The sequence below is a fragment of the Microbacterium resistens NBRC 103078 genome (assembly GCF_001552355.1).
Lineage (GTDB): Bacteria > Actinomycetota > Actinomycetes > Actinomycetales > Microbacteriaceae > Microbacterium > Microbacterium resistens.
The window spans coordinates 1-43128 of sequence record NZ_BCRA01000049.1 but is presented as its reverse complement, the minus strand read 5'-3'; the positions used below and the strand labels follow the sequence as shown (position 1 = coordinate 43128).

Annotated in this window: 44 protein-coding genes; 14 read left to right on the top strand and 30 right to left on the bottom strand. The window is 71.3% G+C overall.

The genetic code is table 11. The features are described from left to right. The coding region (locus tag MR1_RS09510; RefSeq protein ID WP_157517996.1) for an NAD(P)/FAD-dependent oxidoreductase at positions 1 to 562 on the bottom strand (562 nt) is incomplete at its 3' end. 282 nt (positions 563 to 844) lie between these two features. Here MR1_RS09510 and MR1_RS20085 point away from each other — a divergent pair. Further along, the gene (locus MR1_RS20085; protein WP_169797674.1) at positions 845 to 1021 is read left to right on the top strand and encodes a hypothetical protein; all 177 of its coding nucleotides are present in this window, start codon (positions 845 to 847) and stop codon (positions 1019 to 1021) included. 134 nt (positions 1022 to 1155) lie between these two features. After that, the gene (locus tag MR1_RS09505; RefSeq protein WP_067245470.1) at positions 1156 to 1554 is read left to right on the top strand and encodes a hypothetical protein; all 399 of its coding nucleotides are present in this window, start codon (positions 1156 to 1158) and stop codon (positions 1552 to 1554) included. Between the two features lie 56 nt (positions 1555 to 1610). Here MR1_RS09505 and MR1_RS09500 read toward each other — a convergent pair whose 3' ends face one another. From MR1_RS09500 to MR1_RS09490, 3 genes are all read right to left on the bottom strand, one after another. After that, positions 1611 to 2165 carry a hypothetical protein gene (locus MR1_RS09500; RefSeq protein ID WP_067245467.1) on the bottom strand — a complete coding sequence of 185 codons (555 nt, stop codon included), beginning with the start codon at positions 2163 to 2165 and terminating at the stop codon, positions 1611 to 1613. Next, positions 2162 to 3733 carry a LuxR family transcriptional regulator gene (locus tag MR1_RS09495; RefSeq protein ID WP_169797673.1) on the bottom strand — a complete coding sequence of 524 codons (1572 nt, stop codon included), beginning with the start codon at positions 3731 to 3733 and terminating at the stop codon, positions 2162 to 2164. Before MR1_RS09495 ends, MR1_RS09500 begins: the two co-directional genes overlap by 4 nt. A gap of 246 nt (positions 3734 to 3979) precedes the next feature. Further along, complete coding sequence (locus tag MR1_RS09490; RefSeq protein WP_067245462.1) at positions 3980 to 9919, bottom strand: DUF7927 domain-containing protein; 5940 nt, start codon at positions 9917 to 9919, stop codon at positions 3980 to 3982. A gap of 303 nt (positions 9920 to 10222) precedes the next feature. On the opposite strand from MR1_RS09490, the gene MR1_RS09485 reads away from it, so the two are divergent. After that, positions 10223 to 10753: a GNAT family N-acetyltransferase gene (locus tag MR1_RS09485; RefSeq protein WP_067245460.1), complete on the top strand. Its 531-nt coding sequence runs from the start codon at positions 10223 to 10225 to the stop codon at positions 10751 to 10753. Between the two features lie 18 nt (positions 10754 to 10771). Here the strand turns inward: MR1_RS09485 and MR1_RS09480 are convergent, their stop codons facing one another. Next, entirely contained in the window at positions 10772 to 11746 is a 975-nt protein-coding gene (locus MR1_RS09480) for a hypothetical protein (protein WP_067245458.1), read from the bottom strand. Positions 11747 to 11935: 189 nt separating this feature from the next. Between MR1_RS09480 and MR1_RS09475 the strand changes: the two genes are divergently transcribed. Next, the gene (locus MR1_RS09475; protein WP_067245456.1) at positions 11936 to 12790 is read left to right on the top strand and encodes a DUF6159 family protein; all 855 of its coding nucleotides are present in this window, start codon (positions 11936 to 11938) and stop codon (positions 12788 to 12790) included. 25 nt (positions 12791 to 12815) lie between these two features. Here the strand turns inward: MR1_RS09475 and MR1_RS09470 are convergent, their stop codons facing one another. From MR1_RS09470 to MR1_RS09460, 3 genes are read right to left on the bottom strand one after another with little or no spacing between them, the layout of a single operon-like run. Continuing rightward, positions 12816 to 13565: a hypothetical protein gene (locus MR1_RS09470; RefSeq protein WP_067245454.1), complete on the bottom strand. Its 750-nt coding sequence runs from the start codon at positions 13563 to 13565 to the stop codon at positions 12816 to 12818. 31 nt (positions 13566 to 13596) lie between these two features. Beyond that, entirely contained in the window at positions 13597 to 14028 is a 432-nt protein-coding gene (locus MR1_RS09465; protein WP_067245452.1) for a hypothetical protein, read from the bottom strand. Positions 14029 to 14066: 38 nt separating this feature from the next. Next, entirely contained in the window at positions 14067 to 14441 is a 375-nt protein-coding gene (locus MR1_RS09460) for a nuclear transport factor 2 family protein (RefSeq protein ID WP_067245449.1), read from the bottom strand. Positions 14442 to 14636: 195 nt separating this feature from the next. Here MR1_RS09460 and MR1_RS09455 point away from each other — a divergent pair, with 195 nt between their 5' ends. Next, positions 14637 to 15128 (top strand): SRPBCC family protein, encoded by a 492-nt coding sequence (locus MR1_RS09455; RefSeq protein WP_067245446.1) that lies wholly within the window; start codon positions 14637 to 14639, stop codon positions 15126 to 15128. A 6-nt stretch (positions 15129 to 15134) separates the two neighbouring features. Here the strand turns inward: MR1_RS09455 and MR1_RS09450 are convergent, their stop codons facing one another. The 6 genes from MR1_RS09450 to MR1_RS09425 form a co-directional block, all read right to left on the bottom strand. After that, positions 15135 to 15767, bottom strand: a complete 633-nt coding sequence (locus MR1_RS09450; RefSeq protein WP_067245443.1) for a TetR-like C-terminal domain-containing protein — start codon at positions 15765 to 15767, stop codon at positions 15135 to 15137. Then, a complete protein-coding gene (locus MR1_RS09445; protein ID WP_067245441.1) occupies positions 15764 to 16534 on the bottom strand; it encodes a tyrosine-protein phosphatase in 771 nt (256 codons plus the stop codon). Before MR1_RS09445 ends, MR1_RS09450 begins: the two co-directional genes overlap by 4 nt. Further along, entirely contained in the window at positions 16531 to 17364 is an 834-nt protein-coding gene (gene phnE / locus MR1_RS09440; RefSeq protein ID WP_067245433.1) for a phosphonate ABC transporter, permease protein PhnE, read from the bottom strand. The genes MR1_RS09445 and phnE overlap by 4 nt, the downstream gene beginning before the upstream one ends. After that, positions 17354 to 18226, bottom strand: a complete 873-nt coding sequence (locus MR1_RS09435) for a phosphonate ABC transporter ATP-binding protein (protein ID WP_255218121.1) — start codon at positions 18224 to 18226, stop codon at positions 17354 to 17356. The genes phnE and MR1_RS09435 overlap by 11 nt, the downstream gene beginning before the upstream one ends. Continuing rightward, the gene (gene phnD / locus MR1_RS09430) at positions 18223 to 19125 is read right to left on the bottom strand and encodes a phosphate/phosphite/phosphonate ABC transporter substrate-binding protein (protein ID WP_067245432.1); all 903 of its coding nucleotides are present in this window, start codon (positions 19123 to 19125) and stop codon (positions 18223 to 18225) included. Before phnD ends, MR1_RS09435 begins: the two co-directional genes overlap by 4 nt. 154 nt (positions 19126 to 19279) lie before the next feature. Continuing rightward, positions 19280 to 19594 carry a MerR family transcriptional regulator gene (locus MR1_RS09425; RefSeq protein ID WP_067245431.1) on the bottom strand — a complete coding sequence of 105 codons (315 nt, stop codon included), beginning with the start codon at positions 19592 to 19594 and terminating at the stop codon, positions 19280 to 19282. Positions 19595 to 19715: 121 nt separating this feature from the next. Between MR1_RS09425 and MR1_RS09420 the strand changes: the two genes are divergently transcribed. The 4 genes from MR1_RS09420 (at position 19716) to MR1_RS09405 (ending at position 21548) form a co-directional block, all read left to right on the top strand. Then, positions 19716 to 20138 (top strand): Hsp20/alpha crystallin family protein, encoded by a 423-nt coding sequence (locus MR1_RS09420; RefSeq protein ID WP_067245430.1) that lies wholly within the window; start codon positions 19716 to 19718, stop codon positions 20136 to 20138. Between the two features lie 78 nt (positions 20139 to 20216). Beyond that, entirely contained in the window at positions 20217 to 20441 is a 225-nt protein-coding gene (locus MR1_RS09415; RefSeq protein WP_067245428.1) for a DUF2795 domain-containing protein, read from the top strand. Between the two features lie 98 nt (positions 20442 to 20539). Continuing rightward, positions 20540 to 20842 (top strand): DUF7882 family protein, encoded by a 303-nt coding sequence (locus MR1_RS09410; protein WP_067245427.1) that lies wholly within the window; start codon positions 20540 to 20542, stop codon positions 20840 to 20842. Positions 20843 to 20924: 82 nt separating this feature from the next. Further along, a complete protein-coding gene (locus tag MR1_RS09405; protein WP_084344501.1) occupies positions 20925 to 21548 on the top strand; it encodes an RBBP9/YdeN family alpha/beta hydrolase in 624 nt (207 codons plus the stop codon). Here MR1_RS09405 and MR1_RS09400 read toward each other — a convergent pair. The 6 genes from MR1_RS09400 to MR1_RS09375 all read right to left on the bottom strand — a co-directional run bounded on the left by MR1_RS09400 (position 21545) and on the right by MR1_RS09375 (position 28966). Beyond that, positions 21545 to 22993 (bottom strand): ABC transporter permease, encoded by a 1449-nt coding sequence (locus tag MR1_RS09400; protein ID WP_255218120.1) that lies wholly within the window; start codon positions 22991 to 22993, stop codon positions 21545 to 21547. The two genes, MR1_RS09405 and MR1_RS09400, sit on opposite strands and share 4 nt — an antisense overlap. Continuing rightward, positions 22990 to 23664: an ABC transporter ATP-binding protein gene (locus tag MR1_RS09395; RefSeq protein WP_067245418.1), complete on the bottom strand. Its 675-nt coding sequence runs from the start codon at positions 23662 to 23664 to the stop codon at positions 22990 to 22992. The genes MR1_RS09400 and MR1_RS09395 overlap by 4 nt, the downstream gene beginning before the upstream one ends. After that, a complete protein-coding gene (locus MR1_RS09390; RefSeq protein ID WP_255218119.1) occupies positions 23661 to 25343 on the bottom strand; it encodes an efflux RND transporter periplasmic adaptor subunit in 1683 nt (560 codons plus the stop codon). Before MR1_RS09390 ends, MR1_RS09395 begins: the two co-directional genes overlap by 4 nt. Then, complete coding sequence (locus MR1_RS09385) at positions 25340 to 26365, bottom strand: hypothetical protein (protein ID WP_067245409.1); 1026 nt, start codon at positions 26363 to 26365, stop codon at positions 25340 to 25342. Before MR1_RS09385 ends, MR1_RS09390 begins: the two co-directional genes overlap by 4 nt. 248 nt (positions 26366 to 26613) lie before the next feature. Further along, positions 26614 to 27927 (bottom strand): cation:proton antiporter domain-containing protein, encoded by a 1314-nt coding sequence (locus tag MR1_RS09380; protein ID WP_084344500.1) that lies wholly within the window; start codon positions 27925 to 27927, stop codon positions 26614 to 26616. A 109-nt stretch (positions 27928 to 28036) separates the two neighbouring features. Continuing rightward, positions 28037 to 28966 (bottom strand): LysR family transcriptional regulator, encoded by a 930-nt coding sequence (locus MR1_RS09375; RefSeq protein WP_067245404.1) that lies wholly within the window; start codon positions 28964 to 28966, stop codon positions 28037 to 28039. A gap of 76 nt (positions 28967 to 29042) precedes the next feature. Between MR1_RS09375 and MR1_RS09370 the strand changes: the two genes are divergently transcribed. After that, complete coding sequence (locus tag MR1_RS09370; protein ID WP_067245402.1) at positions 29043 to 30059, top strand: YeiH family protein; 1017 nt, start codon at positions 29043 to 29045, stop codon at positions 30057 to 30059. A gap of 235 nt (positions 30060 to 30294) precedes the next feature. Then, positions 30295 to 30810 (top strand): hypothetical protein, encoded by a 516-nt coding sequence (locus MR1_RS09365; RefSeq protein ID WP_157517992.1) that lies wholly within the window; start codon positions 30295 to 30297, stop codon positions 30808 to 30810. A 45-nt stretch (positions 30811 to 30855) separates the two neighbouring features. Here the strand turns inward: MR1_RS09365 and corA are convergent, their stop codons facing one another. Continuing rightward, positions 30856 to 31872, bottom strand: coding sequence for a magnesium/cobalt transporter CorA (gene corA / locus MR1_RS09360; RefSeq protein ID WP_067245397.1), 1017 nt, complete (start codon positions 31870 to 31872; stop codon positions 30856 to 30858). Between the two features lie 40 nt (positions 31873 to 31912). Further along, positions 31913 to 33226 carry a serine hydrolase domain-containing protein gene (locus MR1_RS09355; RefSeq protein ID WP_067245395.1) on the bottom strand — a complete coding sequence of 438 codons (1314 nt, stop codon included), beginning with the start codon at positions 33224 to 33226 and terminating at the stop codon, positions 31913 to 31915. Positions 33227 to 33384: 158 nt separating this feature from the next. On the opposite strand from MR1_RS09355, the gene MR1_RS09350 reads away from it, so the two are divergent. Next, positions 33385 to 33693, top strand: a complete 309-nt coding sequence (locus tag MR1_RS09350; protein WP_067245393.1) for a DUF2470 domain-containing protein — start codon at positions 33385 to 33387, stop codon at positions 33691 to 33693. A gap of 91 nt (positions 33694 to 33784) precedes the next feature. Then, positions 33785 to 34432, top strand: a complete 648-nt coding sequence (locus MR1_RS09345) for a biliverdin-producing heme oxygenase (RefSeq protein ID WP_067245390.1) — start codon at positions 33785 to 33787, stop codon at positions 34430 to 34432. A gap of 233 nt (positions 34433 to 34665) precedes the next feature. On the opposite strand, the gene MR1_RS09340 is transcribed toward MR1_RS09345, so the two are convergent. Then, positions 34666 to 36051 carry an ATP-dependent DNA helicase gene (locus MR1_RS09340; protein WP_067245387.1) on the bottom strand — a complete coding sequence of 462 codons (1386 nt, stop codon included), beginning with the start codon at positions 36049 to 36051 and terminating at the stop codon, positions 34666 to 34668. A 121-nt stretch (positions 36052 to 36172) separates the two neighbouring features. Between MR1_RS09340 and MR1_RS09335 the strand changes: the two genes are divergently transcribed. Then, on the top strand, positions 36173 to 37249 hold the full coding sequence (locus MR1_RS09335) for a hypothetical protein (RefSeq protein WP_067245384.1): 1077 nt from the start codon (positions 36173 to 36175) through the stop codon (positions 37247 to 37249). 24 nt (positions 37250 to 37273) lie between these two features. On the opposite strand, the gene MR1_RS09330 is transcribed toward MR1_RS09335, so the two are convergent. The 7 genes from MR1_RS09330 to MR1_RS20080 all read right to left on the bottom strand — a co-directional run. Then, positions 37274 to 39295 (bottom strand): cytochrome c oxidase assembly protein, encoded by a 2022-nt coding sequence (locus MR1_RS09330; protein ID WP_067245382.1) that lies wholly within the window; start codon positions 39293 to 39295, stop codon positions 37274 to 37276. A gap of 143 nt (positions 39296 to 39438) precedes the next feature. Further along, positions 39439 to 39726 carry an HU family DNA-binding protein gene (locus MR1_RS09325; RefSeq protein ID WP_045250850.1) on the bottom strand — a complete coding sequence of 96 codons (288 nt, stop codon included), beginning with the start codon at positions 39724 to 39726 and terminating at the stop codon, positions 39439 to 39441. A gap of 409 nt (positions 39727 to 40135) precedes the next feature. Next, complete coding sequence (gene rpsN / locus MR1_RS09320; protein WP_067245380.1) at positions 40136 to 40441, bottom strand: 30S ribosomal protein S14; 306 nt, start codon at positions 40439 to 40441, stop codon at positions 40136 to 40138. Between the two features lie 2 nt (positions 40442 to 40443). Beyond that, on the bottom strand, positions 40444 to 40614 hold the full coding sequence (rpmG, locus tag MR1_RS09315; protein WP_046014935.1) for a 50S ribosomal protein L33: 171 nt from the start codon (positions 40612 to 40614) through the stop codon (positions 40444 to 40446). Next, complete coding sequence (gene rpmB, locus MR1_RS09310; RefSeq protein ID WP_067245377.1) at positions 40614 to 40850, bottom strand: 50S ribosomal protein L28; 237 nt, start codon at positions 40848 to 40850, stop codon at positions 40614 to 40616. Before rpmB ends, rpmG begins: the two co-directional genes overlap by 1 nt. Positions 40851 to 41019: 169 nt before the next feature. Further along, the gene (locus tag MR1_RS09305; protein WP_067245472.1) at positions 41020 to 41733 is read right to left on the bottom strand and encodes a DNA-3-methyladenine glycosylase; all 714 of its coding nucleotides are present in this window, start codon (positions 41731 to 41733) and stop codon (positions 41020 to 41022) included. Next, positions 41730 to 43128: hypothetical protein (locus MR1_RS20080; protein WP_067245374.1), on the bottom strand; the 1399-nt coding region annotated here is incomplete at its 5' end. The genes MR1_RS20080 and MR1_RS09305, both read right to left, overlap by 4 nt.

Sequence of the window (43128 nt, the reverse complement as noted above, 5' to 3'; positions counted from 1 at the left end):
CGACGACGCCGCCGGCGTCCGTCGCCACCGCCCGCACCGCGGTGCGGGCGACGAGCCGTGCGCCTCCGGCGACGGCCTCGGCCACGAGATCGGCGACCAGCGGCGGGAGATCGACCCATCCCTCCCCGGGATTGACGATCGCCCCTTCCTCGGCGACCGCGCCGGGACGGACGTCGGGGGCGTGCTCGGCGATCCGATTCCTCGGCACCCAGATCGCGTCGTACCCCCGCGAGCGCTCCCGCGCGAAGGTCGGCTGCAGACTGGATCCCGGTCTCGCCCACTTGATCGCCCCGTCGAACCGGAGGTGGTCGGCGCTGTCCGGATGCCGCGCGGCCCAGGTCCGGTAGCGATCGATGCCGAGCAGCCGCAGCCGGTGATACGCCTCCGACCGCTCCCCCGAGGAGTTCAGCCACGACAGCGATCGACCCGACGCACCGTCGGCGAGGTCGCCGGAGGTCACGAGGGTCACCGCCATTCCCCGACGGGCCAGGTGAGCGGCGGCCGAGGCCCCGAGGATGCCGCCGCCGACGACCACGACGCGGTGCGGTCTCGTGGCGTTCATTGCTTCCTTCGTCGGCGGACGCGGACGACGCCAGTCTGGGGGCAGCGCCCGGACGAGCGCAAGGCCGCGCCTCCCCCGCCGCGCCCGAGTGGGTCCCGTCGCCGGCGCAGACGCAGGACGGCGAGGCGGAGGCGACGCTTCACCCGCGCGGCGCGCTCCGACGCCTAGCACCCGGCCCGGGCCGGGGGCAATCCGGGCGCGGAAGGGCGGGCCGGCGCGTAGCGTACCCGCAACGCCCCGGCGGATCGCCGACGATCCGCCTCGCCGGAGAGGAGACCGATCATGACGAACAACCCGATGGTGCCCCTGGTCCCGGAGGACCCGGACGACGACGAGACCGTCCCCGACGCCGCGCTGCGGGAGGAGGACGGCAGGGAGACGCTCGATCCGGACGCCGCCGACGAGCTCGTCGACAGCGCCGAGGCCGACCGGATCGCCGCCGAGGGAGACGTCGACTGACCGGAGGTCCGGGCGACGAATCTGCGCGCCCGGGAATCAGGGAAATCCCGTATACCGGACTTCAGCGAATTCACAGTGTGCGATTCTGAGCGCAGCGACGCCCCCGTCGCGCCCTTCGTTCGACTGGAGCACACATGACCGTTCCCACGACCGTCAAGGTCGCCTTCTGGATCTTCCTCCTCGGAGCCCTGCTGGACATCGCCCTCTCGATCATCGGGGTGGCCGGGAGCTCCTTCATCGCCGCCGCCGGTGGGGCGTCCGGAGACGCGACCGTCGCGACGGGCGGCACCGCGCTGCTGTGGATCTCCATCGGCCAGCTCGCCATCGCCGTCATCCAGCTGATCGTGCTGTGGAAGATGAAGGCGGGCAAGAACTGGGCGCGCATCCTCATCACCGTCTTCGAGATCCTCGGGCTGTTCGTGCTGTTCAACGACCAGTCGATCTGGACCATCATCGCCGTGGCCATCGGCCTCGTCGCCGTCGTGCTGATGTGGCTCCCCGCATCCAACGACTACTTCCGCAAGACCGCCTGATCCGAGACGCGACGACGCCCCGCCCCGGTCGACCCGTCGGGGCGGGGCGTCCTGTCTCAGTGCCCCCGGACGCCGACCCGGCGCAGGGCCGCAGCGAGGCCCCGCGCTCCCAACGCCGCCGCCCCCTGGGCGCACAGACGGGCGGCGAGGGTCGCCGCGAGCATGCCTGCGGTGAGATGGCCCGGCGAGAACACCGGCAGCGACACCGCGAACAGGACGACGGCGGAGGCTGCGGCCGCCGTGAGCATGCGGCGGACCGTCGGACCAGGACGCCCTCTCAGAACCGCGTCAAAGGCGACCGCGCCGCTGAGGAACACGACGAGGACGAGCGGCCCCACCGCGCTGACCGGCCACATCAGCACGCCCGCGATCCCGGCCGTGATCGTCGCGGACCAGGACGCGCCCGTCAGCAGCCGCGCGAGGAAGGGCATGACGCTGTGCACGGCCGCGATCAGCGCGTAGGCGGGCGGAAGGACAGCGGCCACCGCGGGGGTGACCGCCGACACGGTCGCCGACAGCACGGCCTGCACGGCGGCGAGCGCCGCGCAGACGAGGAGGACCCTCGTCGTCAGACGCGGGCGACGATCGGTCGCGAGGCCGGTGCGGCTCATCGGCGGTGCGTCGAGATCAGGTGCCGGTGGAACGCGACAGCCAGCGCCTCCTCGCGCGTGCGTGCGCCGAGCTTGCGGTAGACGCTCTTCCGGTGGGTCTTGACGGTGTTGACGGAGACGAACAGCTCGGCGGCGATGTCGCTCGTCGCACTGGTTCGCGAGAGCGCCTCCAGCACGGCGAGCTCCCGGTCGGTGAGCTCGGGCAGATCGGGTTCCGCGAGCAGAGACGGGCCGCCCTCGTCCACGACATCCGCCGCCCCCGTCGTGCGGAGGGACTCGACGATCGCCGCCGCGTCGACCGGCGGCAGCAGCCGGAGGGCGAGACGCTGACCGGTTCGGCGCATCGTGGCGGCGAGCTGACGCAGAACCGTCTCGGTCCGGCGATCCATCCCCGCGCGCAGCCCGACCGCGGCCTCGATGCTCAGCGCCTCGAGAGCGGTGCGGATGCTCTGGGAGCGACCGGCGATCGTCCGCAGCTCCCGTAGCGCCTCGCCGGTGCGGCTCGTCGCCAGCAGAAGTCGCGCACGGTCGACGTAGTCCTGCGGCCGTCTTCCCGTATCGCTGCGGAGGACCCGCTCCGCCGCCTCGAAGTTTCCCAGGGCGAGGTGGAGGAGCCCGCGCGACGAGGCCAGTCGCAGTCGGGCCGCGCGGGTCTGCGCCTCTGCTCCTCGGAGGGCCGCGTACTCCTCCAGTTCGGCGAGTCCCGCCGCCGGGTCTCGCCCGACGACCGCGACCAACGACTGCACGTGGGCGATCACCGTCCAGTGCTCGATGCTCCGCCGATCGTGTTCCATCGCGTCCAGGTGCGCGCGCGCCGTGGCGACGTCGAATCGTTCCAGGGCGAGCACGGCTTCGGCGATCCGATAGAAAGTGCCGGTGTACATGCGGCGCTGCTCGTCGCTCCACGGGTCTCCGCGCGCGATCATGACCGCCTCCGTCGCGTCGGTGAGGTTGCCCTGTAACGCATGAATCCCGGCCGCCATCGACAGGTTCCCGAAGCTGGAGCGCTCCGCCGTTCCGGACTCGGCGTAGCCGCGAGCGAACACATGCAGCGCCTCGGTCTCCTGCCCGCCGTAGTAGAGGCTCGTGCCCAGTTGGGAGTAGACCCGGGGGAGATAGCCGATCAGGTTGCGGCGTTCGTCGTGGATCGCGTCGAGCGCCCGCAGGGCGGCTCGAGCGGATGCGACGGAAGCCGAGCCCTGCCCCATTAGACGCAGGGCCGCACTCTCGCTCGCGAGGACGAGGGCCCGCTGGGCCGGGCTGGTCCTTGGGGAACGCGTCCGCACCCCTGTCGCGGCGAGGCCGAAGTAATAGGCCGCCTTGGTCCGGCGCAGGCTGTCGGCGTTGATCAGGATTCCCAGGGCCATGGCAAGGAGGGGGTGGCCCATGAGCTGCGAGGCGGAGAGCCGTTCCAGCGTGTCGCGACTGCGCTGACGGCCATCGTCCTTGAGCAGATCGAACCAACCGATGCGAAGGATGTCGACGGCCAGATCGAGGTCATCCGCATCCACCGCTGCGCGGAGCGCCTCCCCGAGCTCTCCTCGCGCCACCGCATCCCGAATCGTCACCTGGGCGCCTGCGGGCAGGCTGGCGAGGAGCTCCGGCGACACTGGATCGGGTCGGTGTCGCGGCGCGTCGCGAGGGTCTGTGATCGTCATTGTTTCGTCGGGGTGAGAATGTGGTCCACCCCCCAGAAAGGACCGATCGCCACCATGCTAGTGCGCACGCCTCATCTCGAGGATCGCTGCGCTCACGGCCGCGACCGGACGCCGCCTCACCGGGGGGGAGGGAGGCGGCGTCCGGTCAGGACGCGGTCAGCGGGTGACCGCGTCGTCCTGTCGACGGCGGCGGATGCCGATCAGCATCGCCCCCGCGATCAGGAGTCCACCGGCGAGGACTCCCAGTCCCCAACCGAGCACCCCGCCGGTGATCGCGAGCGGAGGCGTCGGGGGCACCTCGTGCTCGGTCTCGCAGACGCCCGCCGGATCGCAGATCGCGCGGACGTCCGGGCTCGTGACGACGTTGCGCAGCTCGGCCGGACCGGCAGAGGTCACCGTGACCGAGTACGTCACCGTCACCGTCTGGCCCACCGCCAGGTCGCCCTTCCAGGTGAGCGTGTCGCCCACTCGGGTCACGGCCCCGCTGCTGGCGGTCGCGTCGTCGTTCCATGACGCGTCGTCCAGGACGTCGGAGAGGTCGTCGACCACGATCGCGTCCGCGACCGCCCCGTCGCCGCGCTGGGCGACCGTGAGCGTGTAGGTGACGCGGTCGCCGAGCGCGACCTCCGTGCCCGACGCCGGGTCGGCGGTCTTGGCGTAGACGTATCCGCCGGTCTTGTGGATCGTCCGGCAGTCCTCCGTGCCGTCCGGCGCCGGGACGCACTCGCCCGCGGGAGACGGCGAGGTCACCACGTTGGCGAGCGTCGTGTTCCCCGAGCCCGTGACCGTCACGGAGTACGTGATGGTGACCACATCGCCCGGCGCCAGGTCGCCGGACCAGGACAGGGTCGCCCCGTCCACGGCGGCCGTCCCGGCGCTCGCCGCGACGTCGCCGTTGTAGTCGGCGTCGTCGATCACGTCCGACAGGTCGTCCACCAGGGAAGCCGCCACCGAGGCCGGCCCCTCCTGGGCGACCGTGACCGTGTAGGTCACGACGTCGCCGGCGCGGACGTCGGAGTTGTGCGCGGGATCGGCCATCTTCGAGTAGGTGAACCGGCCGGTCTGGTGCGTCGTGGTGCAGTCCGGGTTCTGGTCCCCGGCCGGCACGCATTCGCCGTTCTCTCCCGGCGCCACGACGTTGGTCAGGGTCATGTCGCCCGCGCCGGTCACCGTGACCGAGTACGTCACCGTCACCACCTCGCCGACCGCCAGGTCGCCCGTCCAGGTCAGCTGCTTCGCACCGGCGGCGAACGAGGCCGTTCCGGCCGACGCGACCGTGTCGTCATTCCAGGTCGCGTCGTCCAGGACCGCGGTGAGGTCGTCGACGAACGTCGCACCCTCGACCGCACCCGGGCCCCGCTGTGCCACCGTCACCGTGTAGGTGATCGTGTCGCCCACCGCGACCGTGCTGCCCGGAGCCGCGACCGCGGTCTTGGACACCGTGTAGTCACCGGTCTGGTGGGTCGTCGTGCAGGATCCCTCGTCCGCGCATCCGTCGCTGGTGACGACGTTGCGCAGGGTCATGTCGCCCGCGCCGGTCACCGTGACGGAGTAGGTCACGGTCACCACCTGGCCGACCTTCAGGTCCCCGGACCAGGTCACCGCCGGCGCACCATACGAGACCGTGCCGGCGCTGGCCGCGAGGTCGTCGTTCCACGCCGCGTCGTCCAGCACTGCGGTGAGGTCGTCCCTGAAGGACGCTCCGGCCACGGCCGCCTCGCCGACCTGGGACACCGTGACCGTGTACTCGATCACGTCGCCCGCCTGCACATCGGACCCGGAGGCGGGATCACTCGTCTTCACCGTCTCGTACCGCCCGGTCTTGTGCTCGGTCTCGCAGTCCGCGGCCGACTCGCAGCCCGGGGACTGCACGGTGTTGCCGATCAGCGTGTCGCCGGCGGCGGTCACCGTCACCGAGTACGTGACGGTCGCCACGTCGCCCGGCCCCAGGTCGCCCGTCCAGCTGATGACGCCCGTCGCCGGGTCGTACGTCGCCGTGCCGTTGTCGGCGGCGAGGTCGTCGTTGTAGACCGCGTCGTCGAGGACGTTCGCGAGGTCGTCGGTGAAGAACTGGCCGACCACGCGTCCTTCGCCGGACTGCGTCACGGTGACGGTGTACGTGATCACGTCGCCGATCTTCACGTCCGTCCCCGGAGCCGGGTCGCTCGTCTTCACCGTCGTGTAGGTGGCGGTGAAGTGCTCGGTCTCGCACGTGTCCTGCGACGCGCAGCCGTCGCTGGCGACGACGTTGTGCAGGTGCGTGTCACCGGCGGCGGTCACGGTCACCGAGTAGGTGATCGTCACCACCTGGCCGACCGCCAGGTCTCCCGACCAGGTCAGGGTCGCCGTCGCCGGGTCGAAGCCGGCCGTGCCCGCCGAGGCGGTCAGGTCGCCGTTCCAGGTCGCGTCGTCCAGCACGTCCGACAGGTCGTCGGTCAGGGAGGCGCCGGTGAAGGCTCCCCCGCCGACCTGCGAGACCGTCAGGGTGTACGCGATGGTGTCCCCCTCGGCGACGTTCGAGCCGTCCGCCGGGTCGGAGGACTTCACCACGGTGTAGTCCGCGACCGGGTGCTCCGTCGCGCAGTCGGCGGCCTCGACGCAGCCCGGGCTCGTCACCTGGTTGCCGACGCGGTAGTCACCGTCCGCCGCGAGCGCGGCCGAGTCCTTGACCGTCACCGAGTAGGTGATGGTCGCCGCCTCCCCGACCGGGACGGTGCCGTTCCAGGACAGCACGTCGCCCGTCACCGTGGCCGTGCCGATCGACGCGGTCACGTCGCCGTTGTAGACGGCGTCGTCGAGCACGTTCGCGAGGGTGTCCGTGAACTCCGCGATCGCGGGCACGTCGCCCTCCTGCGTCACGGTCACCGCGTACGTGATCGTGTCACCGGGCTTCACCGTCGCGCCCGACGCCGGGTCCGACGACTTCACCGTCGTGTAATTCGTCACCACGACCCCAGCAGGGTCGCAGAGGATCGTCGGCGCCTCGGCGTCAGGCGGGCTCGCCGCCGTCCCGCAGGCCGTGTTCACGACGTTCCCGCCGCCGGTCATGACCGCGGTGTACTCGTGCACCTCCTGCTCGCCGCGGGCCAGGCGCTCGACCGTGAAGGAACCGGACGGGAACAGGTCATCCGTGATCTCGAGGTCGGTGACCGTGCCTTGACCGATGTTCTCCACAACGATCCGGTACGGCACCTCATCGCCCACGCGATAGGCAGGGAAGTCTGCCAGGGTGTTCGCGTCGTGCCAGTTTCCCTCAGCGTCTTGCACGAACTTCTTGAGGCTCACCGCGTAACAGCTCGCGATTTCGGTGACGGCGGACGAGAGCATGGGCAGCGCGGTGTGACCGGCCCACGAGCTCGCCGAGTTCACCAGGATCTGACCGGGCTTGTTGTCACCGGGCGCCGGGGCCTGGCAGTTCGCACCCGACGCCGTCGTGTAAGCGATGCGAATCGTCTGCGTCGCACCGGGGTCGAGCCGCGGCCCGATCACCCGGACCGCGGTCGGGTTCGCCATCGCGGTCGTCGTCCATCCGACCGAGTTGCCGGCGACGGATCCCGGCGCGCCGTTCGAGGCATCACGCGGGTCGTTGCTCAGGGTCGTCAGCGGCGCGGTCGTGTAGTACACCGTCGACCCGGTAGGCGCGTCCACTCCCGTCACCGTGTAGGACCCGTCGATCGTCGTCCCGCGTCCGTCCCCGAGCGCGGGCAGGATGTCGATGGTGTCGGTGAAATCGCTGGCGACGGGATCCTGCGAGCTGATCGTCAGAACCCACGCCGAGCTGTCGCCGTCGAAGGAGAGGAGGTTCGCTTCCGCCGACTTTCCGAAGACCGTCGCGGAGGCGCTGGGGACCGTGACCGTCGCGGACGCCTGTCGGCCCGGAGTGTTCGACGGGCGGTTGTCTCCGGGAACGTCGATGACGGCCGTGTTGGTGAGCTGCGTCCCCGGTGCGAGCACGCTGTCCGCAGGGCGCTGGGCCTGATAGCGGATCGTCTGGAACACGTTGGCTTCGGCGTCGACGACGTCCCAGGTCAGCGTGCGACGGTCAGCGCTCACAGCGGTCGGCGCCGGCTGCGCCGAACCGTCGACGTAGACCATCCCGTCGGGCAGTGTGTCCACGACGCGGAAGGAGACCGGCGGGGGGCTGGTCACGGTGTTCTGCGCCTGAGCGCGCAGCGTATAGGTGACCGGGATGCCCGGCTGCGCGGTGGTGTCGGAGACGGACTTCTCGATCAGCCCCTGAGGACCCTGCAGCCGGAACGCGTCGCGGTGCCCGTTCATGTTCGGACCGTAGGTGCTGCCGGGCAGGTCCACTCCCCCCGGGTAGGTGCTGACGTTCACATACCCGTTCAGGGTCGGGTAACCGGGCCAGTGCAGCGCCGGGTCCAACGGCGAGTTGAAGGCGCCGATCGTCCAGCCTTCTCCGCTCGTCGGGGCATTCTGATCGATGTGCCCGAACGCCCGCAGGAACGCGTACCCTCTGCTGGAACGCGGGCGGTCGACCGTCGGGTCCCAGGTCATCTTGACCGCGGTGACACCGGCCGGGAGCGTCATGAGGATGTCGCTTCCGATGCGCGGATCGTCCAGCGTCTTGCCTGCCGGAGGCACGACCTCGACCCACTTCGCGCTCGGTGCGGTGTCCCCGCACGTCTCGGTCTTGGTGTCGATCGACTGGGTCGTGTAGAAGAAGCGGGCCGTCGTGTAGGTGAGGTAGCTCAGACCAGGGTCCCATCCGCCGCCGTCGAACGAGGTCGCCACGAACGACGGGTTCTGTGACATCGTGCAGATCCCCGCGAGCTGTTCTCCGCCCGGTCCCTGATACGAGTTCCACATCGCGCTGTTGGCCTGGTGATACAGCGGCAGGGTGGTCTGAGCGGTGCCGTTGGCGACTGCCTCGTCCCAATCCGCCCTGTCATCGATGCCCGGCTGCGGAAGCGGAACTCCCTGGCTCGTCCCCGGGCTCACCCAGAGGTTCGCGTCCCAGGCCGAGCGCGAGTTCGCCGGGGTGCCGTTCCACGAGTTGCTGAACCCTCCCGGCGGGACGAGGGTCGTGTCGGATGCGTTGTTGGCGGGGTCACCGTCGGGCGCAGAGCTCCCGTCCGTGAACGAGAACGGGCCCGGCGCTGCGGTGAAGGTGAAGTTCGTGATCTGCGACACCTGGGCGGGGATGCTGAACTCGACGGTTCCGGACGCGACGTACGAGCCGTTCCCGGGCAGGGGCTGCCCCAGGCTGTCGTTGGACGGAGTCTGGACGAGGGTGTAGTCGAGATCGGACAGCGAAACGGTGTAGTTCGTTCCCGCACCGCTGACAGCGCACGTCGGGAAGTTCGTGCGGTCGCTCTGAGCGGAGTCGGAGAAAGGCTGACCCGTCGACCGTGAGGAGGAGTCGATCGGTCGGCAGCTCTCCCATTGGAGACCGTTGACGGCGGAGGGAACGTTGGATCCGACCGTCACCGGAAACGAGTACGTGTCCGGTCCCGGAATGCTCCCCGCGGCGAGGACGAGGGAGAAGTTCATCAGGACGAAGGTCCGTTCTCCGCCGGTCCGGCTGGCCTTCACCCCGCCTTGATACTGCTGCCCCGGCGCGGAGACGAGAGACAGATCCATGCCACGGCTGTACGTGATCGGCAGCGGACCCGGGTCCGCCGGCCCGGCCGCCGATGCGGCGGAGTCCGACGTGGCCGTCCCATTGATGGTGAGTTCCCCGCCGCTCGCCGAGGACCCGCGCACCGGCGTCTGGATGACGCTCGCTGTGCCTTCCTTGACCGTTCCGATGTTGCAGAGCAGGGTCGTGCCGTCGGCGGAGATCTCAGAGAGGGGCGCCACGTCCCGCGTCTTGCAGATCTCCGGGATGCTCGTGAACACGCCGTTGCCGGCGGTCAGGGTCAGCCGCACATTGTCGACCGGCTCGTTCGAGTAGGGGTCGTCGACGTCGTTGGTGTTGACGCGCCATTCGGCGATCACGGGCTGGCCGTACGGGGCCTCCGTCGGCGCCGGGTCGCCGGCCCAGACCGCGGTGATCTCGTGCGTGGACAGCGGCGCCGCCTGTGCGGCCGTTGCGGGGAGGAGAGAGCCGAGCAGGCCGGCCAGGGCCGCCACGACGCCGAGTCCTCTCCGCGTACGCGATGCGCCGGGCACCGCCCTCTTGTCGTTCGTCGCCGTGCCTGCAGGCAGCCAAGATCGTCCCACGAGTTTCCCTCCCACGCCCTGGTATCGAGCTGATCCGGCTCCTTTCTAGCCACGCGCGGGGCACCGGTGCGGGGAATTCACCCCGGCCTCACCCCGGGATGACGCCGGGATGACGTCAGGGACCGGAGCGGTATCCTTCGAAGACCGGGCACCGTGGCGAACCGGACCTCGCCCGATGCTGCGGACGCGGCGCGAGCCCGGAGGAGGGAAGGAGTGCCGACCGTCGACGATTCCACGCGCGCGTCGAGCGGACGACACGTCGGCATCCTCGTGGATGACGGACCGGTGTGGCGAACCGCCGCCGCCGCGATCTGGAGCGCAGCGACGGCCCACCGCGACGGCTCGGTCTCCGTGCCACCCGCGTCAGAGAGCAGGCCGATCATCGACACAGCGTTGCGGGAGCCTCACTCCGTCCTTCTGAACGCCGTCGCGGACGGCGCACCTCTCGGATTCGCCATCCTCGACGGCTGCGTGGACGCTGCCACTGTGCATTACCTGGCGGTCGACCCGGAGGCCTGGGGCCGCCGGGTCGCGACCCGTCTGCTCGACGCCGCTGCCCACCTGGCTCAGCAGAGATCCCACCCCTCCGTCGATCTGTGGGTGTATTCCGACAACACCAGGGCGGTCGAGGTCTACGAGCGCAACGGGTGGCTTCCGACGAGCGAGGTCCGTGTGCACCCGCGGTCGGGCCGCCAGGAACATCGACGCCGGCGGATGCTGTCGCGTCCGGTGGGCGGGGCGTGACGCGGTCGTCCCGTACCGTCAGTCGACGCGGCCCTCGGCCCACTCCTTGATGAGCGTGACGACGGCGCCGATCTCGCGCTCGCCCAGATGTCCCGGGAGATGGTGCACCGCACCGGGCGCGGCGATGATCCGGCTCCCGTTCTCGGGGTCCGCGCGCACGGCGCCGGCGTCGACCTGGGATCGCGGAGTCACGACGGGATCCTCGCCGAGATCACGGGAGCGCAGGTGGCGATCCGTGAGCATGAGCCCGTAGGGGCCCGCCAGCGTGCTGGCGCTGAAGCAGGCGAGGATCCGCTCCCCCGCGTCGAGCGGCATCTTCTTCGCGAACTTCGCGAAGTGCTTCGCCTGCTTCGGGTCGTCGGGGTACTTCACCGCACCGGTGAGGCCGAGCTCGCTCACCCTGCCGCGGACGTCTCCCGCCGTGGCGGGGGCGTCCGCGATCTCCTCCCCCGTGCTCCCGAGAGTCTCCAGCGTCATCGTGATCACGGCGACGAGCAGCTGGCTGAACCACTCGGCGTCCTCCTCGTCGACGAGGGAGCCGGCGGTGTCCCAGTCGTAGTCGCCGATCGCGGTCGACGCGATCGCACCGGCGGTGCCCGCGACGCCGTTCGGTCCGACGTAGAGCGGATACTGCCGCGCCTCGCCCTTGCCGAACACGAGGTCCACGCTGTCCTTGGCGATGAGCCGGCGATCGGTGACCAGGAACCCCTGCGCCTCCCTCTTGTTCGTGAACCGCGACGCGACGTCGTATCCCACCCAGATGACGGGGAGCTCGTCGTCGCCGGCGGGCGAGACGAGCATCATCTGCTGGACGGCCCGCCACAGCACGTTCTGCCCGTCCTCCCAGGTCGGATGCGCGTGCCCGGGGACGAAGACGAAGTCCTGGATGTCGGGGCGGTCCGCCGCGAGCGTCGATGCCCGTGCAGTCAGCGTCCGGAACAGGTCGGCGCGCCGCGGGGGAAGGGATGACACATACGTCTCGATGCTGTCCACGCAGAGAGCGTATCGAAGGTTGAATGAGCATTCAGCCGAGCGGGCGCGACGCGTTACGGGGAAGCACGTAGCTCCGGAGGCTCGCGGGCCGCGGCACCGGTTGAATCGAGGTGCCGAGCCACCGCGACCCCCATCACACGGAGCCCGGAACAGCCGGATCCGCCGGAGCCACCGCACAGGGGAGACCACATGACGCTCGACGACCACGCCCGCCCCTCCGCCGCCCCGACCGGCAGGCAGCTGCTGCGCGAGGCATGGCGTCACCTCAAGACCGTTCCGGGCGTGGCCGCGCTCCCCGTGCTCGGCGGGGTCGCCGGCACGGTCCTGTTCCTCCTGTTCGCGGGCCCCGGGATCGTGGCGGGCGTCGTCGCCGTCCCCGACGATCACACGCGGACGATCGTGCTCACCATCGCCGCGATCGTGGGCGCCGTGGCCGCGACGCTCGCGGTGACCTACTTCCAGGGCGCCGTCGTGAGCGCGGCGCTCCAGCAGGCGGCCGGCGAGCCCACCTCCGTCGGTCAGGCGCTGGGCGGAGCGAACCGGCGCTTCGGACGACTCCTGCAGTGGGGGTTCGTCGTCGCGTCGGTCAACGTCGTGCTGTCGCTGATCCGAGACCGCAACAACGTCTTCACCAGCATCCTCTCCGCGGCGGGCGGCCTCGCCTGGAGCGCAGCCGCCTTCCTCGCCCTGCCGGCCGTCGTGTCGGAGGGCATCGGACCCATCGCCGCCGTGAAGCAGTCGGCCACGTTGTTGAAGACGACCTGGGGCAGCGCGGTCCGGGTGACGCTGCGGTTCGGGCTGATCCTGCTCCCGGCGATCCTCGTGGCGATCCTCCTCGTCTTCGTCGGCGCGATCACGATGGGCGCGGTGAACGAGGTGGCGGGCGTCTGCATCATGGTGCTGGGCGTCCTCGTGCTCGTCTGCGCCCTCGCGTTCCTGAGCACGATCAAGGCCTACGTCACGACCCAGCTCTACCTCTACGCCTCCGGCCGCCCCACGGCCCTTCCGGCCGAGCTCGTCCGCGGAGCGGTCCGGACCGCCTGACGGCCCGTCGGCGACGGGCGACGAGTCAGTCGGGCGCGCCCGCGTAGGCCTCGTACACGGTGTCCTCGGGGAGCCCCTCCGGGAACAGCACGTCGAACGGGAGCGTCTCGCCCGTCTGACGCGGCTCGGGATGACCGACGTCGGCGCCGATGATGCGGCCCTCCGGATCCCGAGCGATCACCACGACCGTGATCGCCTGGTCCGGATCGGTGAAAGGTCCGGTGAGGACGCCGGACACGGCGGTGCGCCCGCCGGTCGGCGTCTCGGCGACGAGGTCGCTCACGGCCACCGATGCCGTCTCTGGTTCCGGCTCGTCCACGGCGCGGTCAGGATCCGGCAGGGTGACCCGGAGCTCGGCGATCTCCGCATCGCCGACACGGGTGAACGACCCGCCGACGGCGGATCGCCCCTCCGGGATGATGCGGCGGTGCGTCGCCGAGTCGACGACCTCGCCGTCCGCGTCCAGGGCGTCGATCTGCACGCCGGCGACCGGATAGATCCCCTTGTCCTCCGGGTTGTCGATCACGACGACGTACCAGAAGAAGCCCAGCTCGCCCGGCACGCGCCCGTACGCGCTGTCGGCGACGCTCAGCGACTCTCCCGCCTGCGCGGAGGGAGCCGTCGTCGGCGTGGCGGTGAGGGAGGCGATCGGTGACGACGAAGGATCCGGGGTACCGGCGGACGGCACGCACCCCGCGAGCAGACCACTGGCGGCCATCACGAGCACGAGCGAGACCAGCGCCGTCGGGCGCCCCGAGGAGACCGTGCGGTTCACCCGTTCACGGTACCTCGGTGCCGTGACGTCGTCACCGTCCGGAGGCCGTGGCGCCGGTCGGGTGATGCAGGTGCAACCAGGGATGCTCCCGCGTGAGACGAGCGCACAGCCGGTCCACGGCGGGATGCCCCGCGGCCCCGATCCACAGGGTGAACGGGAGAGGCCGGCGCGTCCCGGGCTCGGGCAGCCACTCCTCCGCCCAGCTTCCCAGCGCATCCGCCAGCACCTCGCCGGGTCGGGGAAGCCGTCCGTCCCGCGCGGGAGCGAGGTCCTGGCGCACCTGGATCGGCATGACTCCGGGCGGACCCGGCCATCCGCGGAGGGTCATCGGCCCCGCGCTCTCGATGAACACCTGCCCGTACCCGTCCAGGGGAAGGGCGCCGAGCAGCCGGTTGAGGAACGGGACGTCGGTGCCGACGCCCGCGAGGACATAGTGCTCTCGATCGAGATCGGTAGGGATCATGTCCCAAGGTTAGCCTTACCTAAATCAATCCACACCTGTCACCTGTCATCCGCCCCCGGGTCGTCGGCCGACTCCGCGCGCCGGGGCGTGTAGTGGATGGTCTGCAGCACGATGCGGCCGTCGTGGACGACGAAGCTGTCCGCGCCGTCTCCGACAGTGATCTCGTCGCTCTCCGCCGTCCACTCGAGAAACGCGTACGGACCGTCGACGAGAGTCTGGCGGTACGTGAAGGTCGCCGATCCGACCAGCCGTTGCAGTTCGGCGGCGCAGTCCCGGACGCCGGAACGGCCGCGGTAGATGCCCGACGCCGTGAGCTGGACGACGTCCTCGCCGTAGTTCTCGGTGTCGCCGTCCAGGTCGCCGTCGAGCCGTCTGCGCAGATGGTCGTGAATGACGTCGGTCGTGGTCCTCATGATCCCTCCTCCCCGAGAGGATCACGGCTCCGGGTCGGATCGGCCACCCGGTTGACACCGAAGGCAGACGGCGGGAGCGCCGCCGGCGACCACGGCGTCTATAGCGCCCCGCCGTCGTGATGTCCAGCACCTTGGCCGAGGTCGGCCGCAGCGCAAGCCTGAGGCCATGCGCGCTCTCCCGCGAGGACACCGGTGATGTCCGTTACCGTCCGCACGCTGCGCTGCACCCCGGAGGACGTGTTCCGGGTGCTCGGCGACGGCTGGATCTTCCCCTCCTGGGTCGTCGGCGCCTCCCGGATGCGGGAGGTCGACGAGGCGTGGCCCGCCCCGGGCGCCCGCCTGCACCATTCCTTCGGTGTGTGGCCGTTGCTCATCGACGACGTGACCGTCGTGGAGGAGCGCGACGAGCCGCGGCGGCTGGTCATGCGTCCGAAGGGCTGGCCGATCGGCGAGGCACGGGTCGTCATCGACGTGAAGCCCCGGGGCGACGGCTGCATCGTGCGGATCCGGGAGGAGGCCGTCGCCGGTCCCGGCCGGTTCGCGCCGCGCCCGCTCCTGGATCTGGTCCTGTCCTGGCGCAACCGCGAGACCCTGCACCGGCTCGCGTACCTCGCCGAGGGGAAGGCGACCGCCACGTCCCAGCCCTCGACCGCGGACGAGGAGATCCGCGACGGTCACCCCGCCTGATCCGGATCAGTCCGGCGCGACCATCCCGCGCCAGATCATCTCGAGCGCCGAGCGCAGCCGGGCGTTCGTGGACGGATCGTCGATGCGCTCCCCGCGGACGACGAGCTGGTAGTACGCCGCGCCGGCGATCGCATCGAAACAGGCCTCCACGTCGAGGTCCGCGCGCAGCTCCCCTCGCGCGATCCCCCGGCGCAGCGCGTTCTCCAGGGGCACACGGCGCCGCGACACGTGCGAGGCCCAGTACGCGCGCTGCAGCGCCCGGTCGGCCATGACGAGACGGATCCGCTGGCGGAACCGCTCCTCCGAGTATCCCGGCGCCGACGGGGCCACGCCGTCCGGCCCGAGCCCCAGGCTGGCGAGCACCGCCTCGCGGAGATCCTGCCCCTCCGGATACTCCGGGGGCACCTCCCTGCCGACGTCCAGCGCCTGCGCGATGAGGGTCGTGAGGGAGGGCCATCGGCGATACAGGGCGGCGCGGCTGACGCCGCCGCGCGCCACGACCCGGCTCACGGTGACGTCCTCCCCGGCATCGATGATCGCGAGCGTCGCGGCGATGATCTGGCCGTCGATCTCCGCATCGCGAGGACGACCGGGGCCTCGTCGTGCGGCCCCGGTCGCCTCGGCTGCGAGCATCGTCATGCGGCGAGCGCCCGCGACCGGAGCCGGGCGACGAGGTCGTCGGAGAGCCCCGCGGCCCGCAACGGCGCCAGCGGATCGCCGTGGCGCTCGCGAAGCATGCCGAGCAGGATCCGCATCGAGGCGTCCATCCCGTCGCCCAGCAGCGCGCTGCCGTCGTGCGCGTCCACGTCGATCCCCAGCGCGCGCCACATCGCACCCATGACGGGCTCGTTCCGGCGCATGATCGCCGGCATGTTCTCGCCGGTGCGGGCATAGTCGGCGACGATCGCCTCGTCGTCGGCCCCGAGGGCGAGCAGCAGCATCGCGGCGAGGACGCCCGTGCGGTCCCGCCCGGCGGCGCAGTGGAACGCCACCGCTCCGGGCGCGTGCGCGATGACGGCGAGGGCGGTCACCAGCGGCGCCGCGGCCCCCTCCGCCATCCGCACGTACATGGCGCCCATCGCCTCGTGGCCGAGCGCCGGCCGGTCCTCCTTCATCGACGTCCCCACGTCCGCGATCAGCGGCAGGTGGTGGTAGGCCACGGGGAGGGCACCGAGCGGCCCGCGTCCGGTGACCGATGCCTCGAGGGGCGAGCGCAGGTCGATCACGGCGGCGAGGCCGTCGGCGACCAGCCGGTCCGCCACCTCCTCCGTGGCATAGGCCAGGTCGTCGGTGCGGATGGCGACGCCGCGGCGCAGCACGCCGCCGTCGATCCGGATGCCGCCGAGGTCGCGGAGGTTGACGGGGGCGCTCAGGGGCACGGCGGGGGTGGTGTCGACGACGGTCATGTGATCCTCCTTCGGATGAGGGCGCTGCCCTGGTCGATCAGCGTGACCAGCACGATGATGCAGATGATGATGGCGCTGAGGTGGCCGTAGTCGTACATGCGCATGGCGGTGGTGAGCTCGAGGCCGATGCCGCCCGCGCCGACGAGGCCGAGGATGGTGGCCCCGCGGACGTTCCCCTCGAACAGCAGCAGGGTGTACGAGGTGAGCAGCGGCGCCGCCTGCGGCAGGACTCCGTACTGGATCACCTGCCTCTTCGAGGCGCCGACGGCCTGCATCGCGGTCACCGGTCCGCGGTCGACCTGCTCCATCGCCTCCGCGAAGATCTTGCCGATCGACCCGAGGGACCCGAGCGTCATGGCCAGGATCCCCGCGAACGGCCCGAGGCCCACCGCGGAGACGAACATCAGCGCGAAGACCAGATCGGGCACCGACCGGATGATGTTCATCACCCAGCGCGTCGGGTAGTAGAGCCAGCGCGGGGCGATGTTCGACGCCGCTCCGAACGCGACCACCAGCGAGAGCACGGCGCCGAGAACCGTCCCCACGACGGCCATCTGGAACGTCTCCAGCAGCAGCGACAGGATCGTGCCGATCTTCGAGAAGTCGGGCGGGAAGAGCCGCGAGAGGAACTCTCCCATGTTCACCGCGCCGTCGCCGAGCTTCACGAAGTCGAAGCCTGCGCCCTGGAAGGACCAGATCAGCACCAGGAGGGCGACGGGCAGCCCCAGGAGGAACCGGGTGCGGGGCACGCGGAAGGCGCTCTCGAGCCGTCGGCGCTCGGCGGGGTCGAGTGCTGTCGCTGCGGTGCGGGCCGGCGCGTCAACGCTCATCGCCGTGCTCCTCGCTGTCGTAGAGCGGTGCCAGCGCCGCGGCGTCGAGACGCGTCGTGGCGTCCGACACGATCATCCGCCCCTGCCGCAGGCCCACGATGCGGTCGCTGTGGGCGAGGGCGAGGGGCAGCACGTGCAGGCTGACGAGCACGGGGATCCCGTCCTCGGTCGCGATCCGTCGCAGCAGTTCCAGCACCGAGTCGGCGAGCCGCGGATCCAGGGAGGCGACGGGCTCGTCCGCCAGGATCACCTTCGGCTGCTGCATGAGGGCGCGGGCGATCGCGACCCGCTGCTGCTGTCCGCCGGAGAGGGAGCGCGCCGGCGCCGTGGCCTTGTGCGCGATGCCGACGCGGTCGAGCAGGTCCAGGGCACGGGTGCGGTCCGCGCGGGAGAAGCCGCCGACGAGGTTCACCGGTCCGGCGCCGTGCAGCGCGCCCGTGAGCACGTTCGTCAGCACGCTCAGCCGCGGGATGAGGTGGAACTGCTGGAAGACCTGGCCGACGTCCGCGCGCAGCCGGCGCAGTTCGCCGCGACGGAGGTTCACGACGTCGTGGCCCGCGACGCGCACGGTGCCGGACGAGACCGGGGCGAAGCCGGTGAGGCTCCGCATCAGCGTCGACTTGCCCGAGCCGGACGCGCCGAGCAGCGCCACCGTCTCCCCGGCGAACAGGTCCAGGTCCACGCCGTCGAGCACGGCGGTCCCGTCGTAGGCGACGCCGAGGCCGCGGACGCTCACCCGCGGCAGCGCGTGGCGCACCTCCGCGGTGGGCGTGCGCTCGGCCACGACCGGAGCCGACGAGCGGACGGGGACCCCCGGGCCGGAGATGTTCGCCTCCGACCCGTCGATGCGCACCGTCGTCACTTCAGATCCTTCAGCTCGACGCCCGCGACGCCCGCGATCTCGGCGAAGGACGCGTAGGTGGACGCCTCCGGGGCCACGGTCTGCTCCAGGGTCGCGAAGCTGCCCATCGCGCCCAGGCGCTCGGCGTTCTCCGGCGAGAAGACCGCGGCGATGCCGTCCGCGATCACGGTCCGCGTCTCCTCGTCGAGCGACTGGCGCCCGAGCACCGTGCCCTGGACGGCCATCGACGGGCTCTCGCCCACGGCGCGCCACTCGCCGTCGGCGAACGGGAACATCGGGGCGCCCAGCTGGGTGAGCATGATGGCGGTGCAGGCGGCGTCGACCTGTCCCTGCGCGAGGGCGGCGAAGGACCCCTCGTGACCGCCGGCGAAGATCGCCTCGTAGTCCTCGCCCTGCTCCAGCCCCGCCTCGTGCAGCATGTAGACGGGCATGAAGTAGCCGGAGCTCGACGCCTGGTCCGCGAAGGCCACGGTCTTGCCCTTCAGGTCCTCGGGCTTCTGCACGGGCGAGTCCTTCAGGACGACGCAGGTGGAGACGGGCTTGTCGTCGCCGCGGAAGGCCACGAGCGGGTCGACCTCGCCGGTGTTGACCGCGAGCGCGGAGGGGAACCCGCTCATGATCCCGATGTCGACGTGGTCGGCGCGGATCGCCTCGACCACGCTGAGGTAGTCCGGGACGTCGGTGACCTCCACCGCGCGGCCGGTGGCCTCCTCGAAGAGCTCGGCGAAGACCTCGATCGGGTTCTCCGCGGTGGGGTCCTCCCCGATCGGGAGGGTGGCGATGGTGATGGGGGCGTCGGAATCGGCGGGGGCGGCCTGGGCGGTGGCGCCCTGGCAGCCGGTGAGGGCGAGAGCGGCGACGCCGAGGAGGCCCACGGCGGGCAGGGTGAAGCGGCGCATGATGACCTTTCGGGAGGAGGGTGCCTCGCCATTGCGAGATCACCGGTATTCCAACTCCGGAAGGTGACGGGGAATTACGAGACCGGCGTACCGCGAACGGAACGCCGGCTGAACTCCTGGTGACGCGCGGCCGGACAGACCACTCCCGCGCGGCTCAGGACGCGGGCCGCTCGCCCCCTCCGTCCGCGCCTCGGCTCTCGGACAGCTCCGCCTGCAGCTGGGCGTTCGCGTCCTCGAGATCCAGCACCCGGCTGATCCCGGCGATGTTGAGCCCCTCGTCGCGGAGCCGGCCCGCACGCTTGAGCCGGTCGATGTCGTCGTCGCTGTACTGGCGGGTCCCGCCGTCGCTGCGGGAAGGCGTCAGCAGCCCCTTGCTCTCGAACAGCCGGAGTGTGGGGATCGGCATCCCCACCAGCTGCGCGGCGATGGCGATGCCGTACACCGGCGTCCCGGAGTCGCGCTCAGTCATGGTGATCCTCATCGGGTACTTGCAGATCGGTTCGATGTGTTGTATGAGTAAATCTATAGCACATGATGCAGATTACCTGCATCCCCACCGCCCGATTCGGGCCGCACGAAAGGAGCACATCATGGCATTGAACTTCGACCCGATCAGTCAGCTCGATCGCTTCGCCGCGAGCGTGCTGGACTCCGGCCGCGCACCCCGATTCATGCCGGTCGACCTCGCCCGTGACGGCGACCGATACATCCTTCACGCCGACCTGCCCGGCGTGGACCCCGGATCGATCGACATCGATCTGGACGGGTCGCTGCTGACGATCCGCGCCCAGCGCACCGCGGACTCCGGCGAGGGCGTGCGCTGGCTGAACCGCGAGCGCACGGCGGGGTCCTTCCTGCGCCAGTTCACCCTCGGGGACGGCGTCGATCTGGAGAAGATCTCGGCGTCGTACGAGAGCGGCGTGCTCACCGTGATCATCCCCGTGAGCGAACGGGCGAAGCCGCGCAAGATCGCCGTCGCGTCCGCGGACCAGACAGCGTCCCTCACCGCCTGATCCCCTGGCGACCGCCCCGGGGCGTCCGGATCCGGACGCCCCGGTCGGCGGCGCCCCGTCCACGGAAGGAGCAGGAGCATGATGCTCTCCCCCTCACTCAACCGCTTCCTCGCCGAGATGGAGTACCCGGCGGAGAAGGACGATCTGGTCCGCGAGGCGCGCCGCGAGGGCCTGCCGATGACGGATCTCCTCGTCGTCCAGGACCTCCCCGAGCGCAGCTACGACTCGTGGTGGCAGATCCGCCGGGCCATCGGCGAGGGCAGCGACGGCGCCCCGGCCGAGCGCGAGCTCGTCGGCGCCTGACGCCGCACGGCGGCGCGCCCATATTGCACAGGGTGCGCCGCCGTCAAGCCCCCGAAACCCGTCCCTGGCCCTCCCCCTGACACAGATACGGTTCACTCATGGGAACTCTCTACTACGGCAGCGCCGAGGCCCCGATCGAGATCGAGGATCGAGCACTGGCGCACCTGAAGATCGTGATCGCGACCAAACTGCGCCGCAACGAGAGCTTCACCGTCTCGTGGACGCATCCGGAGGAGCAGCCGCGCGGGCGCAGCACCATCTGGGTGCACCCCTCCATCCCGCTGCGCTTCGTGTTCGACGAGCCCGAGCAGCCGCCCCTGAGCCGCAAGTGGATCGACGAGCTCGCCCACTCCGCGCACTCCTCCGGCGGCATCAAGCTCATCCCCGAGCACATGGAGTGACGCCCCGCCCCTTTCCGACCGGCCGGCTCCATCCCCGCTGTCGCCGCGGAATCCTCGGGGCCGTGCCGGTGTTGGCCCGGACGTGAGCATCGACCGCGCGATCATCGTCCACGGCTATTCCGCCACCCCCGCCGACCACTGGTTCGCCTGGCTCGCGGACCGCCTCCGGGAGCAGGGCATCGACACCGTGATCCCGGCGCTTCCGGGCACCACGGCCCCGGACCGCGAACGGTGGGTCGCCGCCGTGCGGGATGCACTGGGTACCGCCGACGAACGGACGGCGGTCGTCGCCCACAGCCTGGGCGCCGTCACCGCCCTGCATGCGCTCGACCGGCTCAGCGACTCCGAGCCGCTCGGGATGTTCGTCGGCGTCTCGGGCTTCGCCGATCCGCTTCCGACCCTGCCGGAGCTCGATCCCTTCGTGTCCCCCGCGCCCGACCTGGAGCACCTGGCCTCGCGCATCCGCCGCAGGGTGATGCTGCACTCCGACGACGACGCGATCGTGCCGCCCGCGCACTCCCGGGCGCTCGGACGCGCGCTCGACGCCGACATCGTCGTGGTCCCCGGCGCGGGGCACTTCCTCGCGAGCCAGGGCTTCACGGCTCTCCCGCCCCTGGCCGAGCTCTTCGGAGACGCACCGGAGCCGGCGACCCCGGAGACGCCGGTCCAGGAGGCGGCCGGATCGCCGCCCGCGGCCCGGCGCTAGCCGCCGCGGAGGGCCGTCACGGGTTCGATCCGCGTCGCCCGCCAGGCCGGATACCAGCCGGAGGCCCACCCCACCACGGCGCCCAGCAGCGCGCCGGCCACGGCGACGAGGGGATCGGTCACGGGCGCCCATCCCTGGACGGCCGCGACGACCACCACCGCGATCACGCCGAGCGAGGCGCCGATCAGCCCGCCGATAAGGCCGATGACGATCGACTCCACCATGAACTGACGACCGATCTGCTTCCGGGTCGCGCCGAGCGCCCGCCGCAGGCCGATCTCGCCGATCCGTTCCATCACCGACAGCAGCGTGACGTTCGCGATGCCGAGTCCTCCGGCCAGCAGCGCGATCGCGCCGAGGATGAGGAAGACGACGTTCACGTCGGCCTGCACGTTCTGGCTGAGATCCGAGGCCGCAGCGGGCGCCCGCGCCTTGAGGGTGTCCGGCTCGTCGGGCTGCAGCGCGAGCACGGCCTGCTTCGCCACCTGAGGACCGGCGCCGACCGTGATCCGGATGGCGAGCTCGGACGGGGCGATCACGTCGAAGTCCGCGCGGGCCGCGCCCATCGGGATGATGACGCCGTCGCGGAGGTCGCTGCGGCGCTCCATGCCGTCGATGATCCCGATCACGGCGTAGGCCACCCCGCCGATGAAGATCGACGGCTGGGAGTCCACGCGGTTGATCCCCAGGCGCTCCGCCGCCTTCTCCCCGAGCATCGCGACGCGGTCCGCGCGCCGGTCGTGCCCGGCGTCGAAGGCCCGCCCGGTCACGAGCCCGCCGTCGACGGCGGGGAGGAGGCCGCCCGAGGCGGCGAACAGTGTGGGCGAGGCGGGGACCGGTGCAGAGGGGTCGTTGACCGGGACGGCGGTGATCGTGTCGGCGTCGTTCAGCGTCACGTCGGCGATCAGCGCGGCGTCCTCGACGCCGGCGAGGTGCATGACGCGGTCGGCGCCGTCCCAGGGGATCCGCCCCGCCGCGACCGTCTTGTTCTGCCCGCCCGTGCGCGCCTCGGCCGGAGTCACGACGACCTGCGTCGAGGCCACGCCGTCGAACTGCCGGGCGATCTGCCCGGCGGCGGTCTGCGCGAACCCGATCGTGGCCACGAGGGATCCGATCCCGAGCACGGTGCCGAGGATCGTCATGACCAGGCGCGCGGGCCGGGATCCGATGTCCGACGTCGCCTCCGCGACGAGGTCCTGGAACGTGAACCGGTCCGCGTGCCGCACGGCGGGGACCAGGGACGAGGCGGACGGGTTCCCGGTCGCCCCGGCGTCCCCCGCGCCGCCTCCGCGTCGACCGATCCGTCGGCCCCTCCTCCTCTTCGGAGCCTTGGCGGTCATGCCGTCGAGGAGCGATCCGTCCTCGGCCGTCTCGGCGTCCGCGGCGTCGGCCCCGGCGGATTCATCCGGCGGGCCGGCGTCCCGCCGGCGCGGCCACAGCCTCACAGCTCGCTCAATCGGCCGTCGGCGATGCGGATCCGCCGGGCGGCCCGGCGCGCCACGGCGTCGTCGTGGGTGATGACGATGAGCGTCAGACCGTCCGCGTTGAGCTCCTCGAACAGGGTCATCACCTCGCCCGAGGTCTTCTGGTCGAGGTTTCCCGTGGGCTCGTCCGCCAGGAGCAGCCGCGGGCCGCTCACGACGGCGCGCGCCACCGCCACCCGCTGCCGCTCGCCGCCGGACAGCGAGTTCGGGAAGAACCCGATCCGATGGCCGAGCCCCACCCGGATCAGCGCCTGCTCCGCGCGCCCCTCCCGCTCCGCACGCGGGACGCCGCTGTAGAGCATCGGCATGAGCACGTTGTCGAGCACCGTGCGCCGCGCCATGAGGTGGAACGACTGGAAGACGAAGCCGATGAAGCGCGCCCGCACCGCGGCGCGGTCGTCGTCGGAGAGATCGCCGGTCAGCGCGCCCGCCAGGCGGTACTCCCCCACGCTCGGCCGGTCCAGGAGCCCCAGGATGTTGAGCATGGTCGACTTGCCCGACCCGCTCGGCCCGACGATGGAGAGGTAGTCGCCGGTCTCCGCCGCGAGACTGACTCCCTTGAGCGCCTGCACCTCCGGCGGCCCGGGGAAGGATCGGGTGACGTCACGGAGCTCGACGAGAGGCGCCGTCACCGCCCCACCACCACGAGGTCGCCCTCCTCGAGCGCGCCCTCGGTCGGTCGGACCTCGACCGCGCCGCGGGCGGCCAGGCCGGTCTCCACGACGACCATCCGCGTCTTCGCGTCCTCCCCCTCCTTGGGGTCGGACTCGACCACCTCGACCCGGGACTCCCCACCCGGACCGGCGGTGAGCGCGGCCAGCGGCACGGACAGCACGTCGCCGTCCGTGGCGCCGACGGCGATCTTCACCCGGACGTTCGTGCCCTGGAGCTGCTGGATCTGCTCCGGCGACAGCGGGTCGGGCTCGAACAGCACCTCCCAGCGGGCCTTGGCGTCCTTGCCCGCGTTGAGGGCGCTGATCACGGCGCGGTGTTCGGTGCCGTCGGGAAGCTCGAACGTCGCCTCCGCGCCGACCGAGAGCAGTCGCGCGTCGGCGTCGGCCGCCGCGCCGGTCAGCCGCACGGTCGCACCGGACACGGTCATCGCCTTGCCCTGGAGCACCGTCCCGCGCTTGACCTCGACCGCGTCCACGCGGCGCGGGAGCTCGGTAAGGAACAGCACCTCGCTGGACGGCAGGTACGGCAGCATCGCCTGCCGGGCCTCCTCGAGCGCCTCGTTCGCGGACTGCACCTGGGCGTGGGCGGCATCGAGCGCCGCTCGCTCGCTGCTCGTGTCCTTGCCGTTCCACAGCGCCTCGCGCTGCAGCTGCGCGGTGCGCAACGCCCACTCGGCGGCCTGCACGTCGCCCTGGGTGGCCTTGGCCTCCGCGACCTTGCGCTCGGCCTCGGCCACGGCGACGTCCGCCTCCCAGATCTGGACGTCCGTCGGTCCGGCCCCCGCCTGATCCAGCGCGCTCTGCGCCGAGGCCACGCCGCTCTCCGCGCTGCGGACGCCCTCCTGCGCGGCGCGGAAGGTCTCCGCCGCGCCGTCCGGAGCGGGCGGCGCCGGATAGCCGGCCTGCGCGTAGAGCTGCGCGACGGCGTTGGCGGTGGCCTCGTCGAACTGGTTCGAGCCCACGTCGCCGGGATCGATCCCGACCGCGGCGAGCGCCTGCTTGAGCTGGACCACGTCCGGCCCGGAGACGCCCAGGCGCAGCGTCCTGTAGGCGGGCAGCTCGCCCGGCAGGACGATGACCGGACGCCCCACGACCTCCAGGGCGATCGACAGCGGGGACAACGTGGCCCCGACCTCCGGCACCTGCCCCGTGACGACGGCGGCGCCGGAGACCGCGGACGTGTCGAGCGTCACCTCGACCGCGTCGGCGTAGCCCACGTCCGCGCGGAGGGTGACGTCGTTGCTGAGCGGGCCGAACTCCACCGGGACCGTGACCAGCCCCGGCTTCGGGGGCGGCCCCTTCGCGTCGGCGGGGGAGATCAGGAAGGTCCCGATCAGCAGTCCCGCGACGAGGCTCACGACCGCGAGGGAGGCGACGATCCACAGCGACTTGTTGCCGCGGAAGACCCGCCCCCATCCCCGGACGCGCGAGGAGCCGCCGGAGGACGCCGCGTCCTCGGCCTCCTCGCCGTCCTCGCGGATCAGGCGGTCGAACTCGTCGGTGGTCGCCGACTCGCCGGCGGCCACGGGCGGGTCGGCGGTCGCTTCTCCGGCTCCGGCGGACGGGTCGACGGCGCCGGTCTCGCCGGACTCCGGCTCGTCGGGCTCGCCCGCGCCCCGGCCTGCGGGCCGGATCACTGGGCCTGGGCCTGCTCGGCCGCGGTCTTGAAGGCCTCGAGATCCGCCTTGTTCTCCTTGATGAACTGCTCTTCGAGGGCGAACTGGATCTTCAGGGAGTTCTGCAGGTAGGAGGTCTTCTGACGGCACTCGTGGTCCTTCAGCGCCAGCTCGATCTCCCGCTCGCCGAGCTTCTTCATCTCGGGGCTCTTGCTCGGGTCGGCGGCCTCCATCTGCTCGGCCGTCATCTCCTCGGAGCCGTCTCCGTAGGCGGCCTCGTAGATCTTGCTCTGCTCGTCGTAGATGGACTGTGCGGCGTCCATCTGGTTGGTGAATCCGGGCTCACCGGCATCGGTCATGCACGCGGCCCACTCGGCGTTCAGGTCCGCCATCTCCGACGACTCCTGCGTCGAGGTCCAGAACTCCTCCATGCGCGTGCGCAGGTCGGCGAACTCGTCCTGCTGCCACGGGTCGTCGCCCTGGACCTCGTGCTGCGCCTTGCCCTGGCAGCCTGCGTTCTCCCACTTGTACTCGAAGCTGCCGTCCTCGCTCATCTCCGCCGGATCCGGCTGCGGTCCGTACAGCGTCTCGTAGTACGCCGTCTTCTCGGATTCGCTGAGGGAATCGATGTACTTCTGGTTCGGGTCCTGGTAGGTCGCCGGCTCCTGCTCCGCGTTGCGCTCCTGCCACGGGCTGTTCACCGCGCCGTAGCCGTACTTCTCGACCCATTCCTTGTTCTCCGGGTCCCAGTCGCCGTCGCCGCTGGTGAAGATCGCGCCGCTGTCCTGGATGTTCGGCTTGTACTCGAAGCCCTGCTCGGCCATGCACTCGGCCATGAGCTCTTCCTGCTTCTTCTGCTGCTCGTCGAACTTCTTCTGCTGTTCCTCGGGGGAGGCGTCGCCGCCGTAGGCCGCGGACAGATACGTGTTGAGCGGGGAGTCCTCGTAGTCGAGCTCGCCTCCGCCGGGACCGCCGGAACAGGCGGTCAGGGCCAGGGCCGTCGCGGCGAGGACGACGACGAGTCGGGGTGCGGATGTGCGCATCGGGGCTCCTTCGTTCCGGGCACGTCAGCGCCAGGTCTTCCCCACACCGTATTGACTCCGCCGCCCCCGGCGCATCCGTCGGCAGGATGATGTGACCAACCTCATAGGATTACTTCCGATATACCGGATCGTCTACGCCGAGCACGCCGCCGGAGGCTTCCGGGTGACCGTGCTGTTGCCGCGGTCCTCCGGTGAGGGCCCGACGCCCCACACGACCTGACGCCGGACGGCGACGCCGAACGGACGCCTCAGTGCGGCGCGCGGTCTGCGCCCGCTGCGGACAGGGCGCTGCCGCGGTCGAGTCGGCGCAGCAGCACCGGCGCGACCGCACCGTGCAGCAGCACGCTCGCGACGACCGTGACGACCATGACGTCGAGGACGAGATCGCCTTCGGCGCTGTTCGGCGGGAAGGCGTTGAACGCGAGCAGCCCGAACGCGATGGAGGCGGTCCCGCGAGGACCGAGGGCACCGATGAGCAGACGGTCCCGCGGCCTGATGCCGCTGCCCAGGAGCGACACGTACACCGGGCCGATGCGGAGCACGGTGAGAACGAGCGCGGCGAAGAGGAACAGCGACGGATCGACCCCGCCGACGAACACGACCACGGCGGACGCTCCCAGCACGAACCACACGAGATTGGCGGCGAGAACGCCGACCTCCTCGACGAGGAGGAGCTCCGCGTGCGGGATCGACCCCCCGGCTCCGCGGGTGCGGACCGCACGGTAGGCGACCCCGGCGACGAAGGCGGCGACGAACCCGTTCGCGTGCACCACGGGGATGGCCACGGCGCCGCCGTACGCGATGAGCGGCACCAGCAGCATGACGAAGCGCACGCCGGCGTCGTCGGCGAATCCCCGACGGTGCAGCGCCTTCACGCCCCAGCCCACGAGCGCGCCCAGCACCACGCCGACAGCGATCGCCGTGAGCGTGGCGGGCACGGCGGTGACGAGGGCCTCACCCATATGGATCATCCCGTCCACCGCGATGGACTCCCGCTCCGCCGGCTTCGCCCGGACCAGTTCGACCAGCCCCACCGACATCGCCAGGGACATCGCGAACAACGGCGACACGACGCCGTCGTTGTACCCGCTCTCCACGTTGAGGATCTGCCGGACCCTCGCCGGGACGTGCCCCAGGCGGAGGATCCTCGCGGCCGGCGCGAAGTCCGTGGGCATGACGATGCACACGATCACGAGGATGACGATGAGGACGACGATCGTGTCCGGAAGGATGAAGATCCCGGCCACCGCGGCGAGGATCAGGGACAGCGGCAGGGCGATCAGCACGAGGCGGAGCGTGATCCGGCCCTCACCGCCGAAGATGCCCCTCCCCCGCACCTCCGTCGCATCGACGAACAGCAGGATCGCGAGCACGACCTCGACGACCTTCTCGCTCCACTCCGCATCGATCGCGCTCTCGAAGGCGGGCAGATCCAGCGTGGCCGCCGCCGCGCCGATCACGAGGAGGGCGGCAGGACCGGCGACGCCCCACCGCTCCATGCGATGCGAGACGAGCGACCAGAGCAGCACGGCCACCAGGCCGATCAGCACCAATGGGGACATCGCCGCTCCTTCTCCCCCCGCCTCCGCCGATGCCTCGGCCCGCGGGTCCCGTCCGACACCTCCTCGGTGTCCGCACGCCCACCGCTGAGGATATCGGTGCGGCGGCCCCTCAGGATCCCCCGGCGGCGGCGACCTCCAGGAGCGTCCGGCTCGTCGGCGTGAGGTCTCTCGTCGTTCCCCGCCAGAGCGCCGTGATCGGTCGGATCAGCCGCTCGCCCGCGATCGGCACGACGTGCAGGCGGCCGAGCCTGATGTCGTCGGCGACCGCGCGCCCGGAGAGGAGGGCGACGCCGAGCCCGCCCGCGACGGCCGAGCGCACGGCCGCGGAGGTGGGGAGCACGGCCGCCGGTTCCGGCGCGTCATATCCCAGGCGCTTCCGGACGGTCCGCTCCCAGGCATCGCGGGTGCCGCTGCCGGGCTCGCGCGCGACGATCGGCGCGGCGGCGACCTCCGCCAACGACACCTCGTCCCTCCGCGACCACGCATGCCCGGGCCCCACGACAAGGACCAGCTCGTCGGTGGTCACGGCCGTGGACGCGAGGTCGTCGGGCACGCGGGGCGTCTCGATGAATCCGAGGTCCGCCGCCCCCGAGCGCACCCGCGCGATCACGGACTCGCTGTTGCCGGTCGCCAGGGTCACGGCGGTGGGGATGCGCCCCTCGTCCTGCTGACGCCCGCGGAGATCGACGAGCCAGCCCGGGAGCAGATGGGCCGAGACGGTCTGGCTCGCGGCGACCGTCAGCTCGCGCCGGCTCTCCTCGCGCAGGGTCTCGATCCCCGCTCGGAGACGGGAGGCGGCCGCGAGGACCTCCTCGCCCCAGCTGACGACGACCTCGCCCGCCGGCGTCGGGCGGACCCCGCCGGGCGAACGGCGGAAGAGCTCCAGCCCGACCTGTCGTTCCACGCTCCGCAGTCGCGCGGACGCCGACTGCTGCGTGACGCCGACCTCCCGCGCCCCCGCCGAGATCGACCCGTGCCGCGCCACCGCCGCGAGCAGCTCCAGGGCGGGCAGATCCGGCACCGTCCGCATCGTCTCCATCCCCACAGTCTGACCCTGTATCTCCACCGGCACCACCCGGCTACCCGGCGCAGGACGGCTCGCGCACGCTGGATCCATGCTCTCCCCTGCCGCGTCCGCCGATCGCCCGCGCCTCCTCGCCGTCGTCCCCGGAGTCGGCCTGACGGCCCTCATCGCCGCGGTGTCGACGGTGATCGGCGGTCTGGCGCCGGTCGTCGGGTCCGCGCTGCCCGCCTTGCTCATCGGCGTCGTGATCTCGCTGTGGCGTCGGCCCGGCCCCCTGCTCGCCCCGGGCCTCGCGGTCTCCGGTCGCCTCCTCCTGCAGACCGCGGTCGTCCTGCTCGGTGTGCAGATGTCCGTCGCCGACGTCCTGCGCGTCGGGCTGGAGTCCCTCCCGGTCATGCTGACGAGCCTCGCCGTGTGCCTCCTCGGGGCGTGGATCCTCGGTCGGGCGCTGCGGGTCGAGCGCCGCCTCACCACGCTGATCGGTGTGGGCACGGGCATCTGCGGCGCCTCCGCGATCGCGGCCGTCTCCCCCGTGATCGCGGCGACGGGAGCCGAGATCGCCTACGCCATGTCCACGATCTTCCTGTTCAACGTGCTGGCCGTGGTCCTCTTCCCCCTGCTCGGACATGCGCTTCAGCTCGATCCGCACACCTTCGGCCTGCTCGCCGGCACCGCGGTCAACGACACCAGCTCGGTCGTGGCGACCGCGGCCGTCTACGGCGCCGCGGCGCTGGGCTTCGCGGTCGTCGTGAAACTCGTGCGCACGCTCATGATCATCCCGATCAGCATCGGGCTCTCGATCGCCGAAGCCCGTCGCCACTCCCGCGGGCGCCGGCTGACGCCGGGAGGGGTCGTCCGGCTCGTGCCCTGGTTCCTCGTGGGCTTCCTCCTCGTCGCCGCCGCCACCTCCACGGGGATCGTCCCTGCGACCGTCCGAGACGGCCTGTCGGCGGTGAGCGGCTTCCTCATCGCGATGGCCCTCGCCGCGATCGGGCTGTCCACCGACGTCGCGGCCCTGCGCAGGGCCGGCTGGCGCCCCCTGGCGCTCGGGGCGATCCTGTGGATCCTGGTCACGGCGGCGTCCCTGGCGACGATCGCCCTGCTCTGACGACGGCGACGAGACCGTCCGGAGACGACGGTCGACGGCAACCAGGCGGTCACGGAGCCCAGATCGGGGTGGATGCCATGATGAAGCGGTGTTCAGCTATGAGCTCCCCCCGTCGAAGGCCGTCCAGGCGCTACGCAACGGCACACGCCCGGAAGCCGCCTTCCGGAACGTCTCGACCTTCCTGGCCCGCTGCACGACAACGACGGCACAATCGCCCGAGAGCATCAGAGTCACGGTGAACGACCACCCCGACCGGAGCACCCGGACCCTCCGCGAGCGGCTCGAGAGCCAGTTCGGAGCGGCGCGGGTTCATTTCGACGGGCTCTACACGCAGCACGCGTGGGATCCGTCCGTCACCATGCTCGACGCCATCCTGGCATTCGCCTTCACCACGGACGTGAGCGAGCCTGCCGTCCGTCCTCTCGTCGAGACGCGGCTCGACTACTTCTTCGCTTTCACGGATCCCGCAACGGGAGCGCCGCTTCCCGGCCAGGACTCCGTTCCCGTCCCGCGGCCCGGTGGTGGTCTGCGTCGCTACCCCAACTCCCTTCTGTCCGTGTTTCTCGCGCGGCGGTCGACAGGGATGCCCGAGTGGCTGTTCCCTTTCGAGGATCAGGGAGAGTTCCAGGACTACCTCTCCTCGATCCGGGATCTCCTGCCGTTCCAGAAGTTCGACCTCCACGCGCTCCGACGCGTGCACCACGGCGCTAGCGGTCCCTACCTGCGCCGCATCACCGTTCCGGCACTCTGACCGACGCCGCATTCGGCCGCTCTGGATCCGGAAGGAGGCGGCGTCCTAGAGCCAGCCCTTGCGCTTGAAGACGAGGTACAGCACGAACGCGCCGCCCACCATGAGCCCGATGGCCATGGGGTACCCGAAGACCCAGTGCAGCTCCGGCATCGCATCGAAGTTCATGCCGTAGACGCCCGCGACGATCGTCGGGGCGAAGAAGATGGCGGCCCAGCTGGAGATCTTCTTGACCTCCTCGCCCTGCCGGATGCTCTCCTCGGTCATCCGCCGCATCTCGTCGTTCTGGCGGCGGGCGACGATCGTCGACTCCACCGTGAGGGCGTTGTCCAGCACCGTGCGGAAGGTGGCCGAGCGGTCGATCACCCGGATGGTGTGGTCGAGGACGTCGCGCAGGTAGCGTTGCAGCTCGCCGTCGACGGCGTACTTCTCGGATCCCCGCAGCAGCGCCTCGAGCATCTCGCGCAGCGGCTGCGTCGCCCGCTGGAAGCCGATCACCTCGCGGGAGAGCTCGTAGATGCGCTGAGTGAGGTCGGACTCGGCCACGAACAGCTGCGCCTCGATCTCGTCGATGTCGTTCTCCAGGCCCGCCACGACCGGCGCGTACTCGTCTACGACCTCGTCGAGGATCGCGTACAGCACCGCTTCCGGGCCCCGCGCCAGCAGCGCGGGGTCGTTCTCCAGCCGGTGGCGCACCCGGCCCAGGCTCGGGGATTCGGCGTGGCGGATCGTGACGACGAACGTGGGGCCCACGAACACGTGGAGCTCCCCGAACTCCACCTCCTCCACGTCGTCCAGGTACCGAGCGGGGCGCAGGACCAGGAAGAGCGTGTCGCCGTAGCGCTCCAGCTTCGAGCGCTGGTGCCCGGTCAGCGCGTCCTCCACCGCCAGCTCGTGGAGTCCGAACTCGGCCGCGACCTGGCGCACCTCCTCCTCGCTGGGCCGGTAGAGCCCGATCCATCCCATGCCTCCGCGGGCATGCATCAGCTCGAAGGTCTCCGCGAGCGACGCCGGGTTCTCCGTGCGCACGCCGTCGACGTAGATGCCGTTGTCGACGATCGCCATCGACGCCTCCTCCTCGCTCGGCTCGGGGGACGACCGACAGTCAGTCGTCGTCGCCCTCGCCCTCGTCCTCCCCGGCGGGCTCCTCCGCGGCCGGCTGGTCGACGGGGCAGATCGCCTGGCTGCCGATCACCTCGTGGTACTGCTCCGCGGTGAAGGGGAGCCCGAACTCGGGGGCGGCGGCGCCCTTGGCGGCGGGGGCCTTCGACCCGATCGCGGCGAGCTCGAAGGCAAGCGCCGAGATCAGCGCACCGCCGCCCGAGGAGCCGTTGAGCACGACGGCGACCGTGAAGCCGCTCGCCGGGTCCGAGTACGCGGCGGTGAGGTAGCCGGGCGCCCAGCCCTGCTGTCCCACCATCGTCCCCACGAGGTACCCGCCTCCCGTCGCCTGGAACCAGGACGGCGCGCCGTCATAGGCCGGCAGGGGCGCGCCGAAGCGGGCGGGCTCGTCCTTGGTGCGCAGCGCCTGCTTCGCCTCGGCCTGCGCGTAGCGGCCGAGGTCCTCGATCGTCGAGACCACGCCCGAGTCGGTGAACCCGATGCTCGCGGAGCTCACCGTGACGTCCACCGGAGCGGCGCAGTCGTAGCCGCCCTCCGGCGTCCGCGGCGCGTACGTGCCCGCGAGCACGGGCCCGTCGCTCGGCGCGGCCGGCCGCGCCGAGGGGAGGCTCGTGCTGTTCAGGCCCAGAGGACCCGTGACGTAGGTGCGGATCAGGGACGCGGCGCTCTGGCCGCTCGCTCGCTCGAGCGCCTGGCCGAGGAGAAGGTACGCCGCGTCGGAGTCCCGGAAACCGCCGCCCGGGGCCGTGCGCTGCTGCTCCATCCCGTAGCTCGCGAGCTCCTTCGGGTTCCACATGCGCGTGGGGTTCGAGAGCCAGTTCGACTCCGCGATCGACGAGCTCAGCCCCAGGCCGGACGTGCCGTTGCAGAGGTCCAGGAGCGTCACGTCGGCCAGATCGGGGACGCCGGCGACCCACGTCGTCACGGAGTCCTCCAGGGCCACGGTGCCGCGGTCGGCCAGCGCGTAGAGCACGTCGCAGGTCATGAGCCGGGTGACGTCGCCGATGCGGAAGGCCATGTCCGTGCTGGCGGGAGTCTCGTCCCCGGGGCCCGCGGTCCCGATCCCGGTGACCCACGAGCCGCTCCATGGCGCCCACACGCCGACGACCGCGCCCGAGGAACCGCTGGCGGCCATCGCGTGCGCGACGGCGTCGTGCAGCTGCGTCTGGAGGTCCTCCGGCAGCGCGCCCTCGACCTGCGGAGCCGGCGTGTACGCGGGGGTCGACTCGGGGGCGCATCCCGTCAGCGCGAGCGCGACGATCACCGCTCCCGCTGCCGCGATGCGCGTACGACGCATGGTCCGTCCGTGCACAGAAACCCCCCTGGATGTCTGAGGAGAGTCTAAGGGCCGGGCCTCCGCGTCCTCGTCATCCCTACGGATGATCCCGATCCCGCCCCTGCGCGGACCGGCGGCGGGCCGGGTCCGGGACCTCCCCTCGTGCGTAGAGTGGGGCCATGCCCAGCCCCTTCTCCGACGAGGTCGTCGCGGCGGTCCTCCGCCACATGAACGGCGATCATCAGGACGACAACCTGCTCATCGCGCGCGCGTTCGGCGGCGCCGACATCGTCTCGGCATCGATGCGCGGCTTCGACGGGGACGCCGGCGAGTGGACCGTCAGCCGCACGTCCGGGGCTCCGGAGACGCTGCGCGTGCCCTGGCCGGGCGGTCCCATCCAGGAGCGACCCGAGGTGCGTCGCGAGGTCGTGGCCCTGTATGACGCCGCGTGCGCCGCCCTCGGCGTGGATGCTCGCCCGCACGGCTGACCTGCGAGCCGGCTGAGCGATCCCGATCCGCCGGCTCGGAATCCCCGTCGTTCGCTGGGTGCGGAAGTTAGGTGTGCCTTACACTCGTGCCATGGCCGAGATCGTCTCCTTCTCCGCGGCGCTGCGCGAGCGCTCCTCCGGGTCGCACTCGCGCAGTGAGCACGCCGGCTTCATGGCCTCGCTCCTGAGCGGCGAGGCGTCCCGGGAGGACTACGTCTCCCTCGTCGCCCAGCACTACTTCATCTACGAGGCGCTCGAAGAGGTGGGCGAACGGATGCGGAAGGATCCCGTCGCGTCCGTCTTCCTCAGCGACGCGCTCACCCGGCTGCCCGCCCTCGAAGCGGACCTGGACTTCCTCGTCGGCCCCGAGTGGCGAGAGCGCATCGCGCCGCTGCCGGCGACCGCCCGCTACGTGGAGCGGATCCGCCAGGTCGGCGCGACCTGGCCCGGCGGTTTCGTCGCCCACCATTACACCCGCTACCTCGGCGACCTGTCCGGGGGCCTGTTCATCGGCCGGGTCATGGCCCGGCGATTCGGCTTCGAGACCAACGGGATCGGGTTCTACCTCTTCGACGCCATCGCCGACCCCGCCGCCTTCAAGGACGTCTACCGCGAGCAGCTGGACGCCGCTCCGTGGGACGAGGCCGAGCGCGAGCGGGTGATCGACGAGGTGTTGCTCGCCTACCGTTTCAACACCGAGCTGTTCGAGGAGCTCGAGGCGCAGCGCCTCGCCGCCTGACGCCCGCCGGTCGTTGAGCGAGCGCAGCGAGACGAAACGCCCCCACCCCGGGTCACCGCGTTTCGACTCGTCGCTGCGCTCCTCCTCGGTCGTTGAGCGAGCGCAGCGAGACGAAACGCCCCCACCCCGAGTCACCACGTTTCGACTCGTCGCTGCGCTCCTCGCTCAACGACCGAGAACCGCCCCCCGGTCGTTGAGCGAGCGCAGCGAGACGAAACGCCCCGCCGGGAGGCTCAGGCGGGAAGGACCGGGGTCGAGCCCTGCCGCGCCTCCCAGGCCGCGCGCATGAAGCGGCGCACGTCCTCGTCCACGCGGATGTCGCTCGGACGCAGCGGACGGGACAGGTACAGCCCGTCGAGGGAGGTGAGCCGGGACAGCGCCACGTACGTCTGCCCGGGCGCGAAGGCGCCGGAGCCCAGGTCCACGATCGCGCGGTCGTACGTCTTGCCCTGCGACTTGTGGATCGTCACGGCCCACGCGAGGCGGAGCGGGAACTGCGTGAACTCGGCCACGACCTCGCGCGACAGCGTCTTGGTCCCCGGGTTGTAGGCGTAGCGGAACCTCTCCCACACGGCGGGCTCGACGTCCACCTCCTCCCCGTCGATCTCGACGCGCACCGTGTCGCCCAGGATCCGCGTGACCGTGCCGATCGTGCCGTTCACCCAGCGGGGCGGCTCCCCCTGCACGCCGGCGTCGTTGCGCAGGAACATCACCTGCGCCCCGACCTTCAGCTTGAGCTCGGCGTCCGCGGGGTAGTTCGCCTCCCCGCGTCCGAAGTCGCCCGACACCTCGGCCTTCGCGGTCTGCTCGCGCCCCGGGAGCGCGGCGAGGTGACGCCGATTGATGCTGTTGACGATGTCGTTGCGGGTCGCGAGCGTGATGATGGGCGTCTCGCCCGGCTCCGGCTCCGGGGGCGTCCGGGCTCCGGCGGCGTTCAGCGCGCCCGCGATCTCCGCCGTCACCCGGCCGTACCGGACGGCGTTCAGCATCGCCTTGAACCCGTCGTCGGCCTGCCGGTGGATGCGGACGAGCTCGCGCACGTGCAGAGGCGCCCCGTGCTCGCCGACGTCCAGCATGCCCGCCTCGTCGGCGGCGCCCCCGGTCCAGACCTTCGCGTCGAAGAACCAGAACGAGCGGTAGTGGTCCTGGATGTAGCGCAGCTCGTCGCCGCGCGGGGGCACCGGCGCCAGCTGGTACGGGTCGCCGAACATCACGACCTGCACGCCGCCGAACGGCTCTCCCCGGCGCCCGCGAGCCTGGCGCAGGGATCGATCGATCCCGTCCATGAGGTCCGCGTTGACCATCGAGACCTCGTCGATCACGAGCGTGTCGATCGCGTTCAGGATCCTCCGCGTGGCATCGGACTGATCTAGCTCGGTGTCGGCGATGAGCCCGATGGGAAGGCGGAAGAGCGAGTGGATCGTCTGCCCCTCGACGTTCAGCGCGGCCACCCCGGTGGGCGCGCACACCGCGATCTGCTTGCTCGTGTTCCAGGCGAAGTGCTGCAGGAGCGTGGACTTCCCCGTCCCGGCGCGGCCGGTGACGAACACGTGGTCCCTGGTGTCCTCGATGAGGCGGAACAGCTCGTGCTGCTCGTCGGACAGGGTGGGGATGCTCACGGATGCTCAGGCTCTCGGACGGGGGATGCGCACACCATGGTACGGCGCCCTCCCCCGGGCGCGGCGCACCTCTCCGAGGGCATTCGGGCTCGGCACAGTCCCACTGCCTAGACTGGCGCCCATGGAGCAGCCGAGCGACGTCCCGACGCGCCGTCGTCCGGCTCGCCTGTCGTCGGATCTCGCGCTGCTGGGCGTGGTCGCGCTCGTTCTCGTCGCCGCGCTGGGCGCCGGCGGCGTCACCCTGTACCGCGAGTTCTACAGCCCCTCGGCCTTCGTCACGCGCTACCTCGACCTCCTCGCGCAGCATCGCGCCTCCGACGCCCTGCGCCTGCCCGGGGTGGCCCTGGATCGCGAGGCGCTGGACGGGGATGCGGCCGCCGCCTCGGACGCGCTCCTGCGCGGAACGGCTCTCGCTCCCCTGACCGACTACACCGTCGCCGACGAGCACGCGGACGGGGACGAGATCCTCGTCACCGTGGAGTACCGCGCTGGCGGGCACGCCGGACGGACGACCTTCCACGTCGCCAGGGAGGGCTGGCTCGGTGTCGCGCCGACGTGGCGGTTCTCGCAGAGCCCCCTCGCGGTCGTGTCGCTGACGGTGCGCGGCGCCGAGCAGTTCACGGTGAACGGATTCGAGCTCGACCGGCGCCAGGTCGCGGCCGGGGGCGTGGACGCGCCGCCGCTGGAGCCGGTGCCGCTCCTCGTCTTCTCCCCGGGCCTGTACTCCGTGAGCGTGGACACCCCGATGTCGGCCACGCCCGGGATCGGGGTCCTCGCGGACGCGCCCGGTGCGACCGTCCCGGTCGACGTCCAGGCCCAGCCGACGGGCCAGTTCGTGCAGGTGGTGCAGCAGCGGGTGGACGAGTTCCTCACGCAGTGCGCCACGCAGCAGGTCCTCATGCCGGCGGGATGCCCGTTCGGGATGACGGTGCAGAACAAGCTCGCCTCCGACCCGCACTGGTCGATCGTGGAGATGCCGAAGGTCTCCGTGGAGCCCGACGGCGCGAACTGGCGGATCCCGCCGACGGACGCGGTCGCGCACATCGTCGTCGACGTCCAGTCGCTGTACGACGGCAGCATCCGCGAGGTGGACGAGGACGTGCGGTTCCGGATCGATGCCACGATCCAGGTGCTCCCGGACGGCGCCGCCTCCATCGTCGTCGGCTCCCCGGACCTGCCCATCGACGACGGCGACTGACCGGCCGCCCGATCCCTGTGACGGTCAGCGCCGGCGGGGCGCCTGCCGCGCCTCCCGCTCCGCCGCGCGGCGGTCCTTCTCCGCGAGCTCGGCCAGGCGCGCGTTGTACTCGGCCAGCTCCGCGTCGCCGGTGCGGTCCGCGTGACGATCGGCCCGCTTCTCCGCGCGGGCGTCGCTGCGGCTCCACTGGATCGCGACGGTGATGGCGAGGATGAGCGTGGGGATCTCGCCGATCGACCATGCGATGCCGCCGCCGATGTACTGGTCCTCCATCGGCGTCGGCCCCCAGGTCCGCCCCATCGATCCGAACCACTCCGCCACCATGAGCCCGGACTGCATCATAATCGCCATCCCGAAGAAGGCGTGCATGGCCATGACCGCGATGAGCGTGATCAGCCGGCCGGGGTAGGGCAGGCGCTTGGGCACAGGATCGGCGCCGATGAGGGAGAGCACGAAGAGGTAGCCGGAGATGAGGAAGTGGATCGTCATCCACTGGTGCCCGATGTGGTCCTTCATCGCCCAGCGCACGAGGTCTGTGAAGTAGAACGCCCACAGCGACACGATGAAGATGGCCGCGGCCGCGAACGGGTTCGTGACGACCTTCGAGAACGGCGAGTGCACGGCCCAGAGGATCCACTCCCGCCCGCCGCGCGTTCCGTCCTCGCGCTTGTCGATCGCACGCAGCGCCAGGGTGACCGGCGCGCCGGAGACCAGCAGCAACGGGATCGCCATCGACAGCATCATGTGCCCCATCATGTGGATGCTGAAGAGGAACTCCTGATAGGCGTTGATCGGCCCGCCGGTGACCCAGACGAGCAGCAGCATGCCGAGGATCCAGAGGACCGTGCGGTGCACGGGCCAGGAGTCGCCGCGGGCCCGCAGCCGGCGGACGCCGGCGAGGTAGAAGACGATCCCGAACGCCGCCGCGGTCAGCCAGATCAGGTCGATGTTCCACTGGGTGAACCAGCGGTCGAGGGTGAACTCGGGCGGAAGGGGCGATCCGGTGAGGATCTCCGCCGGCGTCCGGGACGACGCCGGCTCGGTCCCGGTCGGCGGGGGCGTGCGGGCCAGGGCCGCCGCCGCTCCCGAGGCCAGTCCCATGAGCGCGAGCTCGGCGAGCACCAGGGTCCAGAACCAGCGGGTCGCGTTCCCGGCGGTCTCGATGCGGGGGATCAGCCGCGTGCGGTACCAGGCGCCGAACGCGCCCAGCAGGAGCAGCAGCACCGCCTTCGCGATGACGAGCGCGCCGTATCCGGAGGACCACAGCGCTTCCCAGGTGCCGACGGCGACGATGGCGCGGGCCACGCCCGAGACGGCGACCACGGCGTACGCCGCCAGGGCGATCGCGGAGTATCGGCGCAGGAGCGGGCCGAAGCGGGTGAGCTCGGTGCGCGTGCCGTGCAGGATCACCAGCAGCACCAGGCCGCCGAGCCAGACGGCCGCGCCCAGCGTGTGGAGCAGGATCGAGTTCACCGCGGCGGTGTGCCCGGCGAGGTCGCCCGCGTGTCCCTCGGTGGCGAGCGGGATGAAGGCCGCCGCCGCGAGGATCGCGGTGAGGAGGGCCGCGAGCCAGCTGCGGAAGGCGAACGCGGAGATCGTGATCACGGCCGCGGCGAGGACGGTGATCAGCCAGGCGCGACCGAGGTTGGTCTCGACGAGGAACCGCCCGAACTGCGCACCGAACTCGGGCCCCGAGTCGAGCTTGACCGGGAACACGTTCATGAACGTGAGGAAGGCCGCCCCCGCGGACGAGACCGTGAACACCGCGGCGCCGATGGATGCGGCGTCCAGCGCCACGTCGAACGACCGCTTCCCGCTCTGCAGCCCGAACAGCGCGAGCACGAGCGAGCCCAGCATGACGGCGCCGCTGAGGTTGCTGAGCAGCTTCACCAGCGGGAGCCCCCAGCGCACCACCGGCCCCGAGTCGGCGATCACGGCCGGAGCCGCGCCCCCGCCGAGGGCCAGTCCGACGAGCGCGGCGACGACGGCGGCCACCACGAGGATCACGGGTCCCGCGATGCGCGAGACGGCGGCCTGCGTCGACACGACGCCCTTCGTCGGGGGCGGACTGGACGGGCGGTTCACCCCTCCAGCCTAGGCGCGTCACCTATGCGCCCCCGGCGCAGCCCGGTGGGGACGCTGAAGGCCGTCCCCCAGCGACTGCGGGACGGCCTTCGAGGCGAGACGTCTTACTTGACGGCGGCCTTGAGCTTGGAGCCGGCGGTCACCTTGACGCGCTTGCCGGCCGGGATCTTGATCTCGGCACCGGTCTGCGGGTTGCGGCCGGTGCGCGCGGCGGTCGCGACCTGCTCGAAGGAGATCCAGCCCGGGATCGAGACCTTGCTGCCCTTGGCAACGGCGTCCGAGACCGTGGCGAACAGAGCGTCGAGCACGCCCGAGACAGCAGCCTGGCTCTGACCGGTGGCGCTGGCGATGCTCGCGACGAGCTCGGTCTTGGTGATGGACTTGTCAGCCATGTCATCCTCCAGCGACGAAAGGCTCGTCGCTTGTTTTTCGAAGTTCCGCGGGGCGGACGCCCCCCGTTGGTCGAATGACCGCCTCGAATGTATCAACTCCGCCCCGTTTTTCCGCGTCATTTCGCGGGTTTCCACGTATTGGGGCGGCGTGTCGCGCCTCATGCGTCACACCAGTCACACCCGTGATCCCCAGACGTGCCCGCGCCCCTTCCCGTGCGGCGGCCACAACAGCGGACGACTGCCACTCCGGCGGAGGCCGCACGTCGGATCCACCGCCGATGCGCGGGTTCTCCGACGCGGCAACGCGGCAGGGCAGGGAGCGCGGCAGCGCGGCAGGGCAAGGGAGACGGGCAGAGACGCAGAAGGGGCGAGGATCCGAAGATCCTCGCCCCTTCCGAAGGCGTCGTGCTTACCAGCTCGACTTGGTCACGCCGGGGAGCTCCCCACGGTGCGCCATGTCACGGAAGCGGACACGCGAGATGCCGAACTTCGTGAGGACACCGCGCGGACGGCCGTCGATGACGTCGCGCGAGCGCAGACGCACCGGCGACGCGTTGCGGGGAAGCTTCTGCAGGCCGACGCGGGCGGCCTCGCGCTGCTCGTCGGTCGAGTTCGGGTCGACCAGAGCCTTCTTGAGCTCCAGACGACGCTCGGCGTAGCGGTCGACGACCGCCTTGCGCTGCTCGTTGCGAGCGATCTTGCTCTTCTTGGCCATGATTAACGCTCCTCGCGGAATTCGACGTGCTTGCGAACCACCGGGTCGTACTTCTTCAGCACGAGGCGGTCGGGGGTGTTGCGGCGGTTCTTCTTGGTCACGTAGGTGTACCCCGTGCCCGCCGTCGAGCGCAGCTTGATGATCGGACGGACGTCCTGAGCCTTCTTCGCCATTAGAGCTTCACACCCTTCGCAAGGAGGTCCTTGACCACGTTCTCGATGCCGCGCGCGTCGATCACCTTGATGCCCTTGGCGGACACGTTCAGGGTGACCTTACGGCCGAGGGACGGGACGTAGTAGGTCTTCTTCTGCACGTTCGGGTCGAAGCGGCGCTTCGTCCGGCGGTGCGAGTGCGAGACGTTGTGACCGAAGCCGGGAACAGCACCGGTCACCTGGCACACTGCTGCCATGATGGTGACTCCTTCATTACCGTGAGGCCGGACGGCCCCACCCAAGATCCCTTGTCTGCACGCCTCGTCCGCACATTCGGAACGGGGAGGCATACGAACTACGCACAGGAGCGTGCGCAGACAAAGAGTCAGTCTAGCACGGCGCGACTCCCGGGCCTGACGCGTCCGGCTAGAGCGCCGCAGCCGCCTCGGCCGCGCCGCGCCCCCAGCGGAAGGGAGAGACGGTGCGGTCGCCCTCGATCCAGAACCGCCACGGGAACGCCGCGGTGCCCGCGAGCCCTGCCACCCCGACGCGGGGGCCCCGCGCGATCGGGAGCGGATCCGCGTCGACGTCCGCGAGCCACAGCTCGGCGACGGCGCCGGCGCGCTCGGCGCCGGTGACCGCGTCGATCCCGTCGTGCGCCGGATGGCGAAGGCCCGAGGCCTGTCCGAACCGGCCGGGGCCGCGCGCGAGATCCCGGGCGGCGACGGGGGTGAGAGGCGTCGCGGCGCCACGGCGTCGCGCGGCGGTCTCGACGCCCTCGACGACCTCGCCTGCGCGCAGGAGGATCCCGCCGGCCGACCCCTCGGGGCCGCAGACGACGTTGACGCAGGAGTGGATCCCGTGACTGAGGTACACGTACAGATGACCCGGCTCGCCCCACATCGTGGCGTTGCGGGCCGTCCGCCCCATCCGCGCATGGGAGCCGGGATCCGCGGTCTCCCCGGTCCCCTTGCCGTGGTACGCCTCGACCTCGGTGATGCGCAGGACCGTCTCCTCGCCGTCGAGCACCGTGCGCAGTCTCGATCCGAGCAGACGCGGGGCGACCTCCACGGGGAGATCGGCCAGCTCGGCGCGCGTCGCGCGGTGATGCCGGGACGCCGCGCCGGGCGTCCGCGTCATCGGCGGGGCCCCACGGCGCACCACGACGCGTCGAACCCGGCGAGGACGACCTTCTCCTCGCCGGTGCGGGTGTCCAGGATGTGCGTCTGCAGCGTCTTCGGCAGCGGCAGCAGGGAGCGGTCGTACGGGTTCTCGACGAGGTTCGGCGCCACCACGATCGCGGAGTACTGGCCGCTCGGCGAGGGGCACGCCTGCATGATCGCATCCGATCCGGTGACGGACAGCAGCATCTGCGCCGTGCCGTCGTCGTCCACGCGCGCGATGCCCTGACCCGTCGGCAGGCCCGAGGCGTCGCGGTCCACCGTGTGGCGCAGAGTGCCGCCGGGGAACGGCGTGATCGACGTGGACAGTCCGTAGTCCGGGTTCGACGGCGCCAGCGGCTTCTCCGATCCGTCGGCGAGATCGAGCTCCAGCAGCGTGTTGGAGCGCTCGATGATCGCGGTGTACGTGCCCCGCGAGATCCCGAGGATCGACTGCGCCAGTCCGAGGTTGGTCGCCCCGGCCTCCGCCGAGCGGTCGTCCACCCACAGGGTGCCGGTGAAGTCCACGAACAGCGCCGACGACGTGTCCGGGACGAACTGCCACTCCGCGACGCTGGGCGTGGATCCGCCCACCTCGACGATGCGGGGGTCTCCGCCGCGGACCGACTGCGTCACGAGCACGCTCGCACGCCCGCTCGTGGCGGAGATCTTCTCGTCCGTGAAGGTGTAGCCGACCAGGCCGCCCCGATCGGAGACCTGCAGCATGGACAGGTAGCCGTCGCCCGGGAGCGGCAGCTCCTCCTCGTGCGTGCCGTCGAGGTCCATCACCCGCAACGACGACAGGCCGCCCTTCTCCACCGCGACCACCAGCCGATCGGCGGTCGCGCGGAAGTCCTGGATCTGCGCGGCGCTGTACACCGGCACGGCGCGCTCTCCGCCCAGGTCCGTCCGGAAGATGGTGTCGTCGCCCTCGGCGTCGCGCTGGAGGAGGAAGATCTGCGACTGGGGGGTGCGGAAGGTCGTGTGCAGCGCCCCGGCCGGACCGCCGCCGGTGCCGGTGACGTCCGCCACGGTGACGGCGTACTCGGTGTCGTCGTCCAGCGGCACGGTGAAGCGGATCCCGAGTGCTCGGCCGGCGGTGTCGAGGGTGAAGGGCACGGCGGGCTCGATCGTCACCTGCTCGGGGGCGACCTCGGCCAGCGGCTCGTTGGCCCGGAGGATGAGCCGGGTGCCGGACGACTCGATCGCCGCGCGCGGGTCCACCGACACGCTGCTCACGCGAGGCCCCTGGATCAGGCTCACCGCGCTCAGCCCCCCGACGAGCAGCACGAGGGCCCCCAGCACGCCGCCCAGCAGCAGCGCGAACCGTGGTCGGCGCCCGCGATCCGACGAGGCGGCCGCGGCGCCGTCGGTC

Excerpts from the sequence above, each read along its gene's own strand:
- MR1_RS09475 (WP_067245456.1), top strand. The coding sequence starts at position 11,936 with ATGACGCTCGACGACCACGCCCGCCCCTCCGCCGCCCCGACCGGCAGG.
- MR1_RS09410 (WP_067245427.1), top strand. The coding sequence starts at position 20,540 with ATGGGAACTCTCTACTACGGCAGCGCCGAGGCCCCGATCGAGATCGAG.
- MR1_RS09350 (WP_067245393.1), top strand. The coding sequence starts at position 33,385 with ATGCCCAGCCCCTTCTCCGACGAGGTCGTCGCGGCGGTCCTCCGCCAC.
- MR1_RS09455 (WP_067245446.1), top strand. The coding sequence starts at position 14,637 with ATGTCCGTTACCGTCCGCACGCTGCGCTGCACCCCGGAGGACGTGTTC.
- MR1_RS09380 (WP_084344500.1), bottom strand. The coding sequence starts at position 27,927 with ATGTCCCCATTGGTGCTGATCGGCCTGGTGGCCGTGCTGCTCTGGTCG.
- MR1_RS09445 (WP_067245441.1), bottom strand. The coding sequence starts at position 16,534 with ATGACCGTCGTCGACACCACCCCCGCCGTGCCCCTGAGCGCCCCCGTC.
- MR1_RS09305 (WP_067245472.1), bottom strand. The coding sequence starts at position 41,733 with ATGACGCGGACGCCCGGCGCGGCGTCCCGGCATCACCGCGCGACGCGC.
- MR1_RS09415 (WP_067245428.1), top strand. The coding sequence starts at position 20,217 with ATGATGCTCTCCCCCTCACTCAACCGCTTCCTCGCCGAGATGGAGTAC.
- MR1_RS09370 (WP_067245402.1), top strand. The coding sequence starts at position 29,043 with ATGCTCTCCCCTGCCGCGTCCGCCGATCGCCCGCGCCTCCTCGCCGTC.
- MR1_RS09505 (WP_067245470.1), top strand. The coding sequence starts at position 1,156 with ATGACCGTTCCCACGACCGTCAAGGTCGCCTTCTGGATCTTCCTCCTC.
- MR1_RS09375 (WP_067245404.1), bottom strand. The coding sequence starts at position 28,966 with ATGGAGACGATGCGGACGGTGCCGGATCTGCCCGCCCTGGAGCTGCTC.
- MR1_RS09450 (WP_067245443.1), bottom strand. The coding sequence starts at position 15,767 with ATGACGATGCTCGCAGCCGAGGCGACCGGGGCCGCACGACGAGGCCCC.
- rpmG (WP_046014935.1), bottom strand. The coding sequence starts at position 40,614 with ATGGCGAAGAAGGCTCAGGACGTCCGTCCGATCATCAAGCTGCGCTCG.
- MR1_RS09500 (WP_067245467.1), bottom strand. The coding sequence starts at position 2,165 with ATGAGCCGCACCGGCCTCGCGACCGATCGTCGCCCGCGTCTGACGACG.
- MR1_RS09335 (WP_067245384.1), top strand. The coding sequence starts at position 36,173 with ATGGAGCAGCCGAGCGACGTCCCGACGCGCCGTCGTCCGGCTCGCCTG.
- MR1_RS09425 (WP_067245431.1), bottom strand. The coding sequence starts at position 19,594 with ATGACTGAGCGCGACTCCGGGACGCCGGTGTACGGCATCGCCATCGCC.
- MR1_RS20085 (WP_169797674.1), top strand. The coding sequence starts at position 845 with ATGACGAACAACCCGATGGTGCCCCTGGTCCCGGAGGACCCGGACGAC.
- corA (WP_067245397.1), bottom strand. The coding sequence starts at position 31,872 with ATGGCGATCGTCGACAACGGCATCTACGTCGACGGCGTGCGCACGGAG.
- phnE (WP_067245433.1), bottom strand. The coding sequence starts at position 17,364 with ATGAGCGTTGACGCGCCGGCCCGCACCGCAGCGACAGCACTCGACCCC.
- phnD (WP_067245432.1), bottom strand. The coding sequence starts at position 19,125 with ATGCGCCGCTTCACCCTGCCCGCCGTGGGCCTCCTCGGCGTCGCCGCT.
- rpsN (WP_067245380.1), bottom strand. The coding sequence starts at position 40,441 with ATGGCCAAGAAGAGCAAGATCGCTCGCAACGAGCAGCGCAAGGCGGTC.
- MR1_RS09465 (WP_067245452.1), bottom strand. The coding sequence starts at position 14,028 with ATGATCCCTACCGATCTCGATCGAGAGCACTATGTCCTCGCGGGCGTC.
- rpmB (WP_067245377.1), bottom strand. The coding sequence starts at position 40,850 with ATGGCAGCAGTGTGCCAGGTGACCGGTGCTGTTCCCGGCTTCGGTCAC.
- MR1_RS09345 (WP_067245390.1), top strand. The coding sequence starts at position 33,785 with ATGGCCGAGATCGTCTCCTTCTCCGCGGCGCTGCGCGAGCGCTCCTCC.
- MR1_RS09385 (WP_067245409.1), bottom strand. The coding sequence starts at position 26,365 with ATGCGCACATCCGCACCCCGACTCGTCGTCGTCCTCGCCGCGACGGCC.
- MR1_RS09460 (WP_067245449.1), bottom strand. The coding sequence starts at position 14,441 with ATGAGGACCACGACCGACGTCATTCACGACCATCTGCGCAGACGGCTC.
- MR1_RS09420 (WP_067245430.1), top strand. The coding sequence starts at position 19,716 with ATGGCATTGAACTTCGACCCGATCAGTCAGCTCGATCGCTTCGCCGCG.
- MR1_RS09325 (WP_045250850.1), bottom strand. The coding sequence starts at position 39,726 with ATGGCTGACAAGTCCATCACCAAGACCGAGCTCGTCGCGAGCATCGCC.
- MR1_RS09355 (WP_067245395.1), bottom strand. The coding sequence starts at position 33,226 with ATGCGTCGTACGCGCATCGCGGCAGCGGGAGCGGTGATCGTCGCGCTC.